Raw genomic sequence first — 56,269 nt, forward strand, 5'->3', positions numbered from 1 at the left:
GGGCTTCCGAACCCACCGGCATCTGTTTGCCATCATCCACCTCATCGCCGGCAAGCTCACACACCTGCCAGCACCGCCCTATGCGATGCCGGTCCCTGGGCGGTGAATTGGAGTGATTCCACACAAAACGTTATGGAGCCCTTTTTCCTGACGAACAAAGCTAGACGAAGATACTTCCAAATAATTGCCGATACTCACCCAGCATACGCTCCTCGGAAAATTCAGAAAGACACTTGGCCCGATTATACGCCCCCATCTCCGCCCGCAAATGGGGATCCGATACTAACTTCTTTAAATAGCGATACATGTTTATGGCATCCCCAGGCTCAAAAAGGAAGCCGCCCTTTCCATGATCTATTACTTCAGGCATTGAGGAGGCGTTAGTTGTCAATACAGGCAGTCCGCTAGCAACTGCCTCAAGCAGCGCTAAACTCAAACCTTCTCTACGACTTGGGAGGAAGAACACATCCGCTTCATGGTAAAGCGCTGGCATTTCAGAATGGGGCCGCCGGGCCAGCGCCTTGACACGCGCAGATTGGGGAATAGTTGAAACCGCCGAACTGCGGGTGCCACTTGTGTACTGAAGCACTACGTTCTCAGGTAACGCGTCGACCAGATGTAACAAATCAGACAGCCCCTTTCTAGGAGACGGATTGCCGGAGAACAGCACCCTGACCGGCCCATCCAGACGCTCCTGATCCAAGGGGCGGAAACGCCGAGTGTCGACGCCATTGCGAATCACAAGCAGCTTTGTCGCCACATCATGGTGAGTGAGTACCAAGTCGGCTGTAGCTCGGCTCACCGCTGTTAATACCGTCGCACGACGCAGTGCCGCCTCCACTGCTGACGCCAGCACTCTTTGATAATAGTGACGACGTAGAATGCCCACCTGCCGGCAGTAAACGTCATCCAAGTAATAATTGTGAAACGTCGCAACAAGCTGTGCGTCCGGATGTACCACCCATGGCCCCAACTCAGGAAGGGAATGTGCTAGCTCCGCAGGTTCACGAGCGACAACCTGACAGAGCCGAGGATACAATCCCATCATGGGGGACAATGCGCGAACCCGATAGTTGTCAAGCTTTGCTTGCAATTGACGATGAAGGACTAATACACCGCTGCCTGCAACTACTGGCGCATCAATATTCACTTTTACGACCCCACATAGCTTTAACGCCGTTCTGGCGACATACCGAATCGGCACCGCGCAAACTCGATCCACGCCGTTATTTTCAGCACGATAGCTACTATCAAAACGCAAACTTTTTCCAATGCGCTGAGCCTCGGATGCTTAAGAATCCATATAGCGGCAACAACTGGCGAACGATGAGGGGCGAGCGCACTGGCTGGATCCCTTACCAAGCCCAGATCTCTAATCATCCACCGCCCCGCCGCCGTTCTCCGTGTCTGACGAATAGCAGCCCCAAGCTTTGTGCGGGGCCATGTCTCTACCATAGACGCTTCAGCGTAAATCAATTGCGCGCCGAATTGCTGCGCGCGTGCGCCCCATTCTCTATCTCCACCCGAAAACAAGCGCTCATCGAATTGCCCAATGCGCATGAATAGCGCCTTGGAACAAAGCAAATTTGCAGTAACTGCAAAACCGCTAGAGACGATGTTTTCTTTCTGATAGAAACCAGTGAGGTATTGATATAAGCCAGTTGGCGTACGGTGTTCTGGCTCTCGGATCACGACGTTCCCTCCGACGACAACACCACCATCGTGTAGCGACAGCGCTCGCATGCCTTCGGCCAGCCAATTCGACGCGGGGGCACAGTCTGCATCAGTGAACGCCAATACGCGCCCTCGCGCGATACCAACCCCTGCATTGCGAGCCGCGTATGACCCGGGCGTGTGACATACGATGACTTGAAGCAGGAACGGATATGTTGATGGATCAAGGCCGATAGGTAATGACGAACCATTGTCTACAACAACCACCTCGAACGCTTCGGGCGCATAGCTTTGCCGTAGCAATGATTTGAGGCATCGTTTCAAGCCAACGAGGTCATTGAATACCGGAATAATTACGCTGACAGCCAAATGGTCCGAATGCTCAGGCACATCTCAACCTTTTCTCACGTGGGCCAGCTACTCCCTCGTTCCGGACTGCAATCAGCCAGGCCGCGTGGCAACTACGTAATATCCGCATAACTCCACCCGGACAAAACAAGCACACAGACGTTACGTAGAAATCCGCTTCACTCTTTATTTTCTACCTACTATGCTCGCTTGGCTCACAAGACAATAGACGCGAATACACTTGCACTCCATATCTATTTCGGATTCATAGTTGCGCGCAAATGACCCCCCCCGAATCCCGAGCACTCGGTGGGTTGACTTGCCTTCTCTAATTCTTTCTGTAATGACTCTATTTACTTTCTATAGGCTACAATGCCAAGCCTACTCTGGGAGAGACAGGAACCCCCGAGTGGTTCGCACTGGAGTTTGACTATCGACGAACGAGATAGACCAACGTCGGTAGCAGAGGCTTGATAGCCGCCCGCGTCCAGAGTGGAATGCCTTCCAGCGCCCTGATGAGCCGCGCAGCCTGCCCCTCGATCTCCTGCAATGCTTTCGCTGCCTCAAAGCCCATGTGTTGGAATTCGAGGCCCGAAGACTGCAGCATTCGTTCAAGCTGACCGGACTGCAAGGGCTCGCAATCATAAACCTGCCCTTTCCCGGCCAAACGCAAATAGGGAGTCCGCAAACTGCGCGGCAACCAACTAAGTAACGCAAGCTGGTAGTGCGGTTCGACGAGCATCCAGCGATTGGGTACGGCAAGATATCCAACTCCGTCCGGCCGAAGCACTCGCCTGATTTCCTGTAGATGGTGAGACTGAGAGCTTAGGTCACCGACGTGCTCGATCACATGATTGGAAATCACTACATCAAACGAAGCATCACAATACGGAAGTTGCGTACTCTGCACCTGAAGAAATTCAAAACCATCACGAACAATCCGATGATCACAAACATCAACGGCAGAAACGTCGAATTTGAGAGAGGCATTAGTCGCAAAGTAGTGGGCGATGACACCCGAACCCGTACCGATCTCAAGCAAACGAAGCCGCGACGACTGTTCGGGCAAACCAAGCAACGCCTCGATTTTCTTCGCCTTTAGGACCCGCGTATCGAGATCCAGTGCGGCGTGAGAATTGCGATGGATCATTTGGCAAAGCGCCAAGTGGACGGGTACTCCATCACCTCTAGCAACATTCTCCCGAATATCGTCCATGTAGCCTGCTCAGCCACGGACACACTACTCGTGGTCCACGCCCTAGTATCCCCAATCATCTCAACGATAGCCCGCGACAAGCCAAGATAGTCGCCTGGGCGCAACAGCTGCCCGGATTGTCGATTTGCCACCGCGTCTCTTATACCACCCGTCTGAAATGCTGCAGTCGGCAGACCATGAGCCGCTGCCTCCAATGTAACCATGCCGAACCCTTCCGGATCACCGGCAACCTCGCGAACCGGAAATACGTGCACATCGGCGACACCATAGGCAACCGAAAGCTGTTGCCGATCATGAATCGGCCCAGCGAAGCGCAGCGCCGTCTCCACACCCGCTCGCCGTGCAGCAGCGCGTATGTCATCCGGAGTCTGGACCGCCGCCCGCAGTGCCTGGGTCGGAGCTTCGCCCACGATGAGGAAGACAACATCCGGAATCGCTTCAATGACCGATGGCAAACCGTATTCGACGAATTCAGCTAGGCCCTTTCTGGCTGTCAGACGCCCTACGGCAATCAATACATGGGATGCGGGCAACCTGTGCTGTTGGCGAAATGCCGTCAGCTCATCGGGGGTAACAGTTGGCGGCGGCATCGTCACTCCGGGACACACGCGCGTCATGCGCTCGGGTGCAATTCCGATGGCCCGACCGAGTGCGAGAGTAGCCGAACTATTGGCGACTATGTGATCCAATCTTCGCAGCACAGGCCTCCAAAGTCGCCGATACAGGACATGTTCGACCGCCAAATCCAGACCGTGAACGTAGGCACAGGCCCGGGCATGAGTCAGGCGTCCCGAAACCCACGCGGCCGGTGCCGTGAGTCCGCTGCCCGCAAGCACAACGTCTGGCTTCCAGTGTTTGGCGACTCGAATAGCACGGATTGCGCTCAGGAGCAGGAAGCTCCACAGAGGCGAGATCGGAATTTCGTCGACCTGCACGGATGATGGTGCCTGCGCTGCTGACCCTTTCGGCGCGATTGCACGCACATCCGCTGCCTTGGCCAGTTCGTCTGCCATATGCCAATTCAACCGCTCCATACCACCGAGCATGGGGGGAAAGTTGCGCGTGATAATGAGAATACGTGGTCGAAATGTCCCGTCCCCGTCGCGAGAGTGCTGGGCAGACTGAGAATTCCTACTCACGCGAGCGAGCATATACTAGCGATGTGATCTGCTCGGAGATCAGGCCGATAAGGAAAACGATCACGGAGGCACTCATCAGTAACACGCTCATGTTCGTGAAACGCCCTGCCGCCAGGAAGGTGTAGATGTAGTTGGCGATCCCGAGTCCAAAAAACAGCAGACTGGCCGGAAGGAACAGTTTGAGCGGAGAGTACAATGTTGCGATGCGAAAGATAATCAACAGAAATCGGGTGCCGTCCCGCAGAGGGCGGATGTGGCTGATCGAACCCTCTTGACGAGCACGGACGTGAATCGGCTCATACGCCACCGCATACGCACTGCGAAAAAAGGCCATGGTACTGGTGGTCGGATAGGAAAACCCGTTCGGCAACATATGTAGGAATTCGCGAAAACGCGCGGCCCGTACCACCCGAAAGCCCGAGGTCAGGTCAGCCACTCGATGGCCTGTCATCCAGCTTGCCAGAAGATTGTAGAGTCCGTTCGCAGCACCGCGAGAGACACTGGCTTGACCAGATCGATCCCGCGATCCAACAACAAGATCGTAACCATCTCCCAGCCGAGTAAGCAGTCGGGGAATATCACTCGGATCATGCTGGCCATCGGCGTCCATAAAGATTAGGACCTCGCCACTAGCCGCACGCGCACCGCGCTTGATTGCAGCACCGTTACCCATCGAATAGGGGGCACTGAGGCATCGCACGCCCGCAGCCTGACAGATCTGTTTAGTCTCATCTTTCGATCCATCATCGACGACGATAATCTCGGCGTCCGGTATTACATCCTTGAGATTAGCCAAGACGCTCGGCAGAGACGCTGCCTCATTCTTTGCCGGCAAAATGACGCTGATATTTCTTCCAGAGGGTGTCTCTTCGATAGTCATACGCGATCGACCCTTACGCCGGCCGCCAAGCAGGCGTCACGGTCTAGTAATCCCTTCACGTCAATAACCGGAGCGTCTGGACTGTTGCACCACCCGGCAATTGCCGCGAGCGTCAGGCGGCGAAAGGAACGGTGGCCAACAGCGAACACGACGGCGGAGATATTGGTTAGTTCGTCCACCGATGCGCTAACGACAACGTTAGCGCTACTACCACTAACCTCAGATAAGTCGGCCACTGGATCAACCACGATGACGTCCGTGCCGAAGTCCACCAACTCATCAATCAGATCAAAGACTCTGGAATTGCGCGTGTCTGGGCAATCCTCCTTGAACGTAACACCAAGCACAGCCACCCGAGCACCTGCTATCGAGCAACCAGCGTGTATCATCGCCTTGATCGTACGTGAAGCCACGTAGCGACCAAAGTTATCGTTAATCCGGCGCCCCGCGAGGATAACCTCCGGGTGGTAACCGATAGCTTCGGCCCTGTAGGTTAAATAGTACGGGTCTACGCCGATACAGTGTCCACCGACCAGCCCTGGCCTAAACGGAAGAAAGTTCCACTTGGTCCCCGCAGTCTCGAGCACGTCCAGCGTATCAATGCCCAGGCGGTTGAAGATGATCGCCAGCTCGTTCATCAGCGCAATGTTGAGGTCGCGCTGGGTATTCTCGATAACCTTCGCCGCCTCCGCCACCGGGATGCTCTTGGCCCGGTACACGCCGGCTTCGACAACACGCTCATACAGTGACGCCACCTGAGCCAAAGTCGTCTCGTCTTCAGCAGCCACCACTTTGACGGTGTTCCGAAGCGAATGCTCGCGATCCCCGGGGTTGATCCGCTCCGGCGAGTAGGCCATCCGGAAATCCTTCCCCCGCGTATACCCCGAGCAGCGCTCGATCAAAGGAGCCAGCCATTCATCTGTCAGGCCAGGATAGACGGTGGACTCAAGGACAACGATGCCCCCCCGCTTAAGGTGTTCCCCGACCGCGCGACCCGCCGCCTCCAGGGGTCGCAGATCAGGCTGCTTCGCCTCGTTAATCGGCGTCGGCACGGCGATGATCACCACGTCGGCCTCGCTCAACAAGCTGGCGTCGGCGGTAAACTCTAAGCGCTCTGCGGCCGCGAAAGCCTCGGGCGGCGATTCGCGAGTGGGATCGCTGCCGCCGCGCAGAACGTTTATACGCGCCGAATCGCTATCGAGCCCGATCGTCCGCAGATGCTGACCGAATGCAAGGGCGAGTGGCAGCCCTACATATCCCAAGCCAATGACGGCAACGGTCTCCACATACCCTCCCAAGTAGCCAGAAACGACATCGGGCGCCGAAGCGCCCGATGTAATTATGACATTGTCCTGCGTGGCTTACGCGTCTTCCGACTGCGAAGCGGCGGGACGATCGACCAACTCCACATACGCCATCGGCGCATTGTCACCCGGCCGGAAACCGCACTTGAGGATCCGGATGTAACCACCAGGACGCTCTTTGTAGCGAGGACCCAGGTCGGTGAACAGCTTGCCAACGGTTTTCTTGTCGCGCAGACGGTCAAAGGTGATCCGGCGGTTATGCACGGAGTCGGCCTTCGCACGCGTGATGAACGGCTCGGCGAAGCGACGCAGCTCCTTCGCCTTGGGCAAGGTGGTGCGAATCATTTCGTGCTCGAACAGCGAGTTGGCCAGGTTCTGCATCATCGACTTGCGATGACCCTGCTCGCGTCCAAAGTTGGTTCCAGCGTTACGATGCCGCATGGCTCTCTATCTCCAGTCCCGGCCTGATTTAGGCCGATTCGCCGGCGCCGACTTTCGGAGGCGTCCAGCTGTCCAGTTCCATACCGAGTCCGAGGCCGTGGCTTTCCAGCACTTCCTTGATCTCGTTCAGTGATTTCTTGCCGAGGTTCGGTGTCTTCATCAATTCGGTCTCGGTGCGCTGCACCAGGTCACCGATGAAGTAGACGTTCTCCGCCTTGAGGCAGTTGGCCGAACGGACCGTGAGATCCAGCTCGTCAATCGGCTTGAGCAGCATCGGGTTGATAACCTCAGTGGGCTCTTCAACCGTTGCGGCGGCTTCGGCGTCCAGGTCAACAAACACGGCAACCTGATCACGCAGGATCTGCGCGGCAGTCTGCACGGCATCACCGGCTTCGACGCTGCCGTTGGTGTCGATGTCGAGAATCAACTTGTCCAGATCGGTGCGCTGCTCGACACGGGCGCGTTCCACTGCGTAGCTCACGCGACGAACCGGCGAGAACGATGCGTCCAGGCGCAGGCGACCCACGCCGGAGCCTTCTTCTTCGCTCACCTTGGCCACGCTGGCAGCCGGCTGGTAACCACGACCGGATGCAATCTTCAGCACCATCGACAGCTTGCCGCCGGTGAGGTGCGCGATCACATGATCCGGGTTCACGATTTCGACGTCGTGATCCACGGTGATGTCACCCGCAGTCACGACACCGTCGCCGTCCTTGGACAGACGCAGCTCGGCCGTTTCACGAGCGTTTAGACGAACCGCCACGCCTTTGAGGTTCAGGAGGATATCCAGGACATCTTCCTGTACACCTTCGATGGTGGTGTACTCGTGCAGCACGCCTTCGATTTCGGCTTCGACAATCGCCGCGCCAGGAATCGAGGACAGCAGAATGCGTCGCAGCGCATTACCGAGCGTATGGCCATAGCCACGTTCCAGCGGCTCGATGGAAACCCGTGCGCGCGTATCGGAAACCTGATCGACGTCAACGCGACGAGGCTTCAGCAAGTCTTTTGAGGGACCGGTCATAGGTAACGTACCTCACAAACCAAATTGCAAAGTCGGGCACAAGGCCCGACTCGTAGGACCTCAGCGCCGGAGACCGGCACTGAGACCAAGATGTCTTACTTGGAGTAAAGCTCGACGACGAGATTCTCGTTGATGTCCGGGAGAATCTGATCGCGATCGGGACGCGTCTTGAACGTGCCGGTCAGCTTTTTCTCGTCGACTTCCATCCACTCAGGGAAGCCCAGCTGGGACGCGACTTCCACCGCAGCCTGAATCCGCGTCTGTGTCCGCGACTTTTCGCGAATCTCGACGATGTCACCAGGGCCAACCTGGTACGACGGGATATTCACGACCTGGCCGTTAACCACGATGGACTTGTGGTTGACGAGCTGACGAGCCTCGGCACGCGTGGAGCCGAACCCCATGCGGTAGACGACGTTGTCCAGTCGGCATTCCAGCATCTGGAGCAACAGCAGACCGGTGGAGCCTTTCTGCTGCGCAGCTTTCTTGTAGTAGTTGCGGAACTGACGCTCCAGCACACCGTACATGTGCTTGAGCTTCTGCTTTTCATGCAACTGAAGCGCATAGTCCGAAAGGCGCTGCCGACGGCTGCCGTGCATACCCGGCGGCGTGTCGATGCGGCATTTCGTTTCGATCGAGCGACCACGTCCCTTGAGGAACAGATCGGTGCCCGAACGACGGGACTGCTTGCACTTGGGTCCTGTGTACTTCGCCATGACTTAAACCCGACGTTTTTTCGGAGGACGGCAGCCGTTGTGCGGGATCGGCGTCACGTCAGCAATGTTCGTAATACGGAATCCCGCGTTGTTCAACGCGCGCACCGCGGACTCGCGACCCGGGCCAGGGCCCTTGACGCGAACTTCAAGATTCTTCACGCCATGCTCGGCAGCGGCAGTGCCGGCCTTTTCAGCGGCAATCTGCGCAGCAAACGGCGTGGACTTGCGAGAGCCCTTGAAGCCGCTGCCACCCGCTGTCGCCCACGACAACGCATTGCCCTGACGATCGGTGATCGTGATGATGGTGTTGTTGAACGTTGCGTGGACGTGCGCGATGCCGTCCGCAATATTCTTCTTGACCCGCTTACGCGGACGCACCTGAGCCTTGGCCATGAATTAAACCTACTTACGAATCGGACGACGCGGGCCCTTACGGGTCCGTGCGTTGGTACGAGTGCGCTGACCACGAACCGGGAGACCACGACGATGACGAATGCCGCGGTAGCAACCCAGATCCATCAGTCGCTTGATGTTCATGCTGATCTCACGCCGGAGATCACCTTCAACGATGTATTTCGCAACAGCCGTACGCAGCCCTTCGACTTCCGGTTCGGCCAGTTCCTTCACCTTCATACTCGGTGCAACGCCGGCCTCTTCACAGATTGCCTTAGCGCGGGTCTGGCCGATGCCATAAATCGACTGCAGTGCAATCACTGCATGCTTATTGGCTGGTACGTTGACGCCTGCAATACGCGCCATGCTCTAACTCCTGTGAACTGCCTGCGCGGCCCGAAAAAGGCGCGCGAATTTACCTGAAAATAGCTGTGTTTTCAAGACACGTCGTTTTGACCGTGCCTACTACCGCTTAACCCTGGCGCTGTTTGTGCCGCGGGTCGGTGCAAATCACGCGCACGGTACCGTGCCGACGGATGATCTTGCAGTTGCGGCAGATCTTCTTCACAGACGCTCGAACTTTCATGCGTCGATCCTCTTGTTACCGTGTCACGCCGGCACCACCCGGTGCCCGCAAATTCGCCTTCTTCATCAGTCCCTCGTACTGGTGGGACATCAGATGCGCCTGTAGCTGGGCCATGAAATCCATGACCACGACCACAATGATGAGCAGGCTCGTACCACCAAAATAAAACGGTACGTTCCACTCAAGAATCAGAAACTCCGGCAGCAGACAGACCAGCGTGATGTACGCCGCCCCGGCTACCGTGAGCTTTGTCAGTACGTTGTCGATATAGCGAGCGGTCTGCGCGCCAGGCCGCACACCAGGGATGAACGCACCCGACTTCTTCAAGTTGTCTGCCGTCTCACGCGAATCGAACACGAGCGCGGTGTAGAAGAAGCAGAAAAACACGATCATCAACGCGTACAGCAATACATACAGCGGCTGACCCGGCGACAGCGCGTTCGCGATGGACTGCAAGAAGCCCGGCCCGCTCTCGCCGAAGAACCGCACGATCGACGCCGGAAACAGAATGATCGACGACGCAAAAATCGGTGGAATCACCCCGCTCATATTCAGCTTGAGCGGCAAATGCTGCGTCTGCGCCGCGAACATCTTCCGACCTTGCTGGCGGCGCGCATGGTGAACCGGGATACGGCGCTGCGCGCGCTCCACAAACACCACAAACCACGTAACACCTACGGCGACGACGAACAGCAGCACAACCTGCCAGGACGCCATCGACCCTTCGCTCACGAGCTGCGCCGTGGCACCTAAGGCGGTAGGCAACCCCGCGACAATGCTGGCAAAGATGATCATCGAGATCCCGTTGCCAATGCCACGTTCTGTCACTTGCTCGCCGAGCCACATCAAAAAGATGGTGCCGGTCACCAGCGAAACGGCCGCTGTGAAGATGAACGGCATGCCCGGACTGATCGCGACACCGCTGTTCTGCAATGCGACCGCCGCACCGACAGACTGGAAGGTCGCCAGCAGCAACGTCCCGTACCGTGTGTACTGCGTGATCTTGCGCCGTCCGGCCTCGCCTTCCTTCTTCAGCTCCTTGAGCGGCTCATAAACAGCTGCCATCAGCTGCATGATGATGCTCGCGGAGATGTACGGCATGATGCCCAACGCGAAGATGCTGAGCCGCTCCAGCGCCCCACCCGAGAACATGTTGAACATGTCCAGGATGGTGCCGCGCTGCGCTTCAAAGAGCGCAGCTAGCTGTTGCGGGTCGATCCCCGGCACCGGAATGAAGGATCCGATGCGGTATACGACCAGCGCGCCGAGCAAAAACAGCAGGCGGCTGCGCACCTCTCCAAGCTTGGAGACGTCCGGCATCATGCCGCGAGCGGCTGGATTGGCACCCTGTCGAGCCATTATGCGGTTCCGACGCTGCCGCCAGCTGCTTCAATCGCCTTGGTCGCGCCCGCGGTCACCCGCAGCCCAACCACCTTGACCGCACGCGTGATCTCGCCCGAGCCGATGATCTTGCAATCCAAGACGTTACCGTTGAGCAGGCCAGCGCCCTTGAGCGCCGCGAGATCCACGGTCTCCAAACCGGTTTTGTCCAGCGTATCCAGCCGCAGCTCAGCCACCAGCGGGCTGGTACGTGACCGGAAACCACGCTTCGGCAACCGGCGCTGCAAAGGCATCTGACCGCCTTCGAACCCTGGCTTCGGCATACCGCCGCTCCGGGACTTCTGACCCTTTACGCCGCGACCACAGGTCTTGCCGTTGCCGGACGAATGACCTCGGCCCACGCGGTTACGCAGTTTTTTCGAGCCCTTCGCAGGCTTCAGTCCGTTCAGTTGCATGTCTTAGTCCTCGACCGCTTCTTCAACACGAAGCAGGTAGTCGATCTTGCGAACCATGCCCATGTTTTCCGGCGTCGTAACGACGTCGACTGTCTGGTGCATGCGGCGGATTCCCAGGCCCCGTGCGCACGCCTGGTGCGTCTTGAGACGACCGATCAGGCTCTTCACAAGGGTCACGCGGATAGTCTTTTCGCTGCTCATCAGATGCTGCTCCGCTTACGCGCGAATCTCTTCGACGGTCTTACCGCGCTTGGCGGCAATGTATTCGGGGTCGTTCATGTTGGTCAGGGCGTTCACGGTTGCGCGCACCAGGTTCACCGGGTTACGCGAGCCGTAGCTCTTGGCCAACACGTTCTGCACACCCGCCACTTCGAACACGGCGCGCATCGCACCGCCGGCAATCACACCGGTACCGTCAGAGGCCGGACGCATGATCACACGCGTCGCGCCATGACGACCCTGAATCGGGTGCTGCAGGGTGCCAGAGGTCAACGGTACAGTGACCATGTTCTTGCGCGCCTGTTCCATCGCTTTCTGGATCGCCAGAGGCACTTCACGGGCCTTGCCGTAGCCGAAGCCTACGCGACCATCGCCATCGCCAACCACGGTCAACGCGGTGAAGCCGAACTGGCGACCACCCTTGACCACTTTGGCGACACGATTAACCGTGACCAGCTTCTCGAGCAGGTCACCCTGCCCATTGTTATTGTCGTTTCTTGCCATCTCAGTGCCCTAAAACTTGAGGCCGCCCTCGCGAGCGGCGTCGGCGAGCGCTTTCACCCGGCCGTGGTAACGGAAACCAGAACGATCGAAGGCGACGGTTTCAACACCAGCTGCCTTAGCGCGCTCTGCCAGCGTCTTGCCGACCAACGCGGCTGCGTCGACGTTGCCCGCATGTCCCTCGACCTCGCCGCGTAGCGACTTGTCGATGGTGGAAGCAGACGCCAGCGTTTTGCCGCCGTTTGCATCGATGACCTGGGCGTAAATGTGCCGCGGCGTCCGGTGCACGCACAGACGCGGCACCCGCAGTTCGCGGATCTTGGCGCGCACCTTGCGCGCACGACGGATACGTTTGCTCTTGTCGGCCATGGCTTACTTCTTCTTCGCTTCTTTCCGAAGGACCCGCTCATCCGAGTAACGCACACCTTTGCCCTTGTAAGGCTCCGGCGGACGAAACGCCCGGATTTCAGCGGCCACTTGCCCAACAACCTGCTTGTTCGCACCCTTGATGACGATTTCGGTCTGAGACGGGGTCTCGACCGTGATGCCTTCCGGCACCGGGTAATCGATGGGGTGCGAAAAACCGAGTGCGAGGTTGAGCTTGTTGCCCTGCGCCTGGGCGCGGTAACCCACGCCGACCAGCTGCAGGCGACGCTCGAAACCGGTGCTCACGCCAACAACCATGTTGTTGACAAGCGCTCGCATCGTGCCTGACAGCGCGGTATTGCGGGCGATGGACTCGTCGGACACCCGAACCAGGCCGTCTTCGACCGCCAGATCGATGCCGGTCGGCACATCCATGTCCAGCTGCCCGTTCTTGCCCTTCACCACAACACGACCGTCGGCGAGTTTGACCTCGACGCCAGCAGGCAAGGTGATTGGATTCTTGGCTACGCGACTCATATCAGGCCACCGTGCAAAGCACTTCGCCACCCTGGCCGATCTCACGTGCGCGGCGATCGGAGATCACACCCGCAGAGGTCGACACAATGGCAATACCCAAACCGCCCAGCACTTCCGGCAAGTTGTCCTTGCCACGGTAAATCCGTAGCGAGGGCTTGCTGACACGCTGCAAGTGCTCGATGACACCTCTGCCCTCGAAGTACTTGAGCGCGACCACCAGGGTCGGCTTTCCATTGACATCCGTGGCGTTGAAGTCGGCAATAAAGCCCTCCTCCTTCAGCACCTCGGCAATCGCTTTTTTCACTTTCGACGCCGGCATACGAACCTCTTTCTTCCGCGCGGCTTGGCCGTTGCGGATGCGGGTCAGCATGTCGGAGATCGGATCAGTCATGCTCATAGCAACACCGATATCCCATTTACCAACTGGACTTGACGAGTCCGGGGACTTCGCCATTCATTGCTGCTTCGCGCAGCTTGTTACGAGCAAGACCGAACTTGCGGTAATAACCACGCGGCCGTCCCGTCACGTTGCAGCGGTTGCGCTTGCGAACAGGGCTCGCATCGCGCGGCAAAGCCTGCAGGGCTTGCACCGCTGCATACCGCTCTTCGAAGCTGGTCTCAGGATCCGTAATCTTCGCCTTCAACGCGGAGCGCTTTTCAGCGTACTTCTCCACCAGCTTGGCGCGCTTGACTTCGCGCGCGATCATGCTCTTCTTCGCCATAAGGTCCTAACCGTCCTTAATTGCGGAATGGGAACTCGAACGCATCGAGCAATGCCCGACCTTCTTCGTTGTTCCGAGCCGTTGTCGTAATCGTGATATCCATCCCCCGCAGCGCATCGACCTTGTCGTAGTCGATTTCCGGGAAGATGATCTGTTCGTTCACACCCATGGTGTAGTTTCCGCGGCCGTCGAACGACTTCGGATTCAGACCGCGAAAATCCCGGATGCGTGGAAGCGCAACGTGCACGAGTCGTTCGAGAAACTCATACATGTGCGCCCGACGCAGCGTGACCTTGGCGCCAATCGGCCAGCCTTCGCGAATCTTGAAGCCGGCGACGGATTTGCGCGCATAGGTCACGATCGGCTTCTGACCGGCGATTTTCGCCATGTCTTCGACCGCGTTCTCCAGAATCTTCTTGTCGGCCACAGCCTCGCCAAGCCCCATGTTCAGGGTGATCTTGACCAGACGCGGTGCTTCCATCACGCCGCAGTCGAGCTTCTTCATCAGCTCTGGGCGTAAGGCCTCATTGTAACGTGTTGCCAGTGTAGACATCGCCCTATCCGTTAGACCTCAACGGCCTTGTCGGTTGACTTAAAGTAGCGCTCCTTCTGGCGCGCATCACCCTCGCCGACCCAGCGGTAGCCCACACGATCACCCTTGCCCGTTTCCGAGTTGTAGAGCATCACGTTGGACACGTGGATTGGCATTTCCTGTTCAACAATGCCGCCAGCCACGCCCGCGTTCGGGTTCGGCTTAACGTGCTTTTTCGCGATGTTGATGCCTTCGACGAGCACACGCTCCTCGGACACGACACGCGAAACCGCACCACGACGGCCTTTGTCCTTACCTGCAATGACGATCACCTCGTCACCTGATTTCAAGCGCCGCATCACAGCACCTCCGGTGCGAGAGAAATGATCCGCATGTACTTCTCACGCAGTTCACGCGTCACTGGGCCGAAGATGCGGGTGCCGATCGGCTCCAGCTTCTGGTTCAGTAGCACCGCGGCATTGGTGTCGAAACGAATCACCGAGCCGTCAGGCCGGCGAACACCACGGCGGGTGCGAACGACCACGGCCGTATGAACCTCGCCTTTCTTGACCTTGCCGCGCGGAATCGCGTCCTTCACCGTCACTTTGATGATGTCGCCGATATGGGCGTAGCGACGGTGCGAACCGCCGAGCACCTTCACGCACATCACGCGACGGGCGCCGCTGTTATCAGCGGCATTCAGCATGCTTTCTGTCTGAATCATCGCTTTCGCCTCGTTAGACGACAGCCGACTCGACGACTTCAACCAGTCGCCATGTCTTCTGTTTGGAGATCGGACGACAGGACACCACGCGGACCAGATCGCCGGCCTTGGCCGAGTTCTCTGCATCATGCGCATGCACCTTGGTGCTGCGGCGGATGTACTTGCCGTACAGCGGGTGCTTTTCACGTCGCTCAACGAGCACCGTGATGGTCTTGTCGCTCTTATCGGACACCACGCGCCCTACGACGGCGTGCTGAACCTTATTTTCTGTCGCTTCAGTCATGACTAGCCAGCCTGTTCAACGGTGGAGCGGGTACTGATTGCGGTTTTGACACGCGCAATGTTCCGCTTCACATCACGAATGCGGTGCATCTGGGTCAGCTGGCCGGTCGCGAGCTGCATGCGCAGGTTGAAATGCTCTCGCGCAAGCGACAGCAACTCGTCCTTCAACTCGGCTTCGCTCTTGGCAGCCAAAGACTTATTAAATTCTGAAGCCTTCATGATCAGAGCACCGTCCGAGATACAAACTGCGTCTGCACAGGAAGCTTCGCTGCGGCCAGGCGGAACGCCTCTCGCGCGATGTCTTCCGGCACACCTTCCATTTCGTAGAGCATCTTGCCGGGCTGGATCTTGGCGACCCAATACTCGACGTTGCCCTTACCTTTACCCATGCGTACTTCGATGGGCTTCTTTGTGACCGGCACGTCCGGGAAAATCCGGATCCAGATCTTGCCGCCACGTTTTACGTGACGGGTCATCGCACGACGCGCGGCCTCAATCTGCCGCGCGGTAATGCGACCACGACCCACAGCCTTTAGGCCGTACTCGCCGAAGCTCACCTTGTTGCCGTTGATCGCCAACCCGCGGTTGCGACCCTTATGTTGTTTGCGGAACTTCGTCCGTTTCGGTTGCATCATGACGTGGGTTCCTGATTACGCAGCCGCCGACTCGTTGGTCGATTCGTCCGGCTTGTTGAACACTTCGCCCTTGAACACCCAAACCTTGATGCCGATCACGCCATAGGTCGTGTGGGCTTCGGCCGTGCCGTAGTCCACGTCGGCACGCAGGGTGTGCAGAGGCACGCGGCCTTCGCGATACCACTCGGTGCGAGCAATCTCGGCACCGTTAAGGCGACCACCGACCTGAATCCGGATACCGCCAGCACCTAGGCGCATCGCGTTACCGACTGCGCGTTTCATCGCGCGGCGGAACATGATGCGGCGCTCGAGCTGCTGCGCGACCGATTCGGCGACCAGCGTGGCGTCGAGTTCCGGCTTGCGGATTTCCTCGACGTTCACGTGAACCGGCACGCCCATGCGCTTGGCGCATTCGGAGCGCAAACGCTCGATGTCTTCACCCTTCTTGCCGATCACGATCCCCGGCCGCGCCGTGTGGATGGTGATGCGCGCAGTCCGCGCGGGACGGTCGATCTGGATGCGGCTCACGGAAGCATGCGACAGCTTCTTCTTCAGAAACTTGCGGACTTCCAGATCCGTCGCCAGCGTGTCGGCATAAGCCTTGCGCTCGGCATACCAGCGCGACTTCCACTCACTCGTGATACCGAGGCGGAAACCAACGGGATGTACTTTCTGACCCATGCTTACTCGTCCCCCACCTGAACGGTGATGTGGCTGTTGCGCTTGGTAATACGATCAGCACGACCGCGTGCACGCGGCTTCACGCGCTTGAAAACCGGCGCCTGGTTAACCCAGATGGCCGAAACCTTCAGCTCGTCAACATCGGCGCCGTCATTGTTCTCGGCGTTCGCGATCGCGGACTCCAAGACCTTGCGGATGATGTGAGCCGCTTTCTTCGGGCTATAGGCCAGCAGGTTCAGCGCGCGTTCCACCGGAAGCCCACGAATCTGGTCGGCGACCAGCGCGGCCTTCTGCGGTGACAGGCGTGCATAGCGGAGTGTGGCTTGCGTGTGCATCGTTACTTCGCCTTTCTGTCCGCAAGATGCCCCTTAAAGGTCCGAGTCGGCGAAAACTCGCCCAACTTGTGACCCACCATGTTGTCCGTCACGAACACCGGCACATGCTGGCGGCCGTTATGGACAGCAATGGTCAGTCCGACCATGTCTGGCGTAACCATGGAACGGCGCGACCAGGTCTTGATCGGACGCTTGACGCGGGCGTCTTGCGTCGCGGCCACTTTCTTGGCCAGATGCCCGTCAACAAACGGGCCCTTCTTTAATGAGCGCGGCACGGCCTAACCTCCTAGCGCTTGTTACGACGGCGCACAATCATGGCGTCCGTCCGCTTGTTCTTCCGAGTCTTCTTACCCTTGGTCTTCACACCCCAGGGCGTCACGGGATGACGGCCACCAGAGGTTCGACCTTCACCACCACCATGCGGGTGATCAACCGGGTTCATGGCAACACCACGCACGGTCGGGCGGATGCCCTTCCAGCGTGTCGCACCCGCCTTGCCCAATGAGCGAAGGCTGTGCTCGGAGTTACCAACCTCGCCAATCGTGGCGCGGCAAGCCGAATGCACCTTGCGCATTTCGCCGGAGCGCAGCCGCAGCGTGGCGTACTCACCTTCGCGAGCCACCAGCTGCGCAGTGCCACCGGCGCTACGCGCAATCTGCGCACCCTTGCCAGGACGCATTTCGATGCAATGCACCTGCGTACCGACCGGGATGTTGCGCAGCGGCAATGCATTGCCCGGCTTGATCGGCGCATCAAAGCCCGACTGCACCTTGTCGCCCACGCTCAGGCCCTTGGGCGCGATCATGTAGCGACGCTCGCCATCGGCGAACAGAATCAATGCGATATGCGCAGAGCGGTTCGGATCGTACTCCAGGCGCTCTACGCGACCCGGCACGCCATCCTTGTTCCGCTTAAAGTCGATAATGCGGTAACGCTGCTTGTGACCACCACCGCGATGACGCGTGGTGATCCGGCCTGCGTTATTACGCCCACCCGACTTGGTTTTCTTTTCCACCAACGCGGCATGCGGCTGACCCTTGTGCAGGTCGGCGTTATGCACCTGGACGACAAAACGTCGACCGGCTGACGTTGGCTTTGCTTTCTTCAATGCCATGGGTCCGCTCCGATTAGCTCAGGCCGACGAAATCGATTTCTTGACCTTCGCCCAGCTGGACGTAAGCCTTCTTGGTGTCTTTCCGACGGCCTTCTACCCGGCCAAAACGCTTGCGCTTGCCCTTGACGACAACCGTGCGCACGGAATTCACCTCGACTTTGAACAGCAGTTCAACAGCCTTCTTGATTTCAATCTTGGTCGCGTCCGTCGCCACTTCAAAAACAGCCTGGTTGTGCTGCTCAGCGACGTTGGTGCTTTTCTCCGACACGATCGGCGCGCGGAGAATATTCATCAGACGTTCCTGGTTCATGCCAGCCACTCCTGGACGCGCTCGACCGCAGCGACACTCATGATCACCTTCTCGGCACCCACGAGTGCTGCAGGGTTCAACGCTGCCGTATCGATTACGTCAACGTAAGGAATATTCCGTGACGCGAGATAAACACCCTCGTCAACGTCTGGCAGCACGACCAATGCACGCGGCGCGCCCAACTCTGCCAACTTAGCGATCAGAGCTTTCGTCTTGGCCGACTCCAACTTGAACTCGTCGACGACAACCAGACGCTCCTGGCGCTGCAGCTCGGAGAGGATCGAGCGCAGACCACCGCGATACATCTTGCGATTGACCTTCTGGGAGAAATCGCGCGGTGTCGCTGCGAAAACCTTCCCGCCACCGGTGAAGATGGGGCTGCGAATCGTACCCGCGCGCGCCCGCCCGGTGCCCTTCTGACGCCACGGCTTACGGCCACCGCCGCGAACATCCGAACGACCCTTCTGCGCCTTCGTGCCCGCACGGCCACCGGCCAGATACGCAACCACGACTTGATGCACCAGCGACTCGTTGAAGTCAGCGCCGAACACGGCATCCGACACGCTGACGCTAGAACCGTTGTGAACTTGAAGATCCATGACTAACCCTTCACCGCCAGACGAACCAAGACATCCGCGCCGGCCGCACCGGGGATCCCACCCTTAACCAGCAGCAGGTTGCGTTCGGCATCAACTCGAACCACTTCGAGGTTTTGCACGGTGACGCGCTTGTTACCCATCTGCCCAGCCATCTTCTTGCCCTTGAACACGCGACCCGGCGTCTGGTTCTGACCAATCGAACCCGGCGCACGATGTGACAGCGAGTTACCGTGCGACATCCGCTGATGGTGGAAGTTGTGGCGCTTGATCGTGCCGGCAAACCCCTTACCGATGGAGATACCCGTCACGTCCACAGTCTGGCCGGCCTCGAACTGGTCAACCTTGACCTCGGCACCGGCCTGCAACCCGTCGAGCTGCTCCGCGCTCGCACGGAATTCCCACACACCGCGACCCGCTTCGGTGCCCGCCTTCTTGAAATGACCCGCCATGGCCTTCGTCACGCGGGTTGCGCGACGCTCACCAATGGTCACCTGCACAGCGGTGTAACCATCCGTCTCGTCACTCTTGATCTGGGTGATCCGATTCGGCTCGACCTCGATCACAGTGACGGGCACGGAAACACCGGCTTCGGTGAACAAGCGCGTCATGCCTCGTTTTTTTCCGACCAGTCCGAAAGACATTGCCGTTTCCTCAGCAGTGCGCGCGATTTCGACAACCGCACGCCCAACAAACAATTAGCGACACAAACGCCTGCCCGCACACGACGGACAAACGTTCAATGATCTGTTTCGTGAAGTGCGCCACCTAAGCAGCTTAACTTCAAGCTCAACTTGCTTCGGACCCCGGACCGTTTCGCTACGCGACGTGCCTGGTGCTTCTTCTGCAAGCCGAATCAAGCGCCGCGGCGCTTGAAACGGGCGCTTGCCGCGCCCTCATCCGGATCGCCCGGACGTGCTGTACCTCCACGGCCATTCCGGCCCGCAGATTAGTTCAGCTTGATTTGTACATCCACACCCGCTGCAAGATCGAGCTTCATCAGCGCATCAACCGTCTTCTCCGTAGGATCGACGATTTCCATCAAGCGCTTGTGGGTGCGAACCTCATACTGATCCCGCGCGTCTTTGTTAACGTGCGGCGAGATGAGTATTGTAAATTTTTCTTTGCGAGTCGGCAAGGGGATCGGACCACGAACCATCGCGCCAGTGCGCTTGGCGGTTTCCACGATCTCACGAGCGGACTTGTCAATCAGGCGATGATCGAAAGCCTTAAGCCGAATTCGGATGTTCTGATTCTGTGCCATGGGTATGCCGTCAGGGGTTAGGGGCGAGGGGTGAGGGGCAGAGGCAGGACCTCTGCCGCCTCGCCCTCACACCTAACCGGATAATTACTTGAGGATCTTGACGACGACGCCCGCACCCACGGTACGGCCACCTTCACGAATCGCGAAGCGCAGACCATCTTCCATGGCGATCGGTGCAATCAACTCGACGTTCAGGTTCACGTTGTCGCCCGGCATGACCATTTCCGTGCCTTCAGCCAGGGTGCACGCACCGGTGACATCCGTCGTACGGAAGTAGAACTGCGGACGGTAGCCCTGGAAGAAAGGCGTGTGACGACCGCCCTCTTCTTTCTTCAGGATGTAGACCTCGGCTTCAAACGCGGTATGCGGCGTAATCGAACCCGGCTTGGCCAGAACCTGGCCGCGCTCGATGTCCTCGCGCTTGGTTCCGCGCAGCAGCACTCCAACGTTGTCGCCAGCGCGACCTTCGTCCAGCAGCTTGCGGAACATTTCCACACCGGTCACCGTCGTCTTTACGGTGTCCTTGATGCCGACGATTTCGATTTCTTCACCGACCTTCACAATGCCGCGCTCGATGCGACCAGTGGCCACGGTGCCGCGACCTGAGATCGAGAACACGTTCTCCACCGGCATCAGGAAGGTGCCATCAATCGCGCGCTCTGGCTCTGGAATGTACTCGTCCAGCGCAGTGATCAGCTTGTCGATGGCCTGGGAGCCGATTTCGGACTCATCACCTTCGACTGCCTTCAGCGCGGAGCCGGTGATGATCGGGGTGTCGTCGCCAGGGAATTCGTAGGCGTCCAGCAGCTCACGAACTTCCATTTCGACCAGCTCGAGCAGCTCCGGATCGTCGACCATATCGGCCTTGTTCAGGAACACGACGATGTAAGGCACGCCAACCTGGCGCGCCAGGAGGATGTGCTCACGCGTCTGCGGCATCGGGCCATCAGCAGCGGACACGACCAGGATCGCGCCGTCCATCTGCGCAGCACCGGTGATCATGTTCTTGACGTAGTCAGCGTGACCGGGGCAGTCAACGTGAGCGTAATGGCGCGCTTCCGACTCATATTCCACGTGAGCCGTGGCGATCGTGATACCGCGAGCCTTCTCTTCCGGCGCGTTATCAATCTGATCGTAGGCACGCTGCTCACCGCCAAACTTCTTGGCCTGGCAAATGGTCAGTGCGGCCGTCAACGTGGTCTTGCCATGGTCAACGTGACCGATGGTGCCGACGTTCACGTGCGGCTTGTTACGCTCGAACTTTTCCTTCGACATGAGTCGGTCCCTTCTTTCTCGAATCTGATAGTAGAGATTACGAAGCCTTCTTCAGACCTTCGGTCACATTCGAAGGTGCTTCTGAGTACTTCTTAAACTGCATGGTGTATGTCGCCCGACCCTGGCTCATGGAGCGCAGATCGGTCGCGTATCCGAACATTTCGGATAACGGCACTTCTGCCGATACGGTTTTTCCGGATGGCGTTTCTTCCATCCCTTGCACGAGCCCGCGACGGCGATTCAAATCACCCATCACGTCACCCATATACTCTTCCGGCGTCACCACGCTGACCGCCATGATCGGTTCCAGCAAGACCGGATCGGCCTTGGCTACACCGTCACGGAAGGCCATGGAGGCGGCAATCTTAAACGCCGTTTCGCTGGAGTCAACCTCGTGATACGAACCATCGAACAACGTGGCCTTCACATCGACCACCGGGTACCCGAGCACGACGCCATTTTGCAGCGACTCCTCGATCCCTTTGCCGACCGCCGGGATGTATTCCCGTGGGACCACACCGCCGACGATCTCGTTCACAAATTCGAAACCGGCACCCGGCTCCCGAGGCTCCAGCCGCACCAGCACGTGACCGTATTGACCCCGGCCGCCTGACTGGCGCACAAACTTTCCTTCCTGCTCGACCGTCTTGCGGATCGTTTCGCGATACGCAACCTGCGGCCGACCCACATTCGATTCCACATTGAACTCACGACGCATGCGATCGACGATGATTTCCAGATGCAGCTCGCCCATGCCGGAAATAATCGTCTGCCCGGACTCTTCGTCCGTATGCACACGAAACGACGGATCTTCCTGAGCCAACTTGCTCAGCGCAACACCCATCTTCTCCTGATCGACCTTGGTCTTCGGCTCTACGGCGATTGAAATCACCGGGTCCGGAAAGTCCATTCGCTCCAGGATCACCGGCTGATCCATGCTGCAAAGCGTGGTCCCGGTCGTTACATTCTTCAGCCCAACAATCGCGCAGATATCGCCCGCGCGCACTTCCTTGATCTCTTCCCGAGAATTGGAATGCATTTGCAGCAGGCGACCGATGCGCTCTTTCTTGCGCTCAATCGGGTTGTACACCGTATCCCCAGATGCCAACACGCCCGAATAAACCCGGACAAATGTCAGCGTACCGACATAAGGATCGGTCGCAATCTTGAAGGCCAGCGCCGCGAACGGCTCCTCATCCGACGGATGCCGTTCGATCAGCTTCGCCTCGTCATCCGGGTCCACGCCATGAATGGCAGGCACCTCGGTTGGCGACGGCATGAATTCAATCACCGCGTCAAGCAGCGCCTGAACGCCCTTGTTCTTGAAGGCCGTGCCGCACAGCGTAAGCACGATCTCGGTAGCGATCACTCTCGCACGCAGCCCTGCCTTGATCTCGGCCAGCGACAAGTCGCCCGCCTCGAGATACTTGTCCATCAGCCCTTCATTGGCCTCGGCAGCAGCCTCGACCATCACCTCGCGCCCCTGGACCGCGGCGGCTTTAAGCGCGTCCGGTATCTCGCGCTCCTGGAAGGTCATGCCAAGGTCATCGGCCTCCCAGTAAATCGCCTTCATCCGCAGCAGATCAACGACGCCCTCGAAGTGATCCTCCGCGCCGATCGGCAACTGAATGGGCACCGGCGCCGCACCCAAGCGCTCCTTGAGCATCTTGATGCAGCGGCCGTAATCCGCGCCGATCTTGTCCATCTTGTTAACGAACACCAACCGCGGAACACGGTACTTGTTCGCCTGGCGCCAGACCGTTTCTGTTTGCGGCTCGACACCGGCATTGGCGTCCAACACGCAGACCGCGCTGTCCAGCACACGCAGCGAGCGTTCGACCTCAATCGTGAAGTCGACATGCCCAGGCGTGTCGATGATATTCAGCCGGTGCTCGTCGTACTGCTTCTCCATGCCCTGCCAGAAGCAGGTCGTCGCCGCAGAGGTAATCGTGATGCCGCGCTCTTGCTCCTGCTCCATCCAGTCCATCGTGGCCGCGCCATCGTGGACCTCACCCATCTTGTGAGACACCCCCGTGTAGAACAGGATGCGCTCGGTCGTTGTCGTCTTGCCGGCATCAATGTGCGCCATGATGCCGAAGTTTCGATAACGATCGATCGGGTGCTTTCTAGCCATGAGAGAGCGCTCGCAGTCAGCCGACTACCAGCGGAAGTGAGAGAACGCGCGGTTGGCTTCGGCCATGCGGTGCGTGTCTTCACGCTTCTTGACAGCGGCGCCCCGGCTTTCCGACGCATCAGCCAGCTCACCCGCCAGACGCGCAGCCATGTCCTTCTCACTACGGCGACGGGCGGCATCGATCAGCCAGCGCATGGCCAGCGTGTTGCGACGAATCGCACGCACTTCGACCGGCACCTGGTAGGTCGCACCACCCACACGGCGAGACTTGACCTCGACCAGCGGACGGACATTCTCCAGAGCAGCGTCGAGAACCTCCATGGGCTCGCCTGAAGGAAGCTGATCCAGGGCACCGTAAACAATGCTCTCGGCGGTCGATTTCTTGCCATCAATCATGATCATGTTGATGAACTTCGACAGCAGCTCGCTCTTGAACTTCGGATCCGGAAGGATGACCCGTTTTTCGGGGGTACGACGACGTGACATACGCCTGACTCCTTAACTCTTCGGACGCTTGGCGCCGTACTTGGAACGACCCTGACGACGAGCCTCGACACCACTGGTGTCCAGCGCGCCGCGCACGGTGTGATAACGAACACCCGGCAAATCCTTCACACGACCACCACGGATCAGTACGACCGAGTGCTCCTGAAGGTTATGCCCCTCGCCACCGATGTAGCTGGTGACCTCAAACCCGTTAGTGAGGCGAACGCGCGCGACCTTACGCAGCGCAGAGTTCGGCTTCTTCGGGGTCGTGGTGTAGACGCGGGTGCATACCCCACGCTTCTGCGGACTGGCCTGCAGAGCCGGGACCGCGTTTTTGACGGGCTTTGCTTGCCGCCCTTTGCGCACTAGCTGATTAATCGTTGGCACAGTCTGGATATCCGAAAAAAGGCCAAAAAATTGACGGAACGGCGAAACCGTCCCGTCTTCGAGAGGGCGCGAATCGTACAGAGTCACCCCAGGGGTGTCAAGACGATCCGCAACCCTTTTAAGGCTTGTCAGCAGACGCTCGCGCGAACCACTGACAAGCCCGTCTTTCTAGGCTTGATCGCCGTCCGTCTCGCCGGTTTGGATCTCGGTTGCGGCGGCGGCTTGAGCCTCTGCGGCCTCAACAGCGGCCGCGTCCTCAAACCCCATGACGAGGTTGCGACGGTCGCGACGGGCCTTGTGGTGCGCCAGGCCCGTGCCCGCGGGGATCAGACGACCCACAATCACGTTCTCCTTCAGGCCACGCAGATCATCGCGAGCGCCCCGCACGGAGGCCTCAGTCAGCACGCGTGTTGTCTCCTGGAAGGAGGCCGCAGAGATGAACGACTCGGTCGACAGGCTAGCCTTGGTAATCCCAAGCAGCAAACGCTCGTACTTCGCTGCGATCAGATCCTCGGACTCCGCCTTGCGGTTGGACTCCAGCACCGTCGACAGCTCGAGCTGCTCGCCCTGCAGCAGCTTCGTGTCACCCGGATCGGCCACTTCAACCTTGCGCAGCATCTGGCGAATGATCACCTCAATGTGCTTGTCGTTGATCGCGACACCCTGGAGGCGGTAGACGTCCTGAATTTCCTTGACCAGGTATTCGGACAAGGCGCTTACGCCGCGCAGACGCAGGATGTCGTGACCGCTAGGCTCACCATCGGAGATGATTTCGCCCTTCTCGACGTGCTCACCTTCGAACACGTTGATCTGCTGCCACTTCGGCACCAGCATGTCGGTCTCGTCGCCGCCACTGGCGACAATCTTGATGCGCTGCTTGCCCTTGGTCCCGGTGCCGAAACGAATCGTACCGGAGGCTTCGGCCAGAACGGCAGGATCCTTCGGCTTGCGAGCTTCGAAGAGGTCAGCCACGCGGGGCAGACCACCGGTGATATCGCGAGACTTCGATGCCTCCTGCGGGATACGCGCCACGACGTCACCGATGACAACGGTCTGGCCGTCTTCAACAACCACAATCGCTTTCGGCGGCAGTGAGTACTGCGCAGGAATATCCGTACCCGGGAATACCATCGGCTCGCCATCGCTGCCGATCAGCTGAATCATCGGGCGCAGGTCCTTACCCGCGGAGCCGCGAGACTTAGGATCGGTGACAACCAGCGTCGAGATGCCCGTCATTTCGTCGACTTCACGCTGGACAGTCAGGCCGTCCTCGAAATCAGCGAACTTCACGGTACCCGCCAGCTCGGTCACGATCGGATGGGTGTGGGGATCCCACTTCGCCATCTGCGCGCCGGAATCCACCGAGTCACCTTCCTGAATCAGGATCGTGGCGCCGTAAGGAATCTTGTAGCGCTCGCGCTCGCGGCCGTGGGCGTCCATGACACCCACTTCGCCGGAACGAGAGACCGCAACGAGATGCCCGTCAGCATGCTGCACCGTCTTGATGTTGTGCAGCTTGGCCTTACCGTCGAACTTGGCTTCTACCCCATCGGTGGCCGCGGCACGAGACGCCGCACCACCCACGTGGAAGGTACGCATCGTCAGCTGCGTGCCAGGCTCACCGATGGACTGGGCCGCGATCACGCCCACCGCCTCACCGATGTTGACGCGATGGCCGCGGGCCAGATCACGCCCATAACAGGAGGCGCAAACACCGAACTGCGTCTTACAGCTAATCGCCGAGCGCACGACAATCTCGTCAACCGACTTCGCTTCGAGCAGGTCCACCCAGCGCTCGTCGATCAGGGTGCCGGCGGCCGCGATCACGTCGTTGCTCGTCGGGTCGATCACGTCCTTGGCAATCGTGCGGCCCAGTACGCGCTCGCCCAGCGGCTCGACCACATCGCCACCTTCGACGATCGGCGTCATCACCACACCTTGGTCGGTGCCGCAATCGACCTCGGTCACGACCACGTCCTGCGCCACGTCAACCAAACGACGGGTCAGATAGCCCGAGTTCGCGGTCTTGAGTGCGGTATCCGCCAGACCCTTACGAGCGCCGTGGGTCGAGATGAAGTACTGCAGAATGTTCAGCCCTTCACGGAAGTTCGCGGTGATCGGGGTTTCGATAATGGAGCCGTCCGGCTTCGCCATCAGGCCACGCATGCCGGCCAGCTGACGGATCTGCGCGGCAGAACCACGCGCACCGGAATCGGCCATCATGAAGATCGAGTTGAACGAAGGAGTCTTGACGGTATTGCCGTCGGCATCCGTCGTCTCCTCGTGCCCAATCTTGTCCATCATCGCGCGAGCCACCTGCTCATTGGCACGCGACCAGACGTCCACGACGCGGTTATACCGCTCACCGCCGGTCACCAGACCAGAGGTGTATTCGTCGTCAATCGCCTTCACTTCGTCGGCCGCCTTGGCGAGGATGACTTCCTTCTCCTCGGGGATGACCATATCGCCCACAGCGATGGAAATACCCGCCTTGGTCGACATCGCAAAACCGGTGTACATCAACTGGTCAGCAAAGACGACGCTGTCCTTGGTGCCGCAGCGACGGTAGCTGGCGTTGATCACTGCGGAGATGGCCTTCTTGGTCATCGCACGGTTGATCATGGCAAACGGCATGCCTTCCGGCAGGACCTCGGACAGCAGTGCACGACCCGCCGTGGTCTCCACGACATGGCGCTTGGCCTGGACAGACCCGTCTTCCTGGTCAATCCAGTCGTCCATGCGGACCTTGACCTTGGCCTGCAGATCCACAATCCCGTTGTCGAACGCGCGACGCACTTCGGCCGGATCAGCGAAGACCATGCCCTCGCCCTTGGCGTTGATACGTTCGCGGCTCATCCAGTAGAGGCCAAGCACAACGTCCTGCGACGGCACGATGATCGGATCACCATTGGCCGGAGACAGGATGTTGTTCGTGGACATCATCAGCACGCGCGCTTCAAGCTGGGCTTCCAGCGACAACGGAACGTGAACGGCCATCTGGTCGCCATCGAAGTCCGCGTTGAACGCGGTGCAAACCAGCGGATGCAGCTGGATCGCCTTACCTTCGATCAACACCGGCTCGAAAGCCTGGATGCCAAGACGATGCAGCGTCGGTGCACGGTTCAGCATGACCGGATGTTCGCGGATGCAGTCTTCCAGGATGTCCCAGACTTCCGCCTCTTCCCGCTCCACCATCTTCTTGGCGGCCTTGATGGTCGAGGCCATCTCAAGACGCTGCAGACGCGAGAAGACGAAGGGCTTGAAGAGCTCCAACGCCATCTTCTTCGGCAGTCCGCACTGGTGCAGCTTGAGCGTCGGACCAACCACGATGACCGAACGGCCGGAGTAGTCGACGCGCTTGCCCAGCAGGTTCTGGCGGAACCGGCCCTGCTTGCCCTTGATCATGTCGGCCAGGGACTTGAGCGGGCGCTTGTTCGAACCCGTGATCGCCCGGCCACGACGGCCGTTGTCGATCAGCGCGTCGACGGCTTCCTGCAACATGCGCTTTTCGTTGCGCACGATGATGTCGGGAGCGGCCAGCTCAAGCAGGCGCTTGAGGCGGTTATTACGGTTGATCACCCGGCGGTAGAGATCATTAAGATCCGACGTCGCGAAGCGACCGCCGTCCAGCGGCACCAGCGGACGCAAATCCGGCGGCAGCACTGGCAGCACGTCCAGGATCATCCAGTCGGGCTTGTTGCCAGAGGTAATGAAGGACTCGATCAGCTTCAGGCGCTTGCCCAGCCGCTTGATCTTGGTTTCGGAACCGGTTGCACCGATGTCCTCACGCAGCTTGGTGGCTTCGGTCGGCAGATCAATGCCACCCAGCAGATCAAGCACGGCCTCCGCGCCCATCTTGGCGACGAACTCGTCGCCGTGCTCTTCGAGAGCCGTGAGGTACTCCTCTTCGGTCAAAATCTGGGCGCGCTCCATCGGCGTCAGGCCCGGATCGATGACCACATGCGCCTCGAAGTACAGCACACGCTCGATGGCGCGCAGCGGCATGTCGAGCAGCAGACCAATACGGGACGGCAGCGACTTCAGGAACCAGATGTGTGCGACGGGCGAGGCCAGTTCGATATGCCCCATGCGTTCGCGACGCACCTTGGCCAAGGTGACTTCCACGCCGCACTTCTCGCAGATTACACCACGGTGCTTCAGGCGCTTGTACTTGCCGCACAGACACTCGTAGTCCTTGATCGGACCGAAGATCTTGGCGCAGAACAAGCCATCACGTTCCGGCTTGAACGTACGATAGTTAATTGTTTCAGGCTTCTTCACCTCACCGAATGACCATGAACGAATGGTTTCGGGAGACGACAGGCCGATCTTGATGGCGTCGAAATCGTCCATCTGATCGGGTTGGCGAAGCAGACTCAGCAAATCTTTCATAACAGCTCCACAAGTGTGGTTAGCAATCGCTCGGGATCGAATTCAGTTCGGATTGAACGCGATCCGGCTGACCATCCAGTGCCGACGAGGCCGTACCCGCGCTCACACGCGGGTACGGCGGACCGTCAGTTGTCCTCTTCCAGCTCGATGTTGAGACCCAACGAGCGGATTTCCTTGACCAGCACGTTGAAGGACTCGGGCATGCCGGCCTCCATGCGATGGTCGCCGTCCACGATGTTCTTGTACATCCGTGTCCGACCGGTCGTGTCATCAGACTTGACCGTCAGCATCTCCTGCAGCGTATAGGCCGCGCCATAGGCTTCCAGCGCCCAGACTTCCATCTCACCGAAGCGCTGGCCGCCGAACTGCGCCTTACCACCCAGCGGTTGCTGCGTGACCAGCGAGTACGGACCGGTGGACCGTGCATGCATCTTGTCATCCACCAGATGGTTGAGCTTGAGCATGTACATGTAGCCAACGGTGACCGGACGCGCGAAAGCGTCTCCGGTTCGGCCATCGAACAGTTCGCACTGGCCGCTTTCCGGCAGGTCTGCCAGGCGCAGCAGCGAGCGGACCTCTTCTTCGGCGGCACCGTCAAACACCGGCGTAGCCGTCGGAACCCCGTTGGAGAGGTTGCGCGCCATCTGATGCACCTCCTCGTCCGTGAACTCTTCCATGTTCACAATCTGGGCACCTTCACCGCTGTAGACCTCACCCAGGAACTTGCGCAGTTCCTGCGTGGCATTGGCGGCTTCCATCATGCGGCCGATCTTCAACCCGACACCCTTGGCAGCCCAGCCCAAGTGCGTTTCGAGAATCTGACCGATGTTCATGCGTGATGGCACGCCCAACGGGTTCAGGACGATGTCCACCGGCGTACCGTCGGCGGCAAAGGGCATGTCTTCAACCGGAACAATCTGGGAGATGACACCCTTGTTTCCGTGACGACCGGCCATCTTGTCGCCCGGCTGGATGCGACGCTTCACGGCCAGATACACCTTGACCATCTTCAGCACGCCCGGAGCGAGCTCGTCACCAGCGGTGATCTTGGTCTTCTTGGACTCGAAGCGCTTGTCGAACTCGACCCGCTGCTCCTCGACCTGCTTGGCCGCCGATTCCAGCTGTGCCTGGGCATCTTCATCCGCCAGGCGGATGTCGAACCACTTCTCGCGCTCCAGCCCGTCGAGGTACTCCTCGGTGACCGTGGAACCCTTTTTCAGCTTGGATGGGCCGCCGTCAGCTTTCGCGCCGACCAGGGCCGTCCGGATGCGAGCGTAGATGTCGTCTTCGAAAATACGCAGCTGGTCGTTGAGATCCTTGCGAACCTGGGCCAGCTCCTCGGCCTCGATCGACAGTGCACGCGAGTCCTTGTCGACACCCTCACGGGTGAAGACGCGCACGTCGATCACGGTGCCGTCGACACTCGGCGGCACGCGCAGGGACGTGTCCTTCACGTCCGAAGCCTTCTCGCCGAAGATCGCACGCAGCAGCTTTTCTTCCGGTGTCAGCTGAGTCTCGCCCTTGGGCGTGACCTTTCCGACCAGAATATCGCCACCCTTGACCTCGGCCCCGATGTGCACCACGCCTGCCTGATCCAGCTTGCGCAGCGCGGCCTCGTTGACGTTCGGAATGTCCTCGGTGATCTCCTCGGGCCCCAACTTCGTTTCGCGAGCGACACAGGTCAGTTCCTCGATGTGGATCGAGGTGAAGCGGTCTTCCTCGACCAGCCGCTCGGAGACGAGGATGGAATCCTCGAAGTTGTAGCCATTCCAGGGCATGAACGCGACCTGGAGATTCTGACCCAGGGCCAGCTCACCCAAATCCGTCGACGGTCCGTCGGCAACCACGTCGCCACGCTCCAGCTTGTCACCCGGCTTCACCAGCGGACGCTGGTTGATGCAGGTGTTCTGGTTGGAACGCTGGTACTTGATCATGTTGTAGATGTCGACGCCCGGTTCGCCCGGAATCGTCTCGTCATCGTTCACACGAATCACGATGCGCGAGGCATCCACCTTGTCGACGACACCGCCACGACGGGCCGTGATCGCCACGCCGGAGTCAACGGCCACGCGGCGCTCAATACCGGTGCCAACCAGCGGCTTTTCGGCACGCAGGCAAGGCACAGCCTGACGCTGCATGTTCGACACCATCAGCGCACGGTTGGCGTCGTCATGTTCCAGGAACGGAATCAACGCGGCGGCGACCGACACGATCTGACGCGGTGAGACGTCCAGATACTGGACCTTCTCAGGCGCCATCAACGTGAACTCGTTCTGGAAACGGCAGGACACGAGATCTGCGACGAAATTGCCCTTGTCGTTCAGGATCGAGTTCGCCTGCGCGATGACGTAGCGCCCTTCCTCGATCGCGGACAGGTATTCGATCTCGTCCGTGACCACGCCATCGTTCACTTTGCGGTACGGCGTTTCGAGGAAGCCGTACTCGTTAGTCCGTGCGTACACAGCCAGCGAGTTGATCAGACCGATATTCGGGCCTTCCGGCGTCTCAATCGGGCAGATACGGCCGTAATGCGTCGGATGCACATCGCGGACTTCAAAGCCCGCGCGCTCGCGGGTCAGACCACCCGGCCCGAGGGCGGACACGCGACGCTTGTGCGTGACCTCCGACAGCGGGTTGTTCTGATCCATGAACTGCGACAGCTGCGAGGACCCGAAGAATTCCTTGATTGCAGCGGCCACCGGCTTGGCGTTGATCAGTTCCTGCGGCATCAGGCCTTCGGATTCGGCCAGCGCCAAGCGCTCGCGAACCGCGCGCTCGACACGCACCAGCCCGGTGCGGAAGGCATTTTCTGCCATTTCACCAACGGAACGGATACGGCGGTTGCCCAGGTGATCGATGTCGTCCGTCTGACCCTTGCCGTTGCGGATCGCAATGATCTCCTTCGCAACGTCGACGATATCGGAGCTGTTGCCCAGCTGTGCGACCAGATCCTTGGAGAACTGATCCTTCTTGCCCTCGAAGTACTGGGCGTCGTACAGCACCGGCGAACCCGTCACTTCATCGCGGCCGATGCGACGGTTGAACTTCATCCGCCCAACAGCAGAGATGTCGTAGCGCTCGGCATTGAAGAACAGGTTATCGAACAGGCCTTCAGCAGCATCCTTGGTCGGCGGTTCGCCGGGACGCATCATCCGGTAGATCTCGACCAGCGCTTCGAGTTGCGTCGACGTCGGGTCAACACGCAGCGTGGTGGAGATGTACGGACCGTTATCGATTTCGTTCGTGTAGAGAACGGGAATGTCCTTGATGCCGGCACCACGCAGGGATTCCAGCGTCTCCGGAATGATCTCGGCATTCGCCTCGACCAGAACCTCGCCGGTTTCCGGATCGATGATGTGGCGCGCGATCGTACGGCCGATCAGGTAGTCCTCGGGGACTTCCAGACGGTCGACACCCGCGTCCTTCAACAACTTGATGTGACGCGCCGTGATCCGACGACCTTCCTCGACAATCACTTCCTTGCCGGACTTGATGTCAAAGGCCGCCGTCTCACCCCGCAGTCGCTCGGGCACCAGATCCAGCTCTGCTCCCTCCTGCGCGAGATGGAACATCGCCGTTTCGTGGAACAGTTCCAGCATCTGCTGGTTGTCATAACCCAACGAGCGGAACAGGATCGTCGCCGGCAGCTTGCGGCGGCGGTCGATACGCACGTACAGGTTGTCCTTCGGATCAAACTCGAAGTCCAGCCAGGAACCACGGTAGGGAATCACCCGCGCGGAATAGAGCAACTTGCCCGAGCTGTGGGACTTGCCCTTGTCGTGGTCGAAGAACACGCCAGGCGAACGGTGCAGCTGCGAAACAATCACGCGCTCCGTGCCATTGATGATGAACGTGCCGTGGTCGGTCATGAGCGGCAATTCGCCCATGTAGACCTCTTGCTCACGCACATCCTTGACGGTCTTGGCCTTGGAATCCTTGTCATAAATGACCAGGCGGACCACAACGCGCAGCGGCGCCGAATAGGTCATGCCACGGATGCGGCACTCCTGCTCGTCAAATACCGGGTTGCCCAGGCGATAACTGACATATTCCAGTGCCGCGCTACCGGAGTAGCTCGTCATCGGGAAGATGGAGTTGAAGGCTGCGTGCAGCCCGGTGACCTGCCGCTGCTCCGGCGGCAGTTCTACCTGCAGGAACTGACGATAGGAATCGATCAGCGTCGCGAGCAGGAAGGGGACTTCCAGCGTGGATTCCAGCTTGCGGAAATCCTTGCGAATTCGCTTCTTCTCGGTGAACGAGTAAGCCATGCGTTACCTCGACTAACGGACCCGGGTGCGCCACACAAATCGGCATTTGCGTGGCCACTGTATTCGCGAGACGGACATTCCGCCGCGCAGTGGCTGAACCCCAACCTGGGGCACCAACCTGAAATTCAACGGCGAAAGGCCGGTGGCCCAACGGCCACCAGCCTTCGCCGGCTGCATGCCTTAAGCGATACGCTCAGGCAACTGCAGTTTGACCAATGAAGCCGCGGCCTCGGTTGGTCACGACGCGTCGCGCCGAACTCACTACTTGAGCTCGACCTTGGCGCCAGCTTCTTCCAACTGCTTCTTGACTTCTTCAGCTTCGTCCTTGGACGCGCCTTCCTTGACGGTCGCCGGAGCGCCTTCGACCATTTCCTTGGCTTCTTTCAGCCCAAGGCCGGTGATGACACGGACGGCCTTAATGGCGCCGACCTTGTTCTCACCAAAGCTGGTCATCACGACGTCGAACTCGGTCTGCTCTTCAGCAGCGGCGGCGTCACCACCCGCAGCCGGGCCAGCGGCCACAGCAACCGGAGCAGCGGCGGACACGCCAAACTTTTCTTCCATCGCGGAAATCAGGTCCACCACGTCCATGACGGACATGTTGGAAATGGTTTCGAGGATGTCTTCTTTGCTAACTGCCATTGTCATTACCTAAAAACGTTGTTGCTAGTGATTATTGAAAAGGCTCAGGCTGCCTGTTTGGCATCGCGTACCGCGGCGATCGTACGGACCAGCTTCGCCTGCGGCTCGGCCAGGGTCCGGACAAACTTCGCGATCGGGGCCTGCATGACACCCAGGAGCATGCCGAGGGCTTGCTCGCGGGTGGGCAGGTCCGCCAAACGGGCGAGATCAGAGGCCGGCAGGCTCTGGCCGCCGACGGAAACCGCCGTGACCTTGAGCTTGTCGTGTCCCTTGCTGAAATCTTTGATCACGCGTGCAGCTGCACCCGGATCTTCCAGCGAGAAACCCAGTACCAACGGGCCGACCAGCGTGTCGTTCAGGCACTCGAATTCAGTGCCGGACAACGCGCGTTTTGCCAAAGTGTTCTTGACGACACGCAAGTACGAACCACCCTCACGGGCGTTCTTGCGCAATTCGTCCATCTCACCGGCGGACAGTCCTCGGTACTCTGCCACCACGGCGGATAACGCCTTGCTGGCAACCTCGTTGACCTCTGCGACCAGGGCCTTTTTGTCTTCCAGTCTTAGTGCCACTTGGAACACACTCCTGGTTGCATCGAACTCCCGACGTGGCGACTGCCACGCCGGCCCTAGTGGGTTGCAACAAACACAACCCGTTCGGTGGCCTTTCCACTATCGCTAGCGTCAGGCAACACCGTCTGCGTGCGCCGGGTCTCCCCATTAAGTTCCATTGCAGGAACACGTCACGGTCTTTGACGGATCTGCCAGCCCGAAAGCCGGCAGCGCCATCAAATTCCTACGCGGCTCGACCCAAGTCGAACCGAAATCTGTATTGATCAGTCGGTCAAGCTGGAATGATCAATGGCCACGCCCGGCCCCATCGTCGTGGAGAGCGTAACCTTCTTGAAATAAACGCCCTTGGACGCCGACGGCTTGGCCTTGCGCAGATCGCGCATCAGCGCCTTCAGATTTTCCGTTAGCGCGGCATTGTCAAACTTCACCGAGCCAATCGCGCAATGAATAATGCCGGCCTTGTCGGTGCGATAACGCGCCTGACCCGACTTGGCATTCTTCACCGCAGTCGCGACATCCGGCGTCACCGTCCCCGTCTTCGGGTTCGGCATCAAACCGCGCGGACCCAGCACCGGACCCAGTGCGCCGACGACGCGCATGGCGTCGGGGCTCGCGATGACGACGTCATAGTTCATGTCGCCGCCCTTCATCGCTTCTGCCAGATCATCCATGCCGACAACATCAGCACCGGCTGCCTGAGCGGCTTCGGCGTTGGCGCCCTGCGTAAACACGGCCACGCGAACGTCCTTGCCGGTTCCGCTCGGAAGAATCGTCGATCCGCGCACAGCCTGGTCGGATTTACGCGCATCGATACCGAGATTGACGGACACATCGACCGACTCGCTGAAACGAGACGTGGCGACTTCGCGCAGGATATCCAGCGCGTCATCCAGTGGATAAACCTTGCCCGCTTCAATCTTGTCGCGGATCAGCTTGCGCTTCTTGGTCAGTTTAGCCATGACTTAAACGCCCTCCGACTCGATGCCCATCGCACGCGCCGAACCGGCGATGGTGCGAACGGCCGCGTCCATGTCCGCGGCGTTGAGATCAGGCCACTTGGTCTTGGCGATCTCTTCGAGCTGCTCACGGGTGATCTTGCCAACCTTCTTGGTGTTCGGAGTCGGACTGCCGGACGTGATGCCCACAGCCTTCTTGATCAGGATGGCCGCCGGCGGCGTCTTGGTGATGAACGTGAAGCTGCGATCGCCATACACCGTGATCACGACCGGCGTCGGCAGACCCGGCTCCATGCTCTGCGTCTGTGCGTTGAACGCCTTGCAGAACTCCATGATGTTCACACCATGCTGACCCAGCGCCGGGCCCACAGGCGGACTGGGGTTGGCCTTGCCTGCAGGTACCTGCAGCTTGATATAGGCCGTAATCTTCTTGGCCATGCTTGATTACCTCTCTTTCAAGGCGGGTACCAACGGCAGGATCACTGCCTCCCCGGGGTTATTGGTGAAAGACGAGATTCCAAGCGTGAGGAAACTCCCTCACACCTGACACCTCGCCCACACCGCTATGCTTTCTCGACTTGCCCGAATTCCAACTCGACCGGCGTGGAGCGGCCAAAGATCAACACCGAGACCCGCAAGCGGTTCTTCTCGTAGTTGACCTCTTCGACCACGCCGTTGAAATCGGCGAACGGGCCGTCGGTGACGCGCACGCCCTCGCCGGCTTCAAACAGCGTCTTCGGCCGAGGCTTATCGACGCTCTCTTCGACGCGATTCAGAATCTGATCTGCCTCACGATCGGAAATCGGCGCCGGGCGGTCACTGGTGCCACCGATAAAGCCGAGGACCTTGGGCACACTCTTGACCAGATGCCAGGTCTCATCGTTCATTTCCATCTGGACCAGCACGTAGCCCGGAAAGAACTTGCGCTCGGTCGTGCGCTTCTGACCTTCGCGAATTTCAACGACCTCCTCCGTTGGCACGAGGATATCGCCGAAAAAGTCGGTTAGCCCGGCGCGCTCGACGCGATCCAGCAACGCTTTGCGGACATGATTTTCATACTGCGAATACGCGTGGACGACGTACCATTTCTTGCTCATGACTACGCCTCCCCTCGGCCGGTCAGTGCCTTAACGCCCCACAGCAGGACTGCGTCCACGCCGTAGAGAAATGCGCCAAGCAACAACACCACCACAAAAATTAGTAACGTGGTCTGCACGGAGTCGCGCCGGGTCGGCCAGACGACCTTACGCAGCTCGACACGGGAACCCCGCACGTAGGACCACATGGTCTTGCCGACCTGCGACTGCATCAGAATCGCGACCGCGGCAGCAACAGCGATCAACAAGCCACCGACGCGTACGGCAACGTTGAATTGCGTTTCAAAATAGTAGAATGCGCCGATTGCGCCGCCGAGCACTAGAACGGCAAGCAAAATCAGCACGTTATCCAGCGCGGAACCGGATTGTGTTTCGTTCGAGCTCATTGAGATCCAGTGTCAGGGCCAGCCAGCCGACGGATGGCAGGGCAGGAGGGTCTCGAACCCCCAACCTGCGGTTTTGGAGACCGCCGCTCTACCAATTGAGCTACTGCCCTAATACGCGTCCGGCGAAAGGGCGCGGATTATACCCTGTCGCGCGCCGAATGAAAGCCCCTTGTTTCGAGATGATTTCGGCGGGGCCGATTGCGCCCACCCATAGGGCAGACAAGGCGTTTCGCTGAGGCAGCCGATTACGCCGAACGAGGCCGCCGATTCGCTTTCCGGGACCTTGCCGCTCACTCAATGACCAGAGCGCAGCGACTTCGTTTGAATTGGGTGCCCACCGCCGGAATCGAACCGGCGTTCAGCCGCTTCGCGTCCAAACGCCACTACAGGCGCCAGGCTTCCACACCCCCGGCTCGCTACGCGAGCCACCCCCTAACTTAGGGGGGAGGTCTCCGATTCGATTTCCGGGACCTTGCCGCTCACTCAACAACCAGAGCGCAGCGACTTCGTTTGAATTTGGTGCCCACCGCCGGAATCGAACCGGCGACCTCACCCTTACCAAGGGTGTGCTCTACCAACTGAGCTAGGTGGGCATTGCATCAGATTGTAGCCCACCAAAGCGGACCGTCTAGGCGATCGCCGAGCAATCGCTACGCCAAGTTGGAGCGGGTGATGGGAATCGAACCCACATCATCAGCTTGGAAGGCTGAGGTTCTACCGTTGAACTACACCCGCCTGTCCAGGCGCACCGCACTGAGTGGACCAAGCTTCTGGTCACCATGCCGGAAGGTGGAGTCTCAATGCCATTTCAGCGGCCAGCGACCGCTAAATTGGTGGAGGGGGCAGGATTCGAACCTGCGAAGGCTGAGCCGACAGATTTACAGTCTGTTCCCGTTGACCGCTTGGGTACCCCTCCGCGGAGCGCGGTATTGTCATGATCGGACACCCCCCCGTCAAGACACACGTGCACGGGTAGAGGCTGCGTCAAAGATCTTTTCGGCATTTGCGGCCAGAAAGTACTTATAGATTCGCGTCGAGCCGTCTTCCGCCTGCAGTGGTCGTCCCGAGTCATCGGTCGCAACTGAGCGCTCAATGATCTCCACAAACTGTCTTTCTGTCTGCGCGATTCCGGTTGCGCCATCATCTTCCAGGACCGGGGTGTCCATGGTCTGCGCCATCGTGGCGGTCTGTCGAAGCTGTGTACCGGGCGCGCCCTGAATCGCCGGCAACATCCGAAACCCGAGAGAGCGCATGTCCTGGGTCATTGCGTCAATGCTTGGATAACCCGCGGCGAGCACATCGATAGTGACGTGATTGAAGTCTGCCCCCAACGCCAGCGCACTGGCCGCTTCGCCCGATACCTCGGCAACGGTATTCAAAACGGCGCGGCGTATTGGCGGGCCCGGACGGGTCAGCAAGGTATCCACCGTCAGCGCAAGCAAACGGTCAGCGTCGACCTTGGCAACACCGCCATTTGCCTCCGCGGCATTCAACAACTCGATCAGTTCGGCGTGGTCCGCTGCTTGCCACGACGATTCGGCATCCTCACGGATCGTCGCGGCAACGCCTTCGGGAAACGCCTCGAAATCCACTTCACTGATGAAGAGTTTGAATTGAGCAGCGTCGTCACCGGGAACCTGAAGATCGAAAGATTCCAGCTTCTTCGCAGGGAAGCTGTAGGTCCGGTCCGGGTACATGTCGAGTTGCGCGGCAACCCGCACCAGCAGGCTGGTCACGCGCGGATCAGCGCTGCGTATCGCGGCGTGATCGTTGCGGAATTGCCCTCCCCGCTCGATCACATGCGCGCGCAGCTTGGCAAAATCGCGAACGCTGCCGACAAACTTTTCGGTCGCCGCCTCGACAAACATGTGCCGCAAGGACGCCCGCGGTACCAGCGATCCGGTCATGGTCTTATCCCACGTAATGACAGGCCGCGTATGATGCGCCGCCGCCGACCGAGCGCAAACCCGGCTCTTCTTGCGCGCACTTGCCGTCGGCGAGCGGACAACGCGTTCGGAACGCACAGCCCGACGGCGGGTTCAGCGGCGATGGCAGCTCACCGCGCAAGAATTTCGATTCACGTTCGCGCTTGTAGTCCGGATCTGGCACCGGAATCGCGCTGAGCAGCGCGCGCGAGTATGGATGCCGCGGCTGACGGTAGAGCTCTTCCGCGTCGGCCACCTCGACGACCTTGCCGAGGTACATCACCATCACGCGGTCGCTGATATGCCGAACCACGGCGAGATCATGCGCGATGAAGATCAGCGAAAGCTGCAGTTCGTGCTTCAGCTTGATCAGCAAGTTGACGATCTGCGCCTGAATCGAGACATCAAGGGCCGAGACCGGCTCGTCACAGATCACGACCTTCGGCTCCAGAATCAGCGCGCGCGCAATCCCGATACGCTGACACTGGCCACCGGAGAATTCGTGCGGGTAGCGGTTGATCTGATTCGGCAGCAGGCCCACCCGCTTCATCATCGTCCGCACGCGCTGGCGCCGTTCGTCCTTGGACAGATTCGGCTCGTGGACGCCCAGCGGCTCGCCGATAATCTCGCCCACCGTCATTCGCGGGTTGAGTGCCGCGAGCGGATCCTGGAACACCACCTGCATGTCCCGGCGGGTCTTCTGCCAATCGGCATTCGACTGGGTAGTCAACTCCTTGCCCAGCAGGCTGATGCTGCCGGCGGACGCGGGGACCAAACCCAAAATGGCTCGCGCCAGGGTCGACTTGCCGCAGCCTGACTCGCCGACCACTCCCAGGGTTTCTCCAGGATGCAGGTCGAGATTCACCCCGTTTACCGCATGTAATGCCTTGGGCTTGGCGAACAGACCACTGGCGATCGGGAAACTCACGCGCACCTGACGCAGCGACAACAAGGGGCGACTCATGATGGACGAACCTCCGCGACCGAAGCGTGGCAGGCACGACGATGCTGCGCGGTCTCCACGGCTTCCAGCACCGGCCGATGGGTCGGACAGGGATCATGCCGCCAGGCACAACGCGCCTCGAACGGGCAGCCGGGCGGCAGGTGCAGCAGGTCAGGCGGATTGCCTGGGATCGCGACCAGCTCGGACTGGTGATCCGAATCCAGGCTCGGGATCGAATCCAGCAAACCCCGTGTGTACGGGTGTGTGGGCCCCTTGAACAAGGTCCGTGCGTCCGCCTGCTCCATGATCTGGCCACCGTAGAGCACCAGCACTTCGTCGCAGACGTCGGCCACGACACCCAGGTCGTGCGTGATCATGACGATGGCGACGCCGAACTCATCGCGAAGATCGGAGAGCAGATCGAGAATCTGCGCCTGCACCGTCACGTCCACTGCCGTCGTCGGTTCATCCGCGATCAGCAACTCCGGACGTGTCAGCAAGGTCATCGCGATCATCACGCGCTGACGCATGCCACCAGAAAACTCGTGCGGGTAACGCAGGATGCGGCTCTTGGCGTCCGGGATACGGACCGCATCCAGCATCTTGATCGATTCCTGCACGGCTTCGCGTTTGCCCATGCCGCGATGCCGGACCAGCACCTCGGCCATCTGCGTGCTGACCTTCAGATACGGATTCAATGAGGTCATCGGATCCTGAAAGATCATGCCGATATGTGCGCCGCGGATACTGTTCATCCGGCGCTGGCCGACACCCACCAACTCTTCACCCTTGAACTGAATCGATCCGCTCACTTCGCCATTGCTGGCAAGCAGACCCATGATGGCCAAAGCGGTCTGGCTCTTCCCCGAACCAGATTCACCGACGATGCCAAGCGTGGCACCGGCGTCCAGCGAGAAGTTCAGGCCATTGACGGCCTGGACGATCCCGTCCTCGGTCGTGAACCGCACATCGAGGTTGTTGACGGCTAGCAGCATGACCTAGCGATCCTTGGGGTCCAGCGCGTCACGCAAACCGTCGCCGACAAAGTTGAAGCAGAACAGGGTGAGCGCCAGAAAGCTTGCGGGGAAGGCCAGCGTCCACCATGAAGATTCCATCTCGCGAGCGCCTTCGTTGACCAGCGCCCCCCACGAGGTTGAGGGCTCCTGCACACCCAGCCCCAGAAAGCTGAGGAAGGACTCGACCAGAATCACCCTCGGGATGGTGAGCGTGACATAAACGACCACCACCCCCAGCAGATTCGGCACCACGTGGCGAGCGATGATGTTCCGGGTACTCACCCCCATGGCCTGGGCGGCCTCCACGAACTCGCGACCCTTGAGCGACAAGGTCTGCCCGCGGACGATGCGCGCCATATCCAGCCAGGTGATCGCACCAATGGCGACAAAGATCAATACGATATTGCGGCCGAACAGCACCATCAGCAGGATCACGAGAAACATGAAGGGCAGCGCGTACAGAATATCGACAACACGCATCATCACGGCATCAACGCGGCCGCCCAGGTAGCCCGCGGTGGCCCCCCAGGCCGTGCCGATCAGCAGACTCACCGCAGTGGCGACAATGCCAACCAGCAACGAGATCTGACCGCCCACCAGCGTGCGCACGAACAGGTCACGCCCGACGGAGTCGGTGCCGAAAAAATGGCCGTCGCTGAGGCTGGGGGCGGTGGCGACCTTGTCCCAGTCCACCGCGTCGAAGCTGTATGGCGCGAGCAAGGGGCCTGCAAAGCAGATCAGCAGCATCACGGTCAGAATGACCAGGCTCGTCACTGCCGCTCTGTTTCGGCGCAAGCGCCGCCATGCGTCTACCCAGAGGCTGCGGCCCTGGACGATCTCGTCGCCATCCACGGCATCCTGCAGCACGTTTGCGGCGCTGGTACTCATTGGGCGCGCACCTTCGGATCGAGCACGCTGTAGAGCAGATCCACCAGAAAGTTGAACGCGATGATCAATGCGCCGTAGAAAATCACCACGCCAAGTACCAGGGTGTAGTCACGGTTCAATGCTCCCTGCACGAAAAAACGCCCCAGGCCGGGAATGGAAAAGATCTGCTCCATGACCACCGAACCGGTGATGATCCCGGCCGTGGCCGGGCCAAGGTAGGACAGCACGGGCAGAAAGGCGGGCTTGAGCGCATGCCGCAGAATGACCTGACGCATGGGCAGGCCCTTGGCCCGGGCTGTACGCAGGTAGTTCGACCGTAGGATTTCGATCATGCTGCCGCGCATAATCCGGGCTACATAGGCCACCTGCGGTAGGGCCAGAGCGATTACCGGCAAGACCATGTTCTGCCACGCCCCACCGTTCCAGCCGCCTGCCGGCAACCAGCCAAACGCGACCGCGAACACCAGGATCAGCAACGGTGCGACAACAAAGTTCGGGATCGAAATACCGGTCATCGCAACCGTCATGACGCCATAGTCCGTCGCGCTGTTCTGCCTCATCGCGGCGATCATTCCAAAGATCGACCCGAAGAATACGGCGACGATCATCGCCGAGAAGCCCAGCTTCAGCGAAACAGGAAAGCCCTGCGCGATCAGTTCATTGACCGTGTAGTCAACGTACTGAAACGACGGCCCCAGGTCCCCCTGCAGGACGTCACCAAGATAGCTGGCGTACTGAACGATGAGTGGCTTATCCAGACCGTAGGCAGCGTCCAGATTGGCGCGAACCTCCGGCGGTACGGGCTTTTCTAGATCGAAAGGCCCACCCGGCGCCAGGCGCATCATGAAAAACGCCAGCGTGATCAAAACCAGCAGTGTTGGAATGGCAGCGAGCAAACGCTTGAATGCGAAGCTCAGCACGGGCGCGCCCCTACCCTGTATTGATTGATCACGGGATTCACCATCGGGTCAGTGCGCGAGAATGCGCCAGTTCTTGGTGTAGTGGTGATCCATGATGTTCGGCACAAAGCCGTCCACATACGGCTTCACCAAGCCTTTTTCCACGTAGTAGTAGATCGGCATGATCGGCTGGTCCGCCAGCAACATGCGCTCGGCCTGCTCCATCAGCTTGGCACGGCGATCCATGTCGGTTTGCACCGAAATTTCCGCCAACAGGGCATCGTACTCCGGGTTGTTGTAGCCGGAATCGTTGATGCCGTGCTTGGAGTGCATGAGCTCCAGAAAGGTGTAGGGATCGTTGTAGTCGCCAATCCAGCCGGCACGGAACACCTGGGTATCCTGCTTGAGCTTGCGAGTTTGCAGAAAGACCTTCCACTCTTCGTTGATCAGCGTGTAGTCGACCCCCAGCACGGCTCGCCACATGGCTGCCACGGCCAGCGACACTTTCTTGTGGTTCTCGTGGGTGTTGTAGCGAATCTCGACCTGCAGCGGATTGTCTTCGGAATAGCCCGCTTCGTTGTATAGCCTCCGCGCCTCGGCGAAACGCTCGTCGCGCGTCATGTCCGCGTAGCCCGCGACCTGAGATTCGTACCCGGTAATCCCCGGGGGCACGAAGCCATAGGCCGGCTGCTCCCCTAGATTCAGGATCTTCTCGCAGATCACCCGACGGTCGATCGCCATCGACAGCGCTTGCCGCAGCTTCAGATTGCCCTTGAATGGCGGCTGCGTGACGTTAAAGCCGAAGTAGTAAATTCCCAGATACGTCGATACTTCCAGCTCGTCGCCCAAGTGATCGCGTATCCAGCCGACCTGGGACACCGGCACGTCGTAGGTGTAGTCCAGCTCGCCAGCACGGTAGCGTTTGAGTTCGGAGGACTGGTCCTCGGTCGCGTAGTAATAAACCGTGTTGATTGTGGTGTTTGCATCGCCCCAGTACATGGGGTTCCGCTTCAGGACAATGTGGGACTGCACCACCCAATCATCCAGCACGTAGGCTCCGTTGTTCACCATATTGCCGGGGCGCGAGAACTTGTCGCCGAACGTTTCCACGGTCGCGCGATGCACCGGATAGGTGCTGGAATGATTCAGCAGCCCCAGAAAGTACGGCGTCGGCGCCTTGAGCCGGATTTCAACGGTGAAATCGTCCAGGGCGGTGACGCCGAGATCCTCCACGGGCCGTTCGCCGGCGACCACTGACTCGGCGTTCTCGATCGGCGCGAGAATCTGAGCATATTTGGACGCGGTGACAGGATCCGCACTGCGGCGCAGACCGTAGACGTAATCCATGGCCGTGACCGGGTCGCCATTCGACCAACGTGCCTCAGGGCGCAGCTTGAAGGTGTAGACGGTACCGTCCTCGGACAGCGTCCACGACGCAGCACCACCGGGAATGATGTCTCCGTTTGGCGCTTCGCTCGTCAGGCCTTCGTAGAGATCGCGAAGAATATGCGAGGACGGAACGCCTTCGGCCTTGTGCGGGTCCAGTGTCTGTGGCTCCGCACCGTTGCCTTTGTGAAGAACTTGCTCCGCTGCCAGCTCAGCCGCGGAACTAACCGTCGCGACGCTCCCCAGAGCGCAGACGAGAAACAGTGCGCCAAGTGCACTTCGCATAGCATTCCCCGACGGCTGATCAGCCTTCTGTTGCGAGATGTGCAAGCCAGGCCTGCGCCTGAGACTTGGTTGCGCTGTCATTGCGGGCAGCCAGGAAAGCCGAGCGGGCTTGATCCGTCTTTCCCTGATTCCAGGCCGCCACGCCGACGAGCAACTGGGTTTCACCTCGGTCGTTTACGCCCTTGGCCAAGGCGTTTTTCAGGGCTTCCTCAGCCTTGGGCCAATTTTCATCATCGATGTAGATCTGACCCAGCCGGTGCCAGATGCGACCGTCCGCCGCCAAGGGCGCCGCCTCGGTGAAAACCGACAAGGCCTGCGCGTTTTCCCGCGCCATCTGCCAGGCAGTGCCCAGCTTCTCCAGCGACTCGAGAGTCTTGTCAACGATGCCGGCATTCATCCCATCGGTAAGAACCTGGGCGGCCTTATAGGGAATTTCGAGAAACAGATAGACGTTCGCGAGGTTTTCGATCTCACGCTCGGTATCCAGGAAGCCCTGCCGTCCGGCCAGTGCGAGCACGGCCAGCGACTCCGGGTCGTCCTTCATCTCGAGAAACACGCCGGATAGCTGCTTCCAGTAGTCCTCTTTGATCGGATGATTGGCGATCAGTGTCACGAGGACTTCCGCGGCCTGCTTGAATTGCTTTTGCTCGTAGTGAATCGCGAGCTTGAGCTGATACCAAGTCTCCGGCACATCCTTGCGGGCGCGGATCGCCTTGTCCACGTATGGCAATGCAGAGCGGTACTGCTTGCGATCAACGTAAATACTCGCGATCAGAATGTAAGCGTCCGGCGCGGGATCACTACAGGTTTCATCAAGATATCGCTTCAGATACTTGAGTGCCGAATCCCTGTCTTCGACGGCGTAATACAACTGACCGACGTTGTTGAGCATTTGCTCATGCTGCTGTTGTGGCAGCGCGTTCAGATCAATGGCTTTTACGAAAGCGGGGATCGCATTCTTGTAGTCTTCCTGCGATGCCCACGCGAACGCTTCGGTCTGATAGACCAAGGCTTTCTCGTAGTCATTGCGCTCGACCTTGGGCAGCAGTTTTCGGGCCCCTTCGATCGCATCGCTGTACTTCTCTTCAGCGATATCTTCCTGAATGCGGGTCAGGCGACGATAAGTGAATTCGCTCAAGGAACCGCTGGCTTCTCGCGGTTCCTCGCAGTTCACTTCGGCAGCCGCCACTGACGGCATACCCGCCAGTGGCAGCAACGCAAACAAGCTCAGAGTAGCGAGGGTCTTCTTCATAGCTCTTAGTTCAATGTGAAGTTCAACGTCTGCGTCGCGCTTTGCTCGACCGGCTGGCCGTCTATGACCCGAGGCTTGAACTTCCATTTCAAAATCGCGGCGATAGCAGAACGTTCAAACACACCGCGCGGTTGCGCATCTGTCACTTTCGCGTCGCGCACGGTTCCGTCCGGGTTAATCACCAGCGACATGGTGACATAACCTTCCGTTCCGGCTCTCGCAGCCCGCCGCGGATACTGCGGCTGGATACGGACCAACGGCACCGCTTGCGAGCTACCGCTGGTTGGCGTCGCGCTGTAAGTCCCCAGGAACGGCCCTCCACCGATATTCGTCGGCAGATTGAGGTTCGGCAGGTTCATTTGCTGTGGCTGCTGCTGCGGCTTCGGCGTCTGCACCGATTTCAGCTTTGGCGGCGGCGGCGGTTTCTTGGGCGGTGGCGGCTTTTCCGGCTTGCGGCGCTCACGCTCCTGCAGGGATTCCTGTCGCTTGAGGCGGACAAAATCAATACCCCCGAGGTCTTCTCGCTTGGCGATATCGCCACCGCTGAGATACACCAGGGCGTGCATCATCCAGAACAGGCCAATGGCGACCAGTATCGCCAGCCCGAATGCTCCGAGTCTTCGCATGTCGTTTCCCGTCTACTCAGGGCGCCGGTTAGCTACCGGGTTCCTGAGCGGCGATCGACACGTTCTCGACACCCGCGAGACGGACCTGATCCATGACCTCAACAAAGCGGCCGGTCTCGGATGCCTTGTCAGCGATGATGACCACGGCGCCTTCGGGGTTCTCGGCGTGCAGCCGCTCCACGTTGGCGCGCACCGACCGGATATCCACCTGCCGCTTGTCGATCCAGACATCGCCATTCGAACGGATGGCAATCAGGATGTTGCCCGCTTCCTTGCGCTCAGCAGTGCTGGCGTTCGGACGACTCACGTCGATGCCAGCCTCCTTGACGAAGGAGGTGGTGACGATGAAGAAGATCAGCATGATGAAGACAATATCCAGCATCGGCGTCATGTCGATCGCCGCTTCGTCTTCTTGCGAACTCGCTTTACGACGCATGTTCGTATTCCTCAATCAGTGCGAGCCAAGCTCGTCTTCTAGCTCGCGCCGTTCACGCGTTGCCAGATTTTCGAGTTGCACGCTGAAATAGATGCCCGATAACGCCACCACCATGCCTGCCATCGTGGGCAGTGTGGCCCGGTACACACCGGAAGCCATTGCACGTGCGTTACCTGTTCCGGAGATCGCCATAACGTCGAACACGGAGACCATGCCGGTCACTGTGCCCAGCAGGCCGATCATCGGACACAAGGCCACCAGGGTTTTGATCGTCAACACAGAGCGGGCGACGGACTTGGAAGTTTCGGATATCAGGCGTGCCCGCAATCCTTTTGCCAACCAACTCCGACGATCCGCCTGCTGATCCCACCGTTCAATCGCCGACCGCTTGAGCTTCGGGTACGAGAAGCTGACAAACATCAGACGCTCAATGATCAGGCTCCAAAGCCCAATCGCAACGACGAGCAGAATCCAGACGATCGGACCTCCGTTCTCCAGGAAGTCCAGAATCGACGCAAACGGCTCAAGATGCAGCATTGCCGCCCTTGTGCTCAGCAATCAGACCGACCGATTCCTCATCCAAAGTCTGGATGATGCCCTTGGCCCGGCTCGCCAGCATGCTGTGGATCAGGATCAGCGGAATCGCCATGACCAGTCCCAGCACAGTGGTCATCAGCGCCTGCGAAATACCACCGGCCATCAGCTTCGGATCACCGGTGCCATACAGGGTGATTGACTGGAACACCTGGATCATCCCGGTCACGGTTCCGAGCAGCCCCAGCAACGGGCCGATCGCAGCGAGAATCTTGATGATGGACAGCCCGCGTTCGACGGCCGGTGTCTCCTTGAGCACCGCCTCATCCATCCGTAACTCAATGATTTCGGAATCAGCGCTTGGATCTTTGTAGTAGGCCTGCAGGACGCGACCCAGCGGGTTGCTTTCCTTGGGCTCGCTGATGTTCTTCTTCTGGCTGGAGATCTTTGCGCTCAATGCGCCCAGCGAAAGGAACTTCAGCAGCGAGATGATCAAGCCGATCACGGTGAGGCCAATGATCAGCCAGCCGATCATGCCCCCTTCGCTCTCCATCACGCGCTGCAGCAAATTGCGCTCTTGAATCTTGGCGCGCAGCAGGGTGCCCTGACTCGGGTCAACCACCATGGTGTGATAGCCGCTGGTCTCGCCGACAAAGTCTTTGGCGACGGAGACATAGGTCGAACTCGGCTGCTTCGGTAGCTTGCGGAACTTGCCCTCAACCCCGGTTTCGTAGGTGAGGAACTCGCCATCGGCAATCGCTGTGAAGGTGCCCAGCCGCACAACCGGCTTGGTCGCCTGCTCGCCGTCACCTTCAATCACAGTGGCATCGAACCGCACGACCTTACCCAGCTCGGTCATCTCACGCTGCATCTCAAACCACAGACGCTCGAGTTTGGCGATGGATGGCAGGCGCTTGGACTCGGCGAGATCACCGAGGAAGTCCATGCGCTCCTCACCAAGCTGCGCGGTGACCATGGAGTTCTGCGCAGCGGAGTAAACGTCGCCAGAAACCTGGCGCACAACGCCGAACATCTCGCCAAGCGCACCCGACTTACCGGACAACGTGGTTTCCAGCTCGGCCAGCTTTTCTTCGTTGGAGTCAAATTGACTCGATAACTCATCAGCGCGGCGTTCCAGCGATGCCAGTTCGTTCTTGGCGTTCTTCAGCAATGTCGCTTGCTGATTACGCTCGCTACGAAACTCGCGAATCCGCTGCTCGTTCTCGGCGCTTTCGGCCGAACGGGCGGCGCGCGTCTGCTGCAGGAGCTCGTCCAGCGACTTGGCCTGAGCGAAAGCGGGGGATGTGGCAGCCACAGAGAGTGCTGCCACGCAGCCGATGACAACCGGCCGAATCAATACATTCAACATTAGTTGGCCTCCTGCGGGGCCTGGATCGGCATCAGCATGAGGTTCGGAGGCGACTGCTTCCGGGCAATTCTCAAACCATCAGTCACGAAATCTTCGAGGTCGGTGTCCGTCACCCACTGACGCGACTCGTTGTTCCAAAATCCAAACTCTTCGCCATTGGGTGTGGAGTACATGAGCGCAAGACGGCCAATCCGAAGAAAATCCACCTCGCGACCGGTATCACCCAATTCGCCCTGGTAAGCCTCGATATTGCGGCCAAACTCCATTTCGATCTGATACGCCTCGAGAATCCGGCGGTACTTTTCTGCCGTCGAGATATCCGCACGAGCCATCAATGCCTCCAGCTCCGCGACGCGCGTGGTCCGTTCAGATGGCAGAAATGGAACATCCAGCTCAACAAACTGCCCGAGCGACGTGACCATGTCTTCCATCAACGGCAGCACACCTCGGTTGGTGGATTCGATTTGCTCAATCTGCTCTTCGATCGAGACAATCTCCTCCTGCTGGGCTGACACCTGACGCTCTAGCTGAGCGATATAGCTTTTCAACGAGTCGATTTCGATCAACGTCGCACGATAGTCCGCAACAATCTGCTGTGTCTCATCGTCCAAGTTGTCAATTTGCTTCTGCGCACCCTGAGCATTTCGCTCGGTCTGAACCTGGGTCTGAACTAAACGATTCACGGTTGCCGTGCTGGCGGCCGCCGTCGCAGACAGCCCCAGAAACGCCGCCGCAACCGCACCAACGACAACGCGCTGAGCAGTCTTATCACTCATACAAATTTTCCTAACGAAGGTGATTTCAAACGAGACGAAACGAACGTCTCGTGAACGATTCGGAGCCTACCACAGTCTGCATTTGAGACTGATGCACCCACCAAGATGGGCAGCGTAATGCACGGCTCATGCCACTAGTGGCCCACTTCACTCATGTCGCAGCACCCGCGCCAACATCCTTGAACCAGGCATTGAACGCGACAGTTACTCGCTCCTGCGTCCCAGTAAAAGGAAGTACTTGGTGCATAACCCATGACGGGAAGACGACCAATTGCCCAGACATCAAAGCCATTTCCTTCGGCTGATTCGCCCAAGGTGCTCGTACGTTGGCAACGCCCAGATCGACGAACATGCCAGCCGTTGGCGCCGGGTGCATAAACTGCACATGGCCAGAATCGACGCCAGCGTTGTCACCATAGCCATTATCCACACAGTAGATGCCGCTCCAGGACGCCATCGGGTGGTTGTGGAAACCGAACGAGCCACCCGCACGGGTGATATGAAACCACGCGTCAGCTGACATACGCAGCGCCTGCACCCGTTCTCGGTCATAGCCGCTGAGTTCCGCGATCAGACGAAACACGGTGGCGGTACAAAATTCCTGCAGCTGCCGTATGTCGGGATGATCCCAGTGGAACAGGTCAAATCTGCTCTCGAACAATCCTGGGCCAATGCGCATGGTGGGAGATGTGTTCGCGTAGGCGGCGCCTTCAGCCTCACGCTCGAGGAACAACGCCCGAAGCCGCCCATTGAGCTCTTGCGAGTCCGGCATGGAAGTCTGCGCGAAGGGCACCGCAAACCCAGGAAAAATCTGAAACGGAATACTAGCCATTCACGAAGCCCTCAATCTCGTCGCCCAGTGCGTCGACCAGTGGATTCAAACTGTCACCATATCGCTGCCAACGTGCGACAGCGCCGCGATAGATCGGCGACCGAACCTGCCATCGACTCGGCGTGAGCACCGGCCTTTCATGCTCGTAAAACCGCAAGCAGTTCTCATCCCAAGGCAGGCCTATCGCGTCGATCAATGCATGAGACTGCGCTTCGGGTGACGCGATCAAATCCTCATATCGGCAGACATGGATGCGTTCCGCGCAGTGGGTATACCAATGACGCATCAACCGACTGTATTGCGTGATGTAGTGGCCGATATCCGCGAGATCGGTCGCATATTTCTGGCTCAGGCCGAAGTTTTCGGCAAAGACGGACACACCGATATCCCTCGGATCACGCTGACACCACACAATATGCGCGTTCGGAAACAGCGTCAGTATCATGCCGACGTAGTGGTAGTTCATCGGCGCCTTGTCGATCAGGCGGCTGGCGCTAACACGCTCCCTCGCCATTAACGCATCCAGATACTCTCCGGCAGTGCTCCGCACCACGTCCGGCGACAAACCGGCAACCACCTCTGGCCAACGTTGAATGGAGTTTGTTCGTGCCGGCAAGCCTTTGCTCAATCTGGCGATCTCGGAGAGCTCGCCATACCCGTAAGCGTCAGGGTGCGAAGACAAAATCTGCTCGACTAGCGATGTCCCGCTTCTGGGCATTCCAACCACAAACACCGGCCGCGGATCATCAAGCCCCCAGCCCGACGTCTTGCGAAGGAAAGCGTCGGAAAAGGTGTCGATCAACCGATCTACGTAATTAATGGCCGCGTCATGATCATACGGCCCTATCTGCTGCCGGCGGGCATTATTCGCAGCTGTCCATGCGGCCATCGCGCCCTCGGAATCACCTTTTGCATCCAACGCTTTACCCAGACCAAAGCCTACATTTGCGTATGACTCAACCGGGCGCCCTGACTCAGCCATAACTGCACGCGCGGCCGCAATGTCCTCGTCGGTCGCGTCTGCTCGCAGGAGCGTCAGGATTCCTTCATGCGCCAGGGCCCATCCGGGCCTGAGTTCCAACGCCTTCCTGAATTCAGCCTCTGCACCTGCCTTGTCTGCAAAATCTTCCAACATCTGGGCAAAACCCAAGTGAAGATCCGCAGATTCGGGGAACCGCAGCACGCTTTCGCGGTACATCTCCAGCGTCTCCTCTAGTCGAGCCTGCTTGAACAGAACACCTCCGAGGCCGATATAACCTGCCTCCGCGGCAACCGGCACCTGAATTGCACGGCGCCAAACCGATTCCGCTGCCTGCAGATCACCAGCGCTTTGCATTGCCCGGGCGTACGTGACGTAGCTTCCGACCTGATCGGGCGCAAGCGTGAGCGCCCGCTCAAAAGCTGGCTGCGCATCGCGGAAACGCCGAACCTCCACGAGCGCTTTGGCGAAATTGTGCCAAGATGGTGCATCGTTCGGCTTCAACTCGACACGATGCTGCCAGTGTTCCAGTGACTCCTCGGCGCGGCCCGCCATCATCAGGGTTAGCGCAAGGTCGGCGCGAGCATCGGCATGCTCGGGCGCAGAGCGCACCGCCTCTCGCAGCAGCTGTATCGCCCCATCTGGCTGACGTCGTTGCCACGCAACAGCAGCCAGGCCACGGTGGGCGTCGACGCCTAATTTTGGATCGTGCATGTAGTCAGCGAAAACGGCGCGCGCCGAATCCAGCTGGCCGCGCCGATAACTATCGAACGCCGCCGCGATACGTTGGGCCCCGTCAGCGGCTGCCCCGGTCTGTTGACTATTACTATTCACGTATACCCTCTAAAGCCCAGCCCATTTCCTCACCACGCTCATGCAGCACGGATATCGAAACGGGACTGAAACCGTTCTGTTCAAGGCGCTCGCGGAAGATATCGAGCCCGGCAGTATCCAGTGCAGCGGCTCTTAGCGCTTCCAGTCGAACGCGGTGCTCGTCCAATCCTTGGCAAAGTTCGGCCAGTTCGTCCAATGAACGAGCCACGCCGGCAACACCCACACGGCCTAGTACAGCAGTGAGGTGGCGCAGCAAATCGTCGGCATAGCCTCCATGCGGCAGCGCCTGCCCCAGAGCCAACACCGACTGAACCGACGAATTGTAGTTCTCCTTAATGGCGACCGCAGCGCTGTCTGCGCTGAGCCGCTCCCGCCCCTCCGCAGTCGAGGCTTGATCCAGCAACGGGATCATCGCGCCGGCCAGTTCAAGCAGCTTGCCCGGCTCGGCAACCTGGCGGATTAACGTTAACTCGTCTCTGGCGACGCAATCCAATAGTGACCCGGACTTGTGAACCACACATGCGATGCGGGCCGTCGGAGCCAATACCCGCAACACTTCTGCCCACGCAGCGTCCGTCGCGCCATACTCGAACGCAAACTGGCTGATCAGCGCGGTAACGGAAGCCGATTCCAATCCCAGCGAGTCGAAGCGCGTCCGCCCCATGACGCAAATCCGGGCGTGATTCGGGTGCGAGTTTCGCTGTGTCGCGAGCTGGCTATTATCGAGCGCCGCGGCGTCGACCCCCATCAAACTCGGAGCCTCGCCCACCGGGAACATTTCTCCCAGCAATGCGAGCAAACCAGCATTGCCGCAGCCCAGCTCAAGCACAGCATCGGACGGTCCGAGCGCTCGAGCGACAGTCCGCCAGAAGGCCTGTGTCTGCGGCCCGTAATAGCCCGCAAACGACGTCGGGCACGAATGCAGGTGCCCTTCGGCCCAGTAGCGCGACCACGTGTTCTCAACCTCATCCACGGCTTGCGCTGCTGTCATGAATTCATACCCACCAAAAGAACACAGGGCCCCGAAGGGCCCTGTGCATCACACGTCGCGTTGATTAGAAACGCTGGGTGTACTTCACGTACGGCTGACGGCCGTACTGGTCATACAGGTCGAAGTTGTAGTTACGACCGTTGCCATCTGTCCCGGCAGAACGCACGTCCGGTTCTTTGTCGAACACGTTCAGCGCACCGAGGGCGATGGTGCCGTTCACTACAGGAATGTCATAAGCAACCTGGAGATCCCAGGTCGTGTATGACGGCACATGACCGAGCTGCTGACCATCCGAAACGGTCAGGGCGTAGTCGGAGATGTGGTTCATGTTAAACGCCGTGGTCACAGGACCAAACTCCCACGCGTTGCCCAGCGTAATGCGGTACTCAGGAGCACCTGGGTCACCCGCCAGATCACGCCCGCCATCGATGGTGTAGCTCAACACGTGAGTCGCCTCAAGATGCGACTTAAACGTGCCGAGACCCGCCGGCAACGCAAGGTTCACGTCGGCCGCCAGATCGATACCGTCGGTTTCCAACTCACCTTCGTTGGCGTAGCCCGCGATCACGCGGACGATGCGGTCCGAAGGCGCCTGACGTTCCACGCCAAGCCCAGCCGGAATCGGATCGCCTGAACCGATGCGAGCAATGATGTCACCGGGAGAGATGAAGCTGACGAGCTTGTCGATGGTGATGTTGTAGTAGTCAACGGAGAAGTTGAACCACGACGTCACATCCATCGCAAAACCGAAAGCGAACTGATCGGACTCTTCTGCTTCCAGTGCCGGGTTGGCGATAATCGTCGTGTTGACCTGCTGGGATGTTGGCGTACCACCCGGGCCGGTCAAGCAAGTACCGTTCTCGAAGGTGCCGCCTGCAAACTCACAGGTAGCTTGGTCGTTGTTGATGGACTCGGCAGAGAATGTCGGCAACTGGCTGATGATATCCAGGGTCGGGGCGCGGAAGCCCTGGCCGATGGACGCACGCAGCGTAATGTTCGACAACGGCTGGTAACGTGCGCTCAGCTTCGGTGCGAAGTTCTCGCCGACATCGCTATAGTCTTCAAAGCGACCGGACAGCGTCACTTCCAAGGTGTCGATCACCGGCATGAAGAGTTCGAAGAACGCCGACTTCACACGGCGATCCGTACCGGCCGAGTTACCTGCCGAGCCACCGATTACGCCAGCTTCCTGCAGCGAATCGTAAGCGTCGAAATACTGCTCTTCACGGTACTCGATACCAGCCGCGCCAGCAGCAGTACCACCCGCCATGTTGAACAGGTCCATAGAGGCTTCGAAGAAGGCTTCGTCGGTAATCCACGAGGAATCGCGGTTGATCGTCGCCTTCATGGCATTCAGCACTTCGTCTGGATTGTTCTGAGGATCCAGGAAGTTGTACGTGCCATCGTTGATGAAGGTCGCGGCAATCGGGAGCACAACGTAGTTGCGGCCGAGCTCATAGAAGCGATATTCGTTGTGACGAATACCGGTATCGATGTCCACCGGGCCAATCACACCAGAGAAGATACCGCTGATGTCATAAACATTGGCATCGGTCTTGTTGTCACGAGTACCCAGACCCGCAAAACGATGATACAGGTAGAAATCCTGATCCAGCGTGTTGTTGGGGCTGTCCGCATCCACGAGAATCGGAATGTCGTTCAACGACGGAGCATAGCGACCGAACGATTCGGCGCGCGTGATGCTGGCGTTGACATTGACACTCCAGTCATCGGAGAACTGGTAGTTACCCTGGACGAACAAACCCTGGCTGCTGGTTGCAGCTTCGTCGGCAGACACACGAGTAAAGTCATATCCGCAGAGCGTCGGCGTAGCGCCACCAGGATAGGTGTAGAACGCCGGGTCCGAGTTCGGGCAGCCTCCCGGCACAGCGCCGTAGTAGAAGTTGCCGGTGTTATCGTCGACGTAATCACCGTCGGCGTCTTCATAATCCGCGCCGAGGAAATAGTTGTTCGAGAAGAAGCTGGCCCCAGGGGTGTTGTACAGGCTGTCGCGGGCAAAGATGATGTCGCGCTCGAAGAACGACGCACCAAAGACGATGTTGCCCTTCTCGCCAGAAACACCCGACACCAGCTGGCCGCTACGGCTATCGCCACCTTCGCGTGCCGTGGTCGCGTCCTGATAGCTGATCTGCGTACCGCTGAAGTCCTTGCGCGTGATGATGTTGATAACACCTGCGATCGCGTCAGAACCGTAAATAGCGGAGGCACCGTCTTTCAGGATTTCAATGCGCTCGACAACCGCGATCGGCACGGCATTCAAATCCTGTGCCGATGGTGCAAACGGCGCCTTCGGTGCGCGACGCCCGTCAATCAGCACCAACGTGCGCTCGGAACCCAAGCCGCGCAGGGATACCGACACGAGGGACTGAGCTGAGCTGCCCGACTGCGCACGGAACGCGCCAAAGGTATTGAAGGTTGTATTGCGAAGCAGTTCACCCACCGAGGTGAAGCCGCTCTGCTCGATGTCGTCACGATCAATGACCGCAACCGGCAGTGCGCCTTCGATATCGGCACGACCAAGACGGGAGCCAGTTACTTCGAATTCGCCGAGATCAACGGCTTCTTCGTCGGCATCATCGGTTTGGGCAACTGCCACTTGCGGCGCTGCGGCATAGGCGAAGGCTGCCGCGATAGCCGCGGTCAACGGGCTCACCTTGAGCAGTCCGCGCGAGTTTTCGTCACGCTTGAGCATTGAGTATTTCTCCATGGAGTTTTATTCAGGCTTTTCGCCTTTGAACTTATGCTTCCCGACGAGGTCAGACCTCAACGGTTCGGGCCGTAGACTATCCCCGGCCTCATCGAAGCGTCAACAAAGTGTCATAACGACATAACCACAAGGCACATTCGCCGCAAGACGAAGAGCCCGCCGCCGACACCCCCAGGTAGTTTCTCCCAGTCACCGTGAAGCGCTGGTGAGGCACATGCCCGTGAGCAAGCAGGAAGCGTGCCGAATCCCGTTCGCCGCCCGCCGCCCCCGCCACCATATGCACACGATGGCGTGTATCCAGCGGCGGTGGCAATCTTACGACGGTGCGGGCTGTAATGGCCTGACAAATCGGCACCTGTGACGTGGACGGCCTGTGGCCAAGCAACCCAGCGACGACTCGAAGGACCCGCCCGAAATGACAAGCAATGCCCCCGTCGTAATCGGGGTAGTGGCATCGGCCGGCGGTTTGGCCGCCCTGAAGTCGATGTGCAGCGAACTGGATCAACTTGTCGGCGCGTCGATGATCGTGACGCAACATGTCTCGCCCACGTACCATGACTAGTTGCCCGAGTTGCTCTCGGCGTGCACCGAATGCACGGTGGAAGCAGCGAAGTGAGGCGTCGAGCCGCAGGCTGGAACC

63 protein-coding genes and 4 tRNA genes are annotated in these 56,269 nt (G+C 59.3%); 1 reads left to right on the top strand and 66 read right to left on the bottom strand.

Annotated elements, in window-relative coordinates; translation table 11 throughout:
* Positions 1–160: 160 nt before the first annotated feature.
* From ACE1EY_RS12950 to ACE1EY_RS13275, 66 genes are all read right to left on the bottom strand, one after another.
* Positions 161–1,261 carry a glycosyltransferase family 4 protein gene (locus ACE1EY_RS12950; protein WP_370300361.1) on the bottom strand — a complete coding sequence of 367 codons (1,101 nt, stop codon included), beginning with the start codon at positions 1,259–1,261 and terminating at the stop codon, positions 161–163.
* Entirely contained in the window at positions 1,171–2,064 is an 894-nt protein-coding gene (locus ACE1EY_RS12955; protein WP_370300362.1) for a glycosyltransferase family 2 protein, read from the bottom strand. Before ACE1EY_RS12955 ends, ACE1EY_RS12950 begins: the two co-directional genes overlap by 91 nt.
* 388 nt (positions 2,065–2,452) lie before the next feature.
* Positions 2,453–3,172: a class I SAM-dependent methyltransferase gene (locus tag ACE1EY_RS12960; protein WP_370300363.1), complete on the bottom strand. Its 720-nt coding sequence runs from the start codon at positions 3,170–3,172 to the stop codon at positions 2,453–2,455.
* Positions 3,169–4,284: a glycosyltransferase family 4 protein gene (locus ACE1EY_RS12965; RefSeq protein ID WP_373928093.1), complete on the bottom strand. Its 1,116-nt coding sequence runs from the start codon at positions 4,282–4,284 to the stop codon at positions 3,169–3,171. Before ACE1EY_RS12965 ends, ACE1EY_RS12960 begins: the two co-directional genes overlap by 4 nt.
* 85 nt (positions 4,285–4,369) lie before the next feature.
* Positions 4,370–5,257, bottom strand: a complete 888-nt coding sequence (locus tag ACE1EY_RS12970) for a glycosyltransferase family 2 protein (protein ID WP_370300365.1) — start codon at positions 5,255–5,257, stop codon at positions 4,370–4,372.
* Positions 5,254–6,543 carry a nucleotide sugar dehydrogenase gene (locus ACE1EY_RS12975; protein WP_370300366.1) on the bottom strand — a complete coding sequence of 430 codons (1,290 nt, stop codon included), beginning with the start codon at positions 6,541–6,543 and terminating at the stop codon, positions 5,254–5,256. The genes ACE1EY_RS12970 and ACE1EY_RS12975 overlap by 4 nt, the downstream gene beginning before the upstream one ends.
* A gap of 75 nt (positions 6,544–6,618) precedes the next feature.
* Positions 6,619–7,002, bottom strand: coding sequence for a 50S ribosomal protein L17 (rplQ, locus tag ACE1EY_RS12980; protein ID WP_291513261.1), 384 nt, complete (start codon positions 7,000–7,002; stop codon positions 6,619–6,621).
* 28 nt (positions 7,003–7,030) lie between these two features.
* A complete protein-coding gene (locus ACE1EY_RS12985; RefSeq protein ID WP_370300367.1) occupies positions 7,031–8,026 on the bottom strand; it encodes a DNA-directed RNA polymerase subunit alpha in 996 nt (331 codons plus the stop codon).
* A 95-nt stretch (positions 8,027–8,121) separates the two neighbouring features.
* On the bottom strand, positions 8,122–8,742 hold the full coding sequence (rpsD, locus tag ACE1EY_RS12990) for a 30S ribosomal protein S4 (RefSeq protein WP_291513263.1): 621 nt from the start codon (positions 8,740–8,742) through the stop codon (positions 8,122–8,124).
* Between the two features lie 3 nt (positions 8,743–8,745).
* On the bottom strand, positions 8,746–9,135 hold the full coding sequence (gene rpsK, locus ACE1EY_RS12995; RefSeq protein WP_291513264.1) for a 30S ribosomal protein S11: 390 nt from the start codon (positions 9,133–9,135) through the stop codon (positions 8,746–8,748).
* A gap of 9 nt (positions 9,136–9,144) precedes the next feature.
* The gene (gene rpsM, locus ACE1EY_RS13000) at positions 9,145–9,501 is read right to left on the bottom strand and encodes a 30S ribosomal protein S13 (protein ID WP_370300368.1); all 357 of its coding nucleotides are present in this window, start codon (positions 9,499–9,501) and stop codon (positions 9,145–9,147) included.
* A 106-nt stretch (positions 9,502–9,607) separates the two neighbouring features.
* Positions 9,608–9,721 (bottom strand): 50S ribosomal protein L36, encoded by a 114-nt coding sequence (gene rpmJ / locus ACE1EY_RS13005; RefSeq protein WP_109720896.1) that lies wholly within the window; start codon positions 9,719–9,721, stop codon positions 9,608–9,610.
* A 15-nt stretch (positions 9,722–9,736) separates the two neighbouring features.
* Positions 9,737–11,080, bottom strand: a complete 1,344-nt coding sequence (gene secY / locus ACE1EY_RS13010) for a preprotein translocase subunit SecY (protein WP_291513266.1) — start codon at positions 11,078–11,080, stop codon at positions 9,737–9,739.
* Positions 11,080–11,517, bottom strand: coding sequence for a 50S ribosomal protein L15 (gene rplO / locus ACE1EY_RS13015; protein WP_291513267.1), 438 nt, complete (start codon positions 11,515–11,517; stop codon positions 11,080–11,082). Before rplO ends, secY begins: the two co-directional genes overlap by 1 nt.
* A 3-nt stretch (positions 11,518–11,520) precedes the next feature.
* On the bottom strand, positions 11,521–11,718 hold the full coding sequence (gene rpmD / locus ACE1EY_RS13020; RefSeq protein WP_291513268.1) for a 50S ribosomal protein L30: 198 nt from the start codon (positions 11,716–11,718) through the stop codon (positions 11,521–11,523).
* A 15-nt stretch (positions 11,719–11,733) separates the two neighbouring features.
* A complete protein-coding gene (gene rpsE / locus ACE1EY_RS13025) occupies positions 11,734–12,240 on the bottom strand; it encodes a 30S ribosomal protein S5 (RefSeq protein WP_291513269.1) in 507 nt (168 codons plus the stop codon).
* A 9-nt stretch (positions 12,241–12,249) separates the two neighbouring features.
* Entirely contained in the window at positions 12,250–12,606 is a 357-nt protein-coding gene (gene rplR, locus ACE1EY_RS13030; RefSeq protein WP_291513270.1) for a 50S ribosomal protein L18, read from the bottom strand.
* 3 nt (positions 12,607–12,609) lie between these two features.
* Complete coding sequence (gene rplF, locus ACE1EY_RS13035; RefSeq protein ID WP_291513271.1) at positions 12,610–13,140, bottom strand: 50S ribosomal protein L6; 531 nt, start codon at positions 13,138–13,140, stop codon at positions 12,610–12,612.
* Position 13,141: 1 nt separating this feature from the next.
* Entirely contained in the window at positions 13,142–13,537 is a 396-nt protein-coding gene (gene rpsH, locus ACE1EY_RS13040) for a 30S ribosomal protein S8 (RefSeq protein WP_291513280.1), read from the bottom strand.
* A 19-nt stretch (positions 13,538–13,556) separates the two neighbouring features.
* The gene (gene rpsN, locus ACE1EY_RS13045) at positions 13,557–13,862 is read right to left on the bottom strand and encodes a 30S ribosomal protein S14 (protein ID WP_291513272.1); all 306 of its coding nucleotides are present in this window, start codon (positions 13,860–13,862) and stop codon (positions 13,557–13,559) included.
* A gap of 16 nt (positions 13,863–13,878) precedes the next feature.
* Positions 13,879–14,415, bottom strand: a complete 537-nt coding sequence (gene rplE, locus ACE1EY_RS13050) for a 50S ribosomal protein L5 (protein WP_291513273.1) — start codon at positions 14,413–14,415, stop codon at positions 13,879–13,881.
* Between the two features lie 11 nt (positions 14,416–14,426).
* The gene (gene rplX / locus ACE1EY_RS13055) at positions 14,427–14,753 is read right to left on the bottom strand and encodes a 50S ribosomal protein L24 (RefSeq protein WP_370300369.1); all 327 of its coding nucleotides are present in this window, start codon (positions 14,751–14,753) and stop codon (positions 14,427–14,429) included.
* Positions 14,753–15,118 (bottom strand): 50S ribosomal protein L14, encoded by a 366-nt coding sequence (rplN, locus tag ACE1EY_RS13060; protein WP_291513275.1) that lies wholly within the window; start codon positions 15,116–15,118, stop codon positions 14,753–14,755. The genes rplX and rplN overlap by 1 nt, the downstream gene beginning before the upstream one ends.
* Positions 15,119–15,131: 13 nt before the next feature.
* A complete protein-coding gene (rpsQ, locus tag ACE1EY_RS13065) occupies positions 15,132–15,401 on the bottom strand; it encodes a 30S ribosomal protein S17 (protein WP_291513276.1) in 270 nt (89 codons plus the stop codon).
* A gap of 2 nt (positions 15,402–15,403) precedes the next feature.
* Positions 15,404–15,619: a 50S ribosomal protein L29 gene (rpmC, locus tag ACE1EY_RS13070; protein WP_291513277.1), complete on the bottom strand. Its 216-nt coding sequence runs from the start codon at positions 15,617–15,619 to the stop codon at positions 15,404–15,406.
* A gap of 2 nt (positions 15,620–15,621) precedes the next feature.
* A complete protein-coding gene (gene rplP / locus ACE1EY_RS13075; protein ID WP_109720882.1) occupies positions 15,622–16,035 on the bottom strand; it encodes a 50S ribosomal protein L16 in 414 nt (137 codons plus the stop codon).
* Positions 16,036–16,050: 15 nt separating this feature from the next.
* Entirely contained in the window at positions 16,051–16,716 is a 666-nt protein-coding gene (gene rpsC / locus ACE1EY_RS13080) for a 30S ribosomal protein S3 (protein ID WP_370300370.1), read from the bottom strand.
* A 2-nt stretch (positions 16,717–16,718) separates the two neighbouring features.
* Complete coding sequence (gene rplV, locus ACE1EY_RS13085) at positions 16,719–17,051, bottom strand: 50S ribosomal protein L22 (RefSeq protein WP_291513278.1); 333 nt, start codon at positions 17,049–17,051, stop codon at positions 16,719–16,721.
* A gap of 2 nt (positions 17,052–17,053) precedes the next feature.
* On the bottom strand, positions 17,054–17,326 hold the full coding sequence (gene rpsS, locus ACE1EY_RS13090) for a 30S ribosomal protein S19 (RefSeq protein ID WP_109720879.1): 273 nt from the start codon (positions 17,324–17,326) through the stop codon (positions 17,054–17,056).
* Positions 17,327–17,337: 11 nt separating this feature from the next.
* A complete protein-coding gene (gene rplB, locus ACE1EY_RS13095) occupies positions 17,338–18,165 on the bottom strand; it encodes a 50S ribosomal protein L2 (protein WP_370300371.1) in 828 nt (275 codons plus the stop codon).
* A 13-nt stretch (positions 18,166–18,178) separates the two neighbouring features.
* On the bottom strand, positions 18,179–18,475 hold the full coding sequence (gene rplW, locus ACE1EY_RS13100; RefSeq protein ID WP_370300373.1) for a 50S ribosomal protein L23: 297 nt from the start codon (positions 18,473–18,475) through the stop codon (positions 18,179–18,181).
* Positions 18,472–19,074 (bottom strand): 50S ribosomal protein L4, encoded by a 603-nt coding sequence (gene rplD, locus ACE1EY_RS13105; protein ID WP_370300374.1) that lies wholly within the window; start codon positions 19,072–19,074, stop codon positions 18,472–18,474. The genes rplW and rplD overlap by 4 nt, the downstream gene beginning before the upstream one ends.
* 2 nt (positions 19,075–19,076) lie before the next feature.
* Positions 19,077–19,715 (bottom strand): 50S ribosomal protein L3, encoded by a 639-nt coding sequence (rplC, locus tag ACE1EY_RS13110; RefSeq protein ID WP_370300375.1) that lies wholly within the window; start codon positions 19,713–19,715, stop codon positions 19,077–19,079.
* A 305-nt stretch (positions 19,716–20,020) separates the two neighbouring features.
* The gene (gene rpsJ / locus ACE1EY_RS13115; protein WP_109720875.1) at positions 20,021–20,335 is read right to left on the bottom strand and encodes a 30S ribosomal protein S10; all 315 of its coding nucleotides are present in this window, start codon (positions 20,333–20,335) and stop codon (positions 20,021–20,023) included.
* An 84-nt stretch (positions 20,336–20,419) separates the two neighbouring features.
* Positions 20,420–21,610: an elongation factor Tu gene (gene tuf / locus ACE1EY_RS13120; RefSeq protein ID WP_370300376.1), complete on the bottom strand. Its 1,191-nt coding sequence runs from the start codon at positions 21,608–21,610 to the stop codon at positions 20,420–20,422.
* 37 nt (positions 21,611–21,647) lie between these two features.
* The gene (gene fusA, locus ACE1EY_RS13125; protein ID WP_370300377.1) at positions 21,648–23,744 is read right to left on the bottom strand and encodes an elongation factor G; all 2,097 of its coding nucleotides are present in this window, start codon (positions 23,742–23,744) and stop codon (positions 21,648–21,650) included.
* Between the two features lie 24 nt (positions 23,745–23,768).
* Positions 23,769–24,230 carry a 30S ribosomal protein S7 gene (gene rpsG, locus ACE1EY_RS13130; protein WP_370300378.1) on the bottom strand — a complete coding sequence of 154 codons (462 nt, stop codon included), beginning with the start codon at positions 24,228–24,230 and terminating at the stop codon, positions 23,769–23,771.
* Between the two features lie 12 nt (positions 24,231–24,242).
* On the bottom strand, positions 24,243–24,617 hold the full coding sequence (rpsL, locus tag ACE1EY_RS13135) for a 30S ribosomal protein S12 (protein ID WP_370300411.1): 375 nt from the start codon (positions 24,615–24,617) through the stop codon (positions 24,243–24,245).
* A gap of 168 nt (positions 24,618–24,785) precedes the next feature.
* On the bottom strand, positions 24,786–29,009 hold the full coding sequence (gene rpoC, locus ACE1EY_RS13140) for a DNA-directed RNA polymerase subunit beta' (RefSeq protein WP_370300379.1): 4,224 nt from the start codon (positions 29,007–29,009) through the stop codon (positions 24,786–24,788).
* 125 nt (positions 29,010–29,134) lie between these two features.
* A complete protein-coding gene (gene rpoB / locus ACE1EY_RS13145; RefSeq protein ID WP_370300380.1) occupies positions 29,135–33,277 on the bottom strand; it encodes a DNA-directed RNA polymerase subunit beta in 4,143 nt (1,380 codons plus the stop codon).
* 261 nt (positions 33,278–33,538) lie between these two features.
* On the bottom strand, positions 33,539–33,919 hold the full coding sequence (gene rplL / locus ACE1EY_RS13150; RefSeq protein WP_370300381.1) for a 50S ribosomal protein L7/L12: 381 nt from the start codon (positions 33,917–33,919) through the stop codon (positions 33,539–33,541).
* 44 nt (positions 33,920–33,963) lie between these two features.
* On the bottom strand, positions 33,964–34,491 hold the full coding sequence (gene rplJ, locus ACE1EY_RS13155; protein ID WP_291513282.1) for a 50S ribosomal protein L10: 528 nt from the start codon (positions 34,489–34,491) through the stop codon (positions 33,964–33,966).
* 263 nt (positions 34,492–34,754) lie between these two features.
* On the bottom strand, positions 34,755–35,450 hold the full coding sequence (gene rplA / locus ACE1EY_RS13160) for a 50S ribosomal protein L1 (RefSeq protein ID WP_291513283.1): 696 nt from the start codon (positions 35,448–35,450) through the stop codon (positions 34,755–34,757).
* A gap of 3 nt (positions 35,451–35,453) precedes the next feature.
* On the bottom strand, positions 35,454–35,885 hold the full coding sequence (rplK, locus tag ACE1EY_RS13165) for a 50S ribosomal protein L11 (protein ID WP_291513284.1): 432 nt from the start codon (positions 35,883–35,885) through the stop codon (positions 35,454–35,456).
* 125 nt (positions 35,886–36,010) lie between these two features.
* A complete protein-coding gene (gene nusG, locus ACE1EY_RS13170; protein WP_291513285.1) occupies positions 36,011–36,544 on the bottom strand; it encodes a transcription termination/antitermination protein NusG in 534 nt (177 codons plus the stop codon).
* 2 nt (positions 36,545–36,546) lie between these two features.
* Positions 36,547–36,930: a preprotein translocase subunit SecE gene (secE, locus tag ACE1EY_RS13175; RefSeq protein WP_291513286.1), complete on the bottom strand. Its 384-nt coding sequence runs from the start codon at positions 36,928–36,930 to the stop codon at positions 36,547–36,549.
* A gap of 34 nt (positions 36,931–36,964) precedes the next feature.
* Positions 36,965–37,040: transfer RNA gene (locus ACE1EY_RS13180), tRNA-Trp, on the bottom strand.
* Positions 37,041–37,447: 407 nt separating this feature from the next.
* Positions 37,448–37,523: transfer RNA gene (locus ACE1EY_RS13185), tRNA-Thr, on the bottom strand.
* Positions 37,524–37,591: 68 nt separating this feature from the next.
* A tRNA-Gly gene (locus ACE1EY_RS13190) sits at positions 37,592–37,665 on the bottom strand.
* A gap of 96 nt (positions 37,666–37,761) precedes the next feature.
* Positions 37,762–37,846: transfer RNA gene (locus ACE1EY_RS13195), tRNA-Tyr, on the bottom strand.
* A 37-nt stretch (positions 37,847–37,883) separates the two neighbouring features.
* Positions 37,884–38,837, bottom strand: coding sequence for a 2-oxoadipate dioxygenase/decarboxylase family protein (locus ACE1EY_RS13200; protein ID WP_291513287.1), 954 nt, complete (start codon positions 38,835–38,837; stop codon positions 37,884–37,886).
* Between the two features lie 4 nt (positions 38,838–38,841).
* On the bottom strand, positions 38,842–39,819 hold the full coding sequence (locus ACE1EY_RS13205; RefSeq protein WP_291513288.1) for a dipeptide ABC transporter ATP-binding protein: 978 nt from the start codon (positions 39,817–39,819) through the stop codon (positions 38,842–38,844).
* Positions 39,816–40,793 (bottom strand): oligopeptide/dipeptide ABC transporter ATP-binding protein, encoded by a 978-nt coding sequence (locus ACE1EY_RS13210; protein WP_370300382.1) that lies wholly within the window; start codon positions 40,791–40,793, stop codon positions 39,816–39,818. The genes ACE1EY_RS13205 and ACE1EY_RS13210 overlap by 4 nt, the downstream gene beginning before the upstream one ends.
* 3 nt (positions 40,794–40,796) lie before the next feature.
* A complete protein-coding gene (locus ACE1EY_RS13215) occupies positions 40,797–41,702 on the bottom strand; it encodes an ABC transporter permease subunit (RefSeq protein ID WP_291513290.1) in 906 nt (301 codons plus the stop codon).
* Positions 41,699–42,622 (bottom strand): oligopeptide ABC transporter permease OppB, encoded by a 924-nt coding sequence (gene oppB, locus ACE1EY_RS13220; RefSeq protein WP_291513291.1) that lies wholly within the window; start codon positions 42,620–42,622, stop codon positions 41,699–41,701. The genes ACE1EY_RS13215 and oppB overlap by 4 nt, the downstream gene beginning before the upstream one ends.
* 48 nt (positions 42,623–42,670) lie before the next feature.
* Positions 42,671–44,272 carry an ABC transporter substrate-binding protein gene (locus ACE1EY_RS13225; RefSeq protein ID WP_370300383.1) on the bottom strand — a complete coding sequence of 534 codons (1,602 nt, stop codon included), beginning with the start codon at positions 44,270–44,272 and terminating at the stop codon, positions 42,671–42,673.
* A gap of 19 nt (positions 44,273–44,291) precedes the next feature.
* Positions 44,292–45,524, bottom strand: coding sequence for a tetratricopeptide repeat protein (locus tag ACE1EY_RS13230; RefSeq protein ID WP_370300384.1), 1,233 nt, complete (start codon positions 45,522–45,524; stop codon positions 44,292–44,294).
* A 5-nt stretch (positions 45,525–45,529) separates the two neighbouring features.
* A complete protein-coding gene (locus ACE1EY_RS13235) occupies positions 45,530–46,093 on the bottom strand; it encodes an energy transducer TonB (RefSeq protein WP_291513294.1) in 564 nt (187 codons plus the stop codon).
* A gap of 85 nt (positions 46,094–46,178) precedes the next feature.
* Positions 46,179–46,586, bottom strand: a complete 408-nt coding sequence (locus tag ACE1EY_RS13240; protein ID WP_291513295.1) for a biopolymer transporter ExbD — start codon at positions 46,584–46,586, stop codon at positions 46,179–46,181.
* A 15-nt stretch (positions 46,587–46,601) separates the two neighbouring features.
* Entirely contained in the window at positions 46,602–47,006 is a 405-nt protein-coding gene (locus tag ACE1EY_RS13245; RefSeq protein WP_373928094.1) for a MotA/TolQ/ExbB proton channel family protein, read from the bottom strand.
* Positions 47,007–47,109: 103 nt separating this feature from the next.
* A complete protein-coding gene (locus ACE1EY_RS13250) occupies positions 47,110–48,489 on the bottom strand; it encodes a MotA/TolQ/ExbB proton channel family protein (protein WP_370300386.1) in 1,380 nt (459 codons plus the stop codon).
* The gene (locus ACE1EY_RS13255; RefSeq protein ID WP_291514817.1) at positions 48,489–49,265 is read right to left on the bottom strand and encodes a DUF3450 domain-containing protein; all 777 of its coding nucleotides are present in this window, start codon (positions 49,263–49,265) and stop codon (positions 48,489–48,491) included. Before ACE1EY_RS13255 ends, ACE1EY_RS13250 begins: the two co-directional genes overlap by 1 nt.
* A gap of 151 nt (positions 49,266–49,416) precedes the next feature.
* Positions 49,417–50,097, bottom strand: coding sequence for a putative 2OG-Fe(II) oxygenase (locus ACE1EY_RS13260; RefSeq protein WP_291514816.1), 681 nt, complete (start codon positions 50,095–50,097; stop codon positions 49,417–49,419).
* Positions 50,090–51,910, bottom strand: coding sequence for a tetratricopeptide repeat-containing sulfotransferase family protein (locus ACE1EY_RS13265; RefSeq protein WP_291514815.1), 1,821 nt, complete (start codon positions 51,908–51,910; stop codon positions 50,090–50,092). The genes ACE1EY_RS13260 and ACE1EY_RS13265 overlap by 8 nt, the downstream gene beginning before the upstream one ends.
* Entirely contained in the window at positions 51,903–52,739 is an 837-nt protein-coding gene (locus ACE1EY_RS13270; RefSeq protein ID WP_370300387.1) for a methyltransferase domain-containing protein, read from the bottom strand. The genes ACE1EY_RS13265 and ACE1EY_RS13270 overlap by 8 nt, the downstream gene beginning before the upstream one ends.
* A gap of 226 nt (positions 52,740–52,965) precedes the next feature.
* On the bottom strand, positions 52,966–55,614 hold the full coding sequence (locus ACE1EY_RS13275; RefSeq protein ID WP_370300388.1) for a TonB-dependent receptor: 2,649 nt from the start codon (positions 55,612–55,614) through the stop codon (positions 52,966–52,968).
* A 430-nt stretch (positions 55,615–56,044) separates the two neighbouring features.
* On the opposite strand from ACE1EY_RS13275, the gene ACE1EY_RS13280 reads away from it, so the two are divergent.
* Positions 56,045–56,191, top strand: coding sequence for a chemotaxis protein CheB (locus ACE1EY_RS13280; RefSeq protein WP_370300389.1), 147 nt, complete (start codon positions 56,045–56,047; stop codon positions 56,189–56,191).
* Positions 56,192–56,269: the final 78 nt, after the last annotated feature.

Source organism: Abyssibacter sp. (assembly GCF_964229365.1).
Classification (GTDB): Bacteria; Pseudomonadota; Gammaproteobacteria; order Nevskiales; family OUC007; genus Abyssibacter.

Bases quoted from the DNA above. Each gene is read 5' to 3' on its own strand.
- rpmC (WP_291513277.1), bottom strand. From the start codon at position 15,619: ATGAAGGCTTCAGAATTTAATAAGTCTTTGGCTGCCAAGAGCGAAGCC.
- ACE1EY_RS13275 (WP_370300388.1), bottom strand. From the start codon at position 55,614: ATGCTCAAGCGTGACGAAAACTCGCGCGGACTGCTCAAGGTGAGCCCG.
- rpsN (WP_291513272.1), bottom strand. From the start codon at position 13,862: ATGGCGAAGAAGAGCATGATCGCGCGCGAAGTCAAGCGCGCCAAGCTG.
- rplD (WP_370300374.1), bottom strand. From the start codon at position 19,074: ATGGATCTTCAAGTTCACAACGGTTCTAGCGTCAGCGTGTCGGATGCC.
- nusG (WP_291513285.1), bottom strand. From the start codon at position 36,544: ATGAGCAAGAAATGGTACGTCGTCCACGCGTATTCGCAGTATGAAAAT.
- rplQ (WP_291513261.1), bottom strand. From the start codon at position 7,002: ATGCGGCATCGTAACGCTGGAACCAACTTTGGACGCGAGCAGGGTCAT.
- rplA (WP_291513283.1), bottom strand. From the start codon at position 35,450: ATGGCTAAACTGACCAAGAAGCGCAAGCTGATCCGCGACAAGATTGAA.
- rplP (WP_109720882.1), bottom strand. From the start codon at position 16,035: ATGATGCAACCGAAACGGACGAAGTTCCGCAAACAACATAAGGGTCGC.
- rpoC (WP_370300379.1), bottom strand. From the start codon at position 29,009: ATGAAAGATTTGCTGAGTCTGCTTCGCCAACCCGATCAGATGGACGAT.
- tuf (WP_370300376.1), bottom strand. From the start codon at position 21,610: ATGTCGAAGGAAAAGTTCGAGCGTAACAAGCCGCACGTGAACGTCGGC.
- rpsQ (WP_291513276.1), bottom strand. From the start codon at position 15,401: ATGACTGAAGCGACAGAAAATAAGGTTCAGCACGCCGTCGTAGGGCGC.
- rpsG (WP_370300378.1), bottom strand. From the start codon at position 24,230: ATGTCACGTCGTCGTACCCCCGAAAAACGGGTCATCCTTCCGGATCCG.
- ACE1EY_RS13235 (WP_291513294.1), bottom strand. From the start codon at position 46,093: ATGATGCACGCCCTGGTGTATCTCAGCGGTGGCGATATCGCCAAGCGA.
- rplV (WP_291513278.1), bottom strand. From the start codon at position 17,051: ATGCACACGCAAGCCACACTCCGCTATGCACGCCTGTCACCGCAGAAG.
- ACE1EY_RS13215 (WP_291513290.1), bottom strand. From the start codon at position 41,702: ATGAGTACCAGCGCCGCAAACGTGCTGCAGGATGCCGTGGATGGCGAC.
- rpsD (WP_291513263.1), bottom strand. From the start codon at position 8,742: ATGGCGAAGTACACAGGACCCAAGTGCAAGCAGTCCCGTCGTTCGGGC.
- secE (WP_291513286.1), bottom strand. From the start codon at position 36,930: ATGAGCTCGAACGAAACACAATCCGGTTCCGCGCTGGATAACGTGCTG.
- ACE1EY_RS13200 (WP_291513287.1), bottom strand. From the start codon at position 38,837: ATGACCGGATCGCTGGTACCGCGGGCGTCCTTGCGGCACATGTTTGTC.
- rplB (WP_370300371.1), bottom strand. From the start codon at position 18,165: ATGGCATTGAAGAAAGCAAAGCCAACGTCAGCCGGTCGACGTTTTGTC.
- fusA (WP_370300377.1), bottom strand. From the start codon at position 23,744: ATGGCTAGAAAGCACCCGATCGATCGTTATCGAAACTTCGGCATCATG.
- ACE1EY_RS13210 (WP_370300382.1), bottom strand. From the start codon at position 40,793: ATGCTGCTAGCCGTCAACAACCTCGATGTGCGGTTCACGACCGAGGAC.
- rpsC (WP_370300370.1), bottom strand. From the start codon at position 16,716: ATGGGTCAGAAAGTACATCCCGTTGGTTTCCGCCTCGGTATCACGAGT.
- rpsJ (WP_109720875.1), bottom strand. From the start codon at position 20,335: ATGGCACAGAATCAGAACATCCGAATTCGGCTTAAGGCTTTCGATCAT.
- rplN (WP_291513275.1), bottom strand. From the start codon at position 15,118: ATGATTCAGACAGAAAGCATGCTGAATGCCGCTGATAACAGCGGCGCC.
- rplL (WP_370300381.1), bottom strand. From the start codon at position 33,919: ATGGCAGTTAGCAAAGAAGACATCCTCGAAACCATTTCCAACATGTCC.
- rpsM (WP_370300368.1), bottom strand. From the start codon at position 9,501: ATGGCGCGTATTGCAGGCGTCAACGTACCAGCCAATAAGCATGCAGTG.
- ACE1EY_RS12970 (WP_370300365.1), bottom strand. From the start codon at position 5,257: ATGACTATCGAAGAGACACCCTCTGGAAGAAATATCAGCGTCATTTTG.
- ACE1EY_RS13240 (WP_291513295.1), bottom strand. From the start codon at position 46,586: ATGCGTCGTAAAGCGAGTTCGCAAGAAGACGAAGCGGCGATCGACATG.
- rplC (WP_370300375.1), bottom strand. From the start codon at position 19,715: ATGTCTTTCGGACTGGTCGGAAAAAAACGAGGCATGACGCGCTTGTTC.
- ACE1EY_RS13255 (WP_291514817.1), bottom strand. From the start codon at position 49,265: ATGAGTGATAAGACTGCTCAGCGCGTTGTCGTTGGTGCGGTTGCGGCG.
- rplR (WP_291513270.1), bottom strand. From the start codon at position 12,606: ATGGCCGACAAGAGCAAACGTATCCGTCGTGCGCGCAAGGTGCGCGCC.
- secY (WP_291513266.1), bottom strand. From the start codon at position 11,080: ATGGCTCGACAGGGTGCCAATCCAGCCGCTCGCGGCATGATGCCGGAC.
- ACE1EY_RS12985 (WP_370300367.1), bottom strand. From the start codon at position 8,026: ATGACCGGTCCCTCAAAAGACTTGCTGAAGCCTCGTCGCGTTGACGTC.
- rpsE (WP_291513269.1), bottom strand. From the start codon at position 12,240: ATGGCAAGAAACGACAATAACAATGGGCAGGGTGACCTGCTCGAGAAG.
- ACE1EY_RS13230 (WP_370300384.1), bottom strand. From the start codon at position 45,524: ATGAAGAAGACCCTCGCTACTCTGAGCTTGTTTGCGTTGCTGCCACTG.
- ACE1EY_RS13225 (WP_370300383.1), bottom strand. From the start codon at position 44,272: ATGCGAAGTGCACTTGGCGCACTGTTTCTCGTCTGCGCTCTGGGGAGC.
- ACE1EY_RS13280 (WP_370300389.1), top strand. From the start codon at position 56,045: ATGACAAGCAATGCCCCCGTCGTAATCGGGGTAGTGGCATCGGCCGGC.
- rpmJ (WP_109720896.1), bottom strand. From the start codon at position 9,721: ATGAAAGTTCGAGCGTCTGTGAAGAAGATCTGCCGCAACTGCAAGATC.
- rpsH (WP_291513280.1), bottom strand. From the start codon at position 13,537: ATGAGCATGACTGATCCGATCTCCGACATGCTGACCCGCATCCGCAAC.
- ACE1EY_RS12960 (WP_370300363.1), bottom strand. From the start codon at position 3,172: ATGATCCATCGCAATTCTCACGCCGCACTGGATCTCGATACGCGGGTC.
- rplW (WP_370300373.1), bottom strand. From the start codon at position 18,475: ATGAACCAGGAACGTCTGATGAATATTCTCCGCGCGCCGATCGTGTCG.
- rplE (WP_291513273.1), bottom strand. From the start codon at position 14,415: ATGTCTACACTGGCAACACGTTACAATGAGGCCTTACGCCCAGAGCTG.
- rplK (WP_291513284.1), bottom strand. From the start codon at position 35,885: ATGGCCAAGAAGATTACGGCCTATATCAAGCTGCAGGTACCTGCAGGC.
- ACE1EY_RS13260 (WP_291514816.1), bottom strand. From the start codon at position 50,097: ATGGCTAGTATTCCGTTTCAGATTTTTCCTGGGTTTGCGGTGCCCTTC.
- rplO (WP_291513267.1), bottom strand. From the start codon at position 11,517: ATGCAACTGAACGGACTGAAGCCTGCGAAGGGCTCGAAAAAACTGCGT.
- rpoB (WP_370300380.1), bottom strand. From the start codon at position 33,277: ATGGCTTACTCGTTCACCGAGAAGAAGCGAATTCGCAAGGATTTCCGC.
- ACE1EY_RS13205 (WP_291513288.1), bottom strand. From the start codon at position 39,819: ATGAGTCGCCCCTTGTTGTCGCTGCGTCAGGTGCGCGTGAGTTTCCCG.
- ACE1EY_RS13245 (WP_373928094.1), bottom strand. From the start codon at position 47,006: ATGTTTGTCAGCTTCTCGTACCCGAAGCTCAAGCGGTCGGCGATTGAA.
- rpmD (WP_291513268.1), bottom strand. From the start codon at position 11,718: ATGAGCAGCGAAAAGACTATCCGCGTGACCCTTGTGAAGAGCCTGATC.
- ACE1EY_RS12965 (WP_373928093.1), bottom strand. From the start codon at position 4,284: ATGCTCGGTGGTATGGAGCGGTTGAATTGGCATATGGCAGACGAACTG.
- rplX (WP_370300369.1), bottom strand. From the start codon at position 14,753: ATGCGGCGCTTGAAATCAGGTGACGAGGTGATCGTCATTGCAGGTAAG.
- ACE1EY_RS13250 (WP_370300386.1), bottom strand. From the start codon at position 48,489: ATGTTGAATGTATTGATTCGGCCGGTTGTCATCGGCTGCGTGGCAGCA.
- rpsK (WP_291513264.1), bottom strand. From the start codon at position 9,135: ATGGCCAAGGCTCAGGTGCGTCCGCGTAAGCGGGTCAAGAAGAATATT.
- rplF (WP_291513271.1), bottom strand. From the start codon at position 13,140: ATGAGTCGCGTAGCCAAGAATCCAATCACCTTGCCTGCTGGCGTCGAG.